General features: G+C 69.8%; 54 protein-coding genes and 1 tRNA gene (2 of these 55 only partly in view). 26 read left to right on the top strand and 29 right to left on the bottom strand.

The annotated features are described in order from the left end of the window. The 4 genes from Nocox_RS33915 to Nocox_RS33900 form a co-directional block, all read left to right on the top strand. Window positions 1-861, top strand: the 3' portion of a protein-coding gene (locus Nocox_RS33915; protein ID WP_020541268.1) for a methionine--tRNA ligase. 555 nt of this gene lie to the left of the window's left edge; the window shows 861 of its 1,416 coding nt (coding positions 556-1,416); its start codon lies off the left edge, out of view; its stop codon occupies window positions 859-861. Window positions 862-919: 58 nt separating this feature from the next. After that, window positions 920-1,897, top strand: coding sequence for a phosphotriesterase family protein (locus Nocox_RS33910; RefSeq protein WP_020541267.1), 978 nt, complete (start codon window positions 920-922; stop codon window positions 1,895-1,897). Between the two features lie 104 nt (window positions 1,898-2,001). Beyond that, window positions 2,002-2,325, top strand: coding sequence for an STAS domain-containing protein (locus tag Nocox_RS33905; protein ID WP_020541266.1), 324 nt, complete (start codon window positions 2,002-2,004; stop codon window positions 2,323-2,325). Between the two features lie 160 nt (window positions 2,326-2,485). After that, window positions 2,486-2,881, top strand: coding sequence for a hypothetical protein (locus Nocox_RS33900; RefSeq protein WP_020541265.1), 396 nt, complete (start codon window positions 2,486-2,488; stop codon window positions 2,879-2,881). A gap of 218 nt (window positions 2,882-3,099) precedes the next feature. Here Nocox_RS33900 and ilvD read toward each other — a convergent pair whose 3' ends face one another. Next, window positions 3,100-4,749 carry a dihydroxy-acid dehydratase gene (gene ilvD / locus Nocox_RS33895; RefSeq protein ID WP_020541264.1) on the bottom strand — a complete coding sequence of 550 codons (1,650 nt, stop codon included), beginning with the start codon at window positions 4,747-4,749 and terminating at the stop codon, window positions 3,100-3,102. Window positions 4,750-4,801: 52 nt separating this feature from the next. Beyond that, the gene (locus Nocox_RS33890) at window positions 4,802-6,025 is read right to left on the bottom strand and encodes a saccharopine dehydrogenase family protein (RefSeq protein WP_026213936.1); all 1,224 of its coding nucleotides are present in this window, start codon (window positions 6,023-6,025) and stop codon (window positions 4,802-4,804) included. A 102-nt stretch (window positions 6,026-6,127) separates the two neighbouring features. Between Nocox_RS33890 and Nocox_RS33885 the strand changes: the two genes are divergently transcribed. The 3 genes from Nocox_RS33885 (at window position 6,128) to Nocox_RS33875 (ending at window position 8,441) form a co-directional block, all read left to right on the top strand. Further along, window positions 6,128-6,826, top strand: coding sequence for a TetR/AcrR family transcriptional regulator (locus Nocox_RS33885; RefSeq protein WP_020541262.1), 699 nt, complete (start codon window positions 6,128-6,130; stop codon window positions 6,824-6,826). A 9-nt stretch (window positions 6,827-6,835) separates the two neighbouring features. Beyond that, window positions 6,836-7,588: a DNA-formamidopyrimidine glycosylase family protein gene (locus tag Nocox_RS33880; protein ID WP_020541261.1), complete on the top strand. Its 753-nt coding sequence runs from the start codon at window positions 6,836-6,838 to the stop codon at window positions 7,586-7,588. 73 nt (window positions 7,589-7,661) lie between these two features. Then, window positions 7,662-8,441: a spore photoproduct lyase family protein gene (locus tag Nocox_RS33875; protein WP_020541260.1), complete on the top strand. Its 780-nt coding sequence runs from the start codon at window positions 7,662-7,664 to the stop codon at window positions 8,439-8,441. A 5-nt stretch (window positions 8,442-8,446) separates the two neighbouring features. On the opposite strand, the gene Nocox_RS33870 is transcribed toward Nocox_RS33875, so the two are convergent. The 5 genes from Nocox_RS33870 to Nocox_RS33850 form a co-directional block, all read right to left on the bottom strand. After that, window positions 8,447-9,550, bottom strand: a complete 1,104-nt coding sequence (locus tag Nocox_RS33870) for a hypothetical protein (protein WP_020541259.1) — start codon at window positions 9,548-9,550, stop codon at window positions 8,447-8,449. A gap of 119 nt (window positions 9,551-9,669) precedes the next feature. Continuing rightward, the gene (locus Nocox_RS33865) at window positions 9,670-12,039 is read right to left on the bottom strand and encodes a Tex family protein (protein ID WP_020541258.1); all 2,370 of its coding nucleotides are present in this window, start codon (window positions 12,037-12,039) and stop codon (window positions 9,670-9,672) included. A 27-nt stretch (window positions 12,040-12,066) separates the two neighbouring features. Beyond that, window positions 12,067-13,230: an amidohydrolase gene (locus Nocox_RS33860; RefSeq protein WP_020541257.1), complete on the bottom strand. Its 1,164-nt coding sequence runs from the start codon at window positions 13,228-13,230 to the stop codon at window positions 12,067-12,069. Between the two features lie 59 nt (window positions 13,231-13,289). Then, a complete protein-coding gene (locus Nocox_RS33855; RefSeq protein ID WP_020541256.1) occupies window positions 13,290-13,535 on the bottom strand; it encodes a hypothetical protein in 246 nt (81 codons plus the stop codon). Continuing rightward, window positions 13,532-13,966 (bottom strand): RpiB/LacA/LacB family sugar-phosphate isomerase, encoded by a 435-nt coding sequence (locus Nocox_RS33850; RefSeq protein ID WP_026213934.1) that lies wholly within the window; start codon window positions 13,964-13,966, stop codon window positions 13,532-13,534. Before Nocox_RS33850 ends, Nocox_RS33855 begins: the two co-directional genes overlap by 4 nt. 115 nt (window positions 13,967-14,081) lie before the next feature. On the opposite strand from Nocox_RS33850, the gene Nocox_RS33845 reads away from it, so the two are divergent. The 8 genes from Nocox_RS33845 (at window position 14,082) to Nocox_RS33810 (ending at window position 22,582) form a co-directional block, all read left to right on the top strand. After that, window positions 14,082-15,140 carry an S-methyl thiohydantoin desulfurase family protein gene (locus tag Nocox_RS33845; RefSeq protein WP_020541254.1) on the top strand — a complete coding sequence of 353 codons (1,059 nt, stop codon included), beginning with the start codon at window positions 14,082-14,084 and terminating at the stop codon, window positions 15,138-15,140. After that, window positions 15,133-16,671, top strand: coding sequence for a hydantoinase/oxoprolinase N-terminal domain-containing protein (locus Nocox_RS33840; protein ID WP_020541253.1), 1,539 nt, complete (start codon window positions 15,133-15,135; stop codon window positions 16,669-16,671). The genes Nocox_RS33845 and Nocox_RS33840 overlap by 8 nt, the downstream gene beginning before the upstream one ends. A 22-nt stretch (window positions 16,672-16,693) precedes the next feature. After that, the gene (locus Nocox_RS33835; RefSeq protein WP_020541252.1) at window positions 16,694-18,316 is read left to right on the top strand and encodes an ABC transporter substrate-binding protein; all 1,623 of its coding nucleotides are present in this window, start codon (window positions 16,694-16,696) and stop codon (window positions 18,314-18,316) included. Window positions 18,317-18,319: 3 nt separating this feature from the next. After that, entirely contained in the window at window positions 18,320-19,336 is a 1,017-nt protein-coding gene (locus tag Nocox_RS33830; RefSeq protein ID WP_020541251.1) for an ABC transporter permease, read from the top strand. Beyond that, window positions 19,333-20,175: an ABC transporter permease gene (locus tag Nocox_RS33825; protein ID WP_020541250.1), complete on the top strand. Its 843-nt coding sequence runs from the start codon at window positions 19,333-19,335 to the stop codon at window positions 20,173-20,175. Before Nocox_RS33830 ends, Nocox_RS33825 begins: the two co-directional genes overlap by 4 nt. Next, a complete protein-coding gene (locus tag Nocox_RS33820; protein ID WP_020541249.1) occupies window positions 20,172-20,909 on the top strand; it encodes an ATP-binding cassette domain-containing protein in 738 nt (245 codons plus the stop codon). The genes Nocox_RS33825 and Nocox_RS33820 overlap by 4 nt, the downstream gene beginning before the upstream one ends. Then, entirely contained in the window at window positions 20,906-21,778 is an 873-nt protein-coding gene (locus Nocox_RS33815; RefSeq protein WP_020541248.1) for an ABC transporter ATP-binding protein, read from the top strand. The genes Nocox_RS33820 and Nocox_RS33815 overlap by 4 nt, the downstream gene beginning before the upstream one ends. 345 nt (window positions 21,779-22,123) lie before the next feature. After that, window positions 22,124-22,582, top strand: a complete 459-nt coding sequence (locus Nocox_RS33810) for a hypothetical protein (RefSeq protein ID WP_157382835.1) — start codon at window positions 22,124-22,126, stop codon at window positions 22,580-22,582. A gap of 63 nt (window positions 22,583-22,645) precedes the next feature. On the opposite strand, the gene Nocox_RS33805 is transcribed toward Nocox_RS33810, so the two are convergent. Both Nocox_RS33805 and Nocox_RS33800 read right to left on the bottom strand, forming a co-directional pair. Then, window positions 22,646-23,002, bottom strand: a complete 357-nt coding sequence (locus Nocox_RS33805; RefSeq protein ID WP_020541245.1) for a DUF742 domain-containing protein — start codon at window positions 23,000-23,002, stop codon at window positions 22,646-22,648. Continuing rightward, the gene (locus Nocox_RS33800; protein WP_157382834.1) at window positions 22,995-24,875 is read right to left on the bottom strand and encodes a sensor histidine kinase; all 1,881 of its coding nucleotides are present in this window, start codon (window positions 24,873-24,875) and stop codon (window positions 22,995-22,997) included. The genes Nocox_RS33805 and Nocox_RS33800 overlap by 8 nt, the downstream gene beginning before the upstream one ends. Window positions 24,876-25,048: 173 nt before the next feature. Between Nocox_RS33800 and Nocox_RS33795 the strand changes: the two genes are divergently transcribed. Further along, on the top strand, window positions 25,049-26,608 hold the full coding sequence (locus Nocox_RS33795; RefSeq protein WP_020541243.1) for an ABC transporter substrate-binding protein: 1,560 nt from the start codon (window positions 25,049-25,051) through the stop codon (window positions 26,606-26,608). Here Nocox_RS33795 and Nocox_RS33790 read toward each other — a convergent pair. Then, window positions 26,584-26,763, bottom strand: a complete 180-nt coding sequence (locus Nocox_RS33790; protein WP_020541242.1) for a hypothetical protein — start codon at window positions 26,761-26,763, stop codon at window positions 26,584-26,586. The two genes, Nocox_RS33795 and Nocox_RS33790, sit on opposite strands and share 25 nt — an antisense overlap. An 18-nt stretch (window positions 26,764-26,781) precedes the next feature. Here Nocox_RS33790 and Nocox_RS33785 point away from each other — a divergent pair, with 18 nt between their 5' ends. From Nocox_RS33785 to Nocox_RS33770, 4 genes are all read left to right on the top strand, one after another. Continuing rightward, on the top strand, window positions 26,782-27,402 hold the full coding sequence (locus Nocox_RS33785) for a hypothetical protein (RefSeq protein WP_020541241.1): 621 nt from the start codon (window positions 26,782-26,784) through the stop codon (window positions 27,400-27,402). Window positions 27,403-27,419: 17 nt separating this feature from the next. Beyond that, window positions 27,420-28,385, top strand: coding sequence for an inositol-3-phosphate synthase (locus Nocox_RS33780; RefSeq protein WP_157382833.1), 966 nt, complete (start codon window positions 27,420-27,422; stop codon window positions 28,383-28,385). Window positions 28,386-28,413: 28 nt separating this feature from the next. Beyond that, window positions 28,414-29,217: an exodeoxyribonuclease III gene (locus Nocox_RS33775; RefSeq protein WP_020541239.1), complete on the top strand. Its 804-nt coding sequence runs from the start codon at window positions 28,414-28,416 to the stop codon at window positions 29,215-29,217. Window positions 29,218-29,300: 83 nt separating this feature from the next. Beyond that, on the top strand, window positions 29,301-29,534 hold the full coding sequence (locus Nocox_RS33770) for a hypothetical protein (RefSeq protein WP_020541238.1): 234 nt from the start codon (window positions 29,301-29,303) through the stop codon (window positions 29,532-29,534). A gap of 214 nt (window positions 29,535-29,748) precedes the next feature. Here Nocox_RS33770 and Nocox_RS33765 read toward each other — a convergent pair whose 3' ends face one another. After that, the gene (locus Nocox_RS33765; RefSeq protein ID WP_246649643.1) at window positions 29,749-30,771 is read right to left on the bottom strand and encodes a cobalamin biosynthesis protein; all 1,023 of its coding nucleotides are present in this window, start codon (window positions 30,769-30,771) and stop codon (window positions 29,749-29,751) included. Window positions 30,772-30,829: 58 nt separating this feature from the next. Next, the gene (locus Nocox_RS33760) at window positions 30,830-31,618 is read right to left on the bottom strand and encodes a phosphotransferase (RefSeq protein ID WP_020541236.1); all 789 of its coding nucleotides are present in this window, start codon (window positions 31,616-31,618) and stop codon (window positions 30,830-30,832) included. Between the two features lie 163 nt (window positions 31,619-31,781). Here Nocox_RS33760 and Nocox_RS33755 point away from each other — a divergent pair. Then, window positions 31,782-31,855 (top strand) — tRNA-Arg (locus Nocox_RS33755). Window positions 31,856-32,098: 243 nt separating this feature from the next. On the opposite strand, the gene Nocox_RS33750 is transcribed toward Nocox_RS33755, so the two are convergent. From Nocox_RS33750 to Nocox_RS33715, 8 genes are all read right to left on the bottom strand, one after another. Next, window positions 32,099-33,460, bottom strand: coding sequence for a tyrosine-type recombinase/integrase (locus Nocox_RS33750; RefSeq protein WP_020541235.1), 1,362 nt, complete (start codon window positions 33,458-33,460; stop codon window positions 32,099-32,101). After that, complete coding sequence (locus tag Nocox_RS33745) at window positions 33,457-33,648, bottom strand: helix-turn-helix transcriptional regulator (protein ID WP_020541234.1); 192 nt, start codon at window positions 33,646-33,648, stop codon at window positions 33,457-33,459. Before Nocox_RS33745 ends, Nocox_RS33750 begins: the two co-directional genes overlap by 4 nt. Next, on the bottom strand, window positions 33,645-35,255 hold the full coding sequence (locus tag Nocox_RS33740; protein ID WP_020541233.1) for a replication initiator: 1,611 nt from the start codon (window positions 35,253-35,255) through the stop codon (window positions 33,645-33,647). Before Nocox_RS33740 ends, Nocox_RS33745 begins: the two co-directional genes overlap by 4 nt. Next, window positions 35,252-36,694, bottom strand: coding sequence for an FtsK/SpoIIIE domain-containing protein (locus tag Nocox_RS33735; RefSeq protein WP_020541232.1), 1,443 nt, complete (start codon window positions 36,692-36,694; stop codon window positions 35,252-35,254). Before Nocox_RS33735 ends, Nocox_RS33740 begins: the two co-directional genes overlap by 4 nt. 87 nt (window positions 36,695-36,781) lie before the next feature. Further along, entirely contained in the window at window positions 36,782-37,102 is a 321-nt protein-coding gene (locus Nocox_RS33730) for a hypothetical protein (RefSeq protein ID WP_020541231.1), read from the bottom strand. Further along, complete coding sequence (locus Nocox_RS33725) at window positions 37,099-37,527, bottom strand: hypothetical protein (RefSeq protein WP_020541230.1); 429 nt, start codon at window positions 37,525-37,527, stop codon at window positions 37,099-37,101. Before Nocox_RS33725 ends, Nocox_RS33730 begins: the two co-directional genes overlap by 4 nt. Before the next feature lie 123 nt (window positions 37,528-37,650). Continuing rightward, window positions 37,651-38,367, bottom strand: coding sequence for a GntR family transcriptional regulator (locus Nocox_RS33720; RefSeq protein WP_020541229.1), 717 nt, complete (start codon window positions 38,365-38,367; stop codon window positions 37,651-37,653). A 391-nt stretch (window positions 38,368-38,758) separates the two neighbouring features. Continuing rightward, complete coding sequence (locus Nocox_RS33715; RefSeq protein WP_033408195.1) at window positions 38,759-39,088, bottom strand: hypothetical protein; 330 nt, start codon at window positions 39,086-39,088, stop codon at window positions 38,759-38,761. Between the two features lie 199 nt (window positions 39,089-39,287). Here Nocox_RS33715 and Nocox_RS33710 point away from each other — a divergent pair, with 199 nt between their 5' ends. Further along, the gene (locus Nocox_RS33710) at window positions 39,288-40,505 is read left to right on the top strand and encodes an NsdA family TPR-like regulatory protein (RefSeq protein ID WP_020541226.1); all 1,218 of its coding nucleotides are present in this window, start codon (window positions 39,288-39,290) and stop codon (window positions 40,503-40,505) included. Here Nocox_RS33710 and Nocox_RS33705 read toward each other — a convergent pair. Then, window positions 40,486-41,046: an NUDIX hydrolase gene (locus tag Nocox_RS33705; protein ID WP_020541225.1), complete on the bottom strand. Its 561-nt coding sequence runs from the start codon at window positions 41,044-41,046 to the stop codon at window positions 40,486-40,488. The genes Nocox_RS33710 and Nocox_RS33705 overlap by 20 nt on opposite strands. A gap of 136 nt (window positions 41,047-41,182) precedes the next feature. On the opposite strand from Nocox_RS33705, the gene Nocox_RS33700 reads away from it, so the two are divergent. Next, window positions 41,183-44,227, top strand: coding sequence for an N-6 DNA methylase (locus Nocox_RS33700; protein ID WP_211212542.1), 3,045 nt, complete (start codon window positions 41,183-41,185; stop codon window positions 44,225-44,227). 398 nt (window positions 44,228-44,625) lie between these two features. Then, window positions 44,626-45,312 (top strand): DCL family protein, encoded by a 687-nt coding sequence (locus Nocox_RS33695; protein WP_084685318.1) that lies wholly within the window; start codon window positions 44,626-44,628, stop codon window positions 45,310-45,312. A 569-nt stretch (window positions 45,313-45,881) separates the two neighbouring features. Here the strand turns inward: Nocox_RS33695 and Nocox_RS33690 are convergent. The 3 genes from Nocox_RS33690 to Nocox_RS33685 are packed head-to-tail and all read right to left on the bottom strand — an operon-like array spanning window position 45,882 to window position 48,042. After that, a complete protein-coding gene (locus tag Nocox_RS33690; protein ID WP_020541221.1) occupies window positions 45,882-46,937 on the bottom strand; it encodes a tyrosine-type recombinase/integrase in 1,056 nt (351 codons plus the stop codon). 30 nt (window positions 46,938-46,967) lie between these two features. Continuing rightward, window positions 46,968-47,171, bottom strand: coding sequence for a hypothetical protein (locus Nocox_RS43430; RefSeq protein ID WP_020541220.1), 204 nt, complete (start codon window positions 47,169-47,171; stop codon window positions 46,968-46,970). Then, on the bottom strand, window positions 47,146-48,042 hold the full coding sequence (locus Nocox_RS33685; RefSeq protein ID WP_020541219.1) for a tyrosine-type recombinase/integrase: 897 nt from the start codon (window positions 48,040-48,042) through the stop codon (window positions 47,146-47,148). Before Nocox_RS33685 ends, Nocox_RS43430 begins: the two co-directional genes overlap by 26 nt. Before the next feature lie 534 nt (window positions 48,043-48,576). On the opposite strand from Nocox_RS33685, the gene Nocox_RS33680 reads away from it, so the two are divergent. Continuing rightward, on the top strand, window positions 48,577-48,780 hold the full coding sequence (locus tag Nocox_RS33680) for a hypothetical protein (protein ID WP_157382832.1): 204 nt from the start codon (window positions 48,577-48,579) through the stop codon (window positions 48,778-48,780). A gap of 352 nt (window positions 48,781-49,132) precedes the next feature. Here the strand turns inward: Nocox_RS33680 and Nocox_RS33675 are convergent, their stop codons facing one another. The 5 genes from Nocox_RS33675 to Nocox_RS33655 all read right to left on the bottom strand — a co-directional run bounded on the left by Nocox_RS33675 (window position 49,133) and on the right by Nocox_RS33655 (window position 56,028). After that, window positions 49,133-49,723, bottom strand: a complete 591-nt coding sequence (locus Nocox_RS33675) for a TetR/AcrR family transcriptional regulator (RefSeq protein ID WP_020541218.1) — start codon at window positions 49,721-49,723, stop codon at window positions 49,133-49,135. Window positions 49,724-49,778: 55 nt separating this feature from the next. Further along, window positions 49,779-51,113, bottom strand: a complete 1,335-nt coding sequence (locus tag Nocox_RS33670; RefSeq protein ID WP_020541217.1) for a hypothetical protein — start codon at window positions 51,111-51,113, stop codon at window positions 49,779-49,781. Next, a complete protein-coding gene (locus tag Nocox_RS33665; RefSeq protein WP_033408163.1) occupies window positions 51,110-51,946 on the bottom strand; it encodes a hypothetical protein in 837 nt (278 codons plus the stop codon). Before Nocox_RS33665 ends, Nocox_RS33670 begins: the two co-directional genes overlap by 4 nt. Continuing rightward, window positions 51,943-54,033 carry a right-handed parallel beta-helix repeat-containing protein gene (locus Nocox_RS33660; protein ID WP_020541215.1) on the bottom strand — a complete coding sequence of 697 codons (2,091 nt, stop codon included), beginning with the start codon at window positions 54,031-54,033 and terminating at the stop codon, window positions 51,943-51,945. Before Nocox_RS33660 ends, Nocox_RS33665 begins: the two co-directional genes overlap by 4 nt. A gap of 501 nt (window positions 54,034-54,534) precedes the next feature. After that, complete coding sequence (locus Nocox_RS33655) at window positions 54,535-56,028, bottom strand: PucR family transcriptional regulator (RefSeq protein WP_084685315.1); 1,494 nt, start codon at window positions 56,026-56,028, stop codon at window positions 54,535-54,537. 169 nt (window positions 56,029-56,197) lie between these two features. On the opposite strand from Nocox_RS33655, the gene torT reads away from it, so the two are divergent. Then, a protein-coding gene (gene torT / locus Nocox_RS33650; protein ID WP_020541213.1) for a TMAO reductase system periplasmic protein TorT crosses the window boundary here: on the top strand, window positions 56,198-56,250 show its beginning. Its footprint extends 1,081 nt past the window's final position; only the first 53 of its 1,134 coding nucleotides appear in the window; the start codon lies at window positions 56,198-56,200; its stop codon lies beyond the right edge, outside the window.

The raw sequence follows: 56,250 nt of genomic DNA, 5'->3' as shown, positions 1-56,250 counted from the left end.
GAGGCGGGCCTCGCCGACATCAGCGTCTCCCGCTCGGCCGCCCGCGCCCGCGGCTGGGGCATCCCGGTGCCCGGCGACCCCGGCCAGGTCGTGTACGTGTGGTGGGACGCCCTGGCGAACTACGTGACGGCCCTGGAGGGCGGCGACTACGAGCGCTGGTGGGTGCGCGAGCGGCGCAAGGCGCACCTCATGGGCAAGGGCGTGATCAGGTTCCACGCGGTCCACTGGCCGGCGATGCTGCTGTCGGCCGGGCTGCCGCTGCCGACGGACATCCTCGTGCACGACTACCTCACGGTGGACGGCAGGAAGATCAGTAAGTCGGCGGGCGGCGCGGTGGACCCGGTGGCGCTCGTGGCGGCGTACGGGACCGACGCGGTGCGCTGGTGGCTGCTGCGCGAGGTGCCGCGCGTGGGCGACGCCGACTTCACCGAGGCGCGCCTGGTCGCCCGGCACGACGAGGACCTGGCCAACGGCCTCGGCAACCTGGTCAACCGGGTGGTGACGATGGTGTGCAGGTTCCTGGACGGCCACGTGCCCGAGCCCGGAGGAGAGCCGCCCGTGGACGTGTCGGGCGCGGTGGCGGACGCACTGGAGGGCTTCGACTTCCGCCGCGCCGCCGCGGCCGTCTGGACGCTCGTCGAGGACGCCAACCGGTACGTCGACCGCGAGCAGCCCTGGAAACAGGCGGGCCCCGCGCGGGAGCGCACGCTCGGCTCCCTGGTGGCCGCCTGCCGCGAGCTCGCCGTGCAACTGGAGCCCTTCCTGCCCGCGGCGGCGGCGCGGGTGGCGGCGGCGGTCGGCGGCGACCGGCTCGGCCCGCCCGCGCCGCTGCACCGGAGGCTGTCCGGCGTCGCTCATTGACTCCCGGACTTCCCGACGTCTAGGTTGACGCCAACCGACCAGCCGGTATGGAGGCAGCATGCCCACCGTGCAGACCGTCCGCGGGCCCGTGGACGTCGACGACCTCGGCCAGACCCTGATGCACGAGCACGTCTTCGTCGTGGCCACCGAACATCTCGACAACTACGGCAAGGGCGCGTGGTGGGACGAGGAGCACCGGGTCGCCGACGCGGTCACCAAGCTCGGCGCGCTGGCCGCCAAGGGCGTGCGGACCATCGCGGACCCCACCGTGTGGGGGCTCGGCCGCTACATCCCGCGCATCCAGCGCATCGCCGAGCAGGTGCCCGGCCTGAACATCGTGGTCGCGACCGGCATCTACTCCTTCGAGGAGCTGCCCCACCAGTACGAGCACCGCGGCCCCGCCCTGTTCTTCGACGTCCCCGACCCGATGATCGACGACTTCGTCCGCGACCTGACGGAGGGCATCGCCGACACCGGCGTCAGGGCGGCCTTCCTCAAGTGCGTGGTCGAGCAGAAGGGGCTGACGCCCGGCGTGGAGCGCATCTGCCGGGCCGTCGCCCAGGCGCACGTCCGCACGGGCGCGCCGATCACCGTCCACACCAACTCCTTCACCCAGAGCGGCCTCATCGCGCTCGACCTGTTCGCGAAGGAGGGCGTGGACCTGACGAAGGTCGTCGTCGGCCACGCCGGCGACAGCAACGACCTCGACTACCTCATGCGGCTGGCCGACACCGGCGCGACCCTCGGCATGGACCGCTTCGGCCTCGACATCTACAACCCGACGCCGCAGCGGGTGGCCACGATCGCGGCCCTGTGCGGGCGCGGCTACGCCGACCGGATGGTCCTCAGCCACGACGCGGCCTGCTTCATGGACTACTTCGGCGGCGCCTGGGACGACGCGCTCAGCACGCTCGCGCCCAACTGGCGCTACGATCACATTCACGACGACGTCTTGGCCGCACTGCTGGACTCGGGTGTGACCGACGACCAGATCGAGCAGATGCTGGTGTTCAACCCGAAGCGCTACTTCTCGTAAAGTGAGTGGATCGGGAGAGCGACGCGGGTAGGTGGAGCTGGGTGACTTCGGAGCAGGCCTTGTCGATAAGCCTCGGACTCCAGGGACCCTGTGTCATCGCGAGGTTGACGGGAGACTTCGACTTCGGCTCGGCGGCCGAGGTGCGTGACCGTGTCACCAAGGCGCTCGATCTCACCCAGCCCCCGATGCTCGTCATCGACATGCAGGCCGTCAGCGTGTGCGACTCCTCGGGCCTGTCCGTGCTGGTCTACCTGCACAAGGCCGTCACCGCCTCCGGCGGGCGGCTGCTGCTGTCGGGGCTCAACGGGCGGTGCGAGCACCTGTTCGCGATCACGGCGCTCGACAAGTTCTTCGACATCCGCCGCACGGCGGAGCTGGCCATCGCGGAGCTCAACGAGGAGGGCAACGCGCCGCCGTACCCCGCGTGACGGCCCTCGGCGGGTCGGATAAAGCCGATATAAGCAGATAACCGTTTCGTATCGGACTTCGGGTGGCGGACACCGGCGTGTCCAAGATCAGGTAGTAGTCGGACGGCACGAGTCGCTGCCGATCAGGGGGAAGCGACGAACTCTCACCATGGGGACACCAATGTTCAAACGTCTTGCCGTCACCGTCTTGACGGCGGCCGCCGCGACCACCCTTCTGGCGGCCCCCGCCGACGCCTCGACGTCTGCCGCGCAGCTGATCCGCACCAAGGTCTCCTGGGGCCACTGCGAGGACACCTGCAAGGTCAAGGTCCGCATCAAGAACATCTCGCGCAAGAGGCTCTACAACGTCAAGCTCAACGTCTCGTTGAAGGTCAACGGCAGGAAGGTCGGCTCCTGCTACGACAGCGTCGGCACCATCCGGCCCTACGGCGTGCGTCACGCGGCCTGCACCGTGCGTACGGCCAGGCTGTCGAACGCCTGGAACGACTTCCAGGACTACGGCGGCCGATACTACAAGTACGCCAGCACGAACGTGTCGTACAGGTACTACCGCTGACTCGGTCGGGGCCGGTCGCGTGGCGAGCCGGCCCCTTGGAGGGGGCTCAGGCGGTGACGAGGAGCGCCAGCCCGATGAGCACGGCCACCGGGACGATCCACATCACGAGCTCGACGGCGAACTCCTTGTACATCGGGTAAGTCTCCTCTTCGTCGCCCTTGTCAGCCCTGAAAGCTTATAAGGAATGACCGAAACGTCTCTGCGCAGCATAGCCGCCGTCAAGCGGTGACCGCGCCGTCGGACGCGGAACCGACGGTCCGCACGTACTTCGCCAGCACGCCCCGCTCGACCGCGCGCTCGGGCCGCCGCCACGCGGCCCGGCGCGCCGCCAGCTCCTCCTCGGGCACCAGCAGGTCCAGCGTGCCGGCCGCGCTGTCGATCACCACCGTGTCGCCGTCCCGCACCAGCGCGATCGGTCCGCCGTGGTACGCCTCCGGCGTCACGTGCCCGATGACCAGCCCGTGCGAGACGCCGCTGAAGCGTCCGTCGGTGACCAGCGCCACGGAGCCGCCGAGCCCGCGCCCGACGAGCGGCCCGGTGATCGAGAGCATCTCGCGCATGCCGGGACCGCCCGCCGGGCCCTCGTAGCGGACCACGACGACGTCGCCCGCCACGATCCGGCCCTCCTGGATGGCGGCGTAGCAGTCGTTCTCGGAGTCGAAGACCCGGGCCGGGCCCTCGTGCCGGAAGTCGTCCTTGCCGCCCAGCTTCAGCACGCAGCCGTCGGGGGCGAGCGAGCCGCGCAGGATCGCGAGCGCGCCGCGCGGCTTGAACGGCCGCGCCACGTCGGCCACGACCTCCTGGCCCGGCCGCTCCTCGGCCTGCGCGGCCACGTCGGCGAGGCCGCGGCCGTCCACCAGCGTCACGTTCTCGCGCAGCAGGCCGGCCTCCAGCAGCCGCCGCGCCACCAGCGAGGTGCCGCCCGCCCGCCACAGGTCCAGCGCGGTGTACGGTCCGCCGCTCGGCTTGAGCCCGGTGATGATCGGCACCCGCCGGCAGACCTCGCCGATCTCGTCGATCACCAGCGGCAGCCCGGCCTCGCGGGCGATGGCCAGCAGGTGCAGCACGGCGTTCGTGGAGCCGCCCATGGCGGCCACCGAGACGATCGCGTTGTGCAGCGCGTCCGCGGTGAGCACCCGGGACGGCCGGGCGTCGCGGGCCAGCGCGTCCATGGCGAGCTCGCCGACCCGCCGCGCCGCGGCGTTCTTCTCCTCCGCCTCCGCCGGGATGTCGCCGATCCCGAACGGCGCGAGGCCCAGGAAGTCGGCGACCGAGCCCATGGTGTTGGCGGTGTACTGGGCGGCGCAGGTGCCGGCGCCGGGACAGGCGTGCCTGGCGAGGTCGTCGAGGTCGGCCTGGTCGAGCCGGCCGACCTCGCGCTCGCCCAGCGCCTCCCACATGTCCTGGATCGTCACGTCCCGCCCGCGCCAGCGGCCGGGCATCATGGTGCCGCTGTAGAGGACCACGGACGGCACGTCCAGCCGCGCCAGCGCCATGATCGCGGCCGGCACGGTCTTGTCGCAGCCCACGATCGCCACCAGGGCGTCGAAGCCGTGCGCGCGCCCCATGAGCTCGATCGAGTCGGCGATGACCTCCCGGCTGACCAGGGACGCGCGCATGCCCGGGGTGTGCATGGTGAGATTGTCGGAGACCGCGATGGTGTTGAACTCCATCGGCGTGCCGCCCGCCGCCCGCACGCCGTCGGCGACGTGCGCGGCCAGCTCGCGGTGGGTGAGGTTGCACGGCATCGTGCCCGTCCAGGTGGAGGCGATGCCGACCACGGGCCGGCGCATCTCCTCCTCGGACAGGCCCATGGCGTACAGGTGGGAACGGGCGGGTGCGCGGTCGGGATCGTCGGCGATGCTCAAGGGGGTCCTCCCGAGGTACGGTTGTCGCCCCTCAATGATCCAGGACGCCGTCCTACTGCTCCCGCAGGCCCCACGGTGAGCCGTACTCGACCAGCAGGTCCAGGAACGGGCGCGGCTCGAACGCCTCGGGGCCCAGCACGCCAGAGCCCTTCCACGCCCCCTCCGCCAGCAGCTCCAGGGCGATCACCGGGTTGACGGCGGTCTGCCAGACGACGGCCTGGGAGCCGTACTCGCGCATCGACCACTGGTTGTCCACCACGTGGTACAGGTACACCTCGCGTGGCCGGCCGTCCTTGACGCCCTTCACCCACGTGCCGGCGCAGGTCTTGCCGTGCATGCGCGCGCCCAGCTCGGCCGGGTTCGGCAGGACCGCGGCCACCACGTCGCGCGGGGACACCCGCACGGTGGCGCCGCCGTCGCCGCGCACCGGGACCGGCTCGGTGCGGTCCACGCCGAGCGCGTGCAGGGTCTTCAGCGTGCCGATGAACTCCTCGCCGAGGCCGTACTTGAAGGTGACCCGGCCGGCGTCCACCCAGCGGGGGACCAGCAGGACCTCCTCGTGCTCGACGTTCACGCACTCGACCGGGCCGATGCCCTCGGGGAAGTCGAAGACCTCGGGCTCGCTGAACGGCTCGGTCGTGTACCAGCCGCGGTCCTTCTCGTAGATGACCGGCGGGTTGAGGCACTCCTCGATGGTGGTCCAGATGGAGAACGACGGGGCGAAGTCGTAGCCGTCGACGGTGAGGTTGGCGCCGTCCCTGATGCCGATCTCCTCGATCTCGTCGAAGAGCTCGTCGGCGGCGTAGCGGGCGAAGACGTCGGCGAGGCCGGGCTCGACGCCCATGCCCACCAGCGCGAGGCGGCCGGAGGCGGCCCACGCGGGCGCGCGGGCGAACTGCTCGTCGCCCAGCTTGACCCCCACCTCCTCGTACGGCCGCTCGGGGTGCGGCCTCGACATTGACATCGCCATGTCGAGGTAGTCGGCCCCGGCCGCGAGCGCCGCGTCGAACAGCGGCAGCACGAATCGCGGGTCGGTGGCGTTGAGCAGCACGTCGCAGCGGTGCTCGCGCAGCAGGGCGGTGACGGCGTCGCGGTCGGCGGCGTCCAGCTTGACCGGCGTGAACCGGTGGGCGTCCGCGCCCAGCGCGGCGACGGCCGCCTTGGCGCGGGGGAGGTCGTAGTCGGCGACGAGCATGTGGTCGAAGAAGGTGCGGCGGGCGGCGATCCGTGTGACGGCGGTTCCCACCCCGCCTGCTCCCACGAGAAGGATACGCATGACGAAAAAATCCCCTTTGGATGCTTTTGGGGGGCTGTGTCGTTAATCCAACTCCACTACGCTCATCAACGTCAATGGCGTTGGCATAAGGAGGGGTTCGCGATGGCCAAGCGGGTGGTGCCGGAGACGGCACGCAGACGGCGGCGGCCGACCAAACAAGGGCAGGTCCTGACCCATCAGCTCATCGTGGAGACGGCGCTGCGCATGCTGCGCGAGCACGGCGCCGCCGGGCTCACCGCCCGCCGGCTCGGCCTCGCCCTCGGCGCCGACGCCAGCACCGTCTACCGCTACTTCCGCGGCATGGACGACCTGGTCCTCGCCATCGCCGACGAGCTGTTCGGCCACGCCGTGGACGGCTGGTCACCGACCGGCGACTGGCGGGCCGACCTGCGCGAGCTCGGGCTGCGCATCCACCACGCCTACCTGACGCACCCGCAGGCCGCCGTCCTGACCGCCAGCCGCGTCACCGGCCTCCCCCAGGAGGTCGCCACCGACGAGATCATCCTCGGCATCCTGCGCGGGGCCGGCTTCCCCGACGCCGACGCGGTCCGCATCTACCACGCCTTCATCGACCAGAGCCTCGCCTTCTCGATCCTGGACGCCGCCACCCTCGCCCTGCCGGCCGCCGCCCGCGAGGCCGACGAGGAGGTCTGGCGCGACACCTACGCCCGCCTGCCCGCCACCACCCACCCCCACATCGCCGCGACCGCCCCGCTGCTGGTCGCCCGCATGAACCACAGCGCCTACCCGACCGCGCTCGACATGCTGCTCGCGAGCGCATCGGCGCAGCTCAGGGGGTAGGGGAGCGGTGTGCCTGAGGGACATCTCGTTCACCGTCACGCCGACGAGCAGCAGAGGGCACTGGCCGGGCGCGTCGTCCGCGCGTCGGGGCCGCAGGGCCGCTTCGACGCGCGGCCCTACGACCGGCGGACCCTGACCGGCGTCGAGGCCCTGGGCAAGCACCTGCTGTACCACTTCGAGGACGCCCCCACGATCCACGTGCACCTCGGCATGCGGGGGATCTTCCTGCGCCACGACGGCCCCAGGGGCGAGCCCCCGCGCGGGACACGGCTGCGGCTGGCCACGGACGACGTGGCGTTCGACCTGATCGCGCCCATCCGGTGCGAGGCGTACGGCCCCGGCGACGTGGCCGCGCTGCGCGCCTCGCTCGGGCCCGACCCGCTGCGGGCCGACGCCTCCAGGGACGAGGCCGTACGGCGGCTGACCGCGTTCGGCGGGCCGGTCGGCGCGGCGGTGCTCGACCAGAAGGTGTGGGCGGGCATCGGCAACGCCTGGCGGGCCGAGCTGCTGTTCCTCGCCGGCCTGCACCCCGCCGCCAGGGACGTCGGCGCGGGAACCGCGGGGCGGCTCTGGGACACCGCGGTCGCCTACCTCGCCCTGGGACGCGACGCCGGGCAGATCGTCAGCGACCCCGAACGGCCCGACGAACGCTGGGTCTACCGCCGCGAGCACTGCCGCCGATGCGGCGCACCCGTTCTGACCTGGGAACTCGCGTCCAGGACCGCATACGCTTGTCCTGTGGACCAGCCAGGGAAAGGGTGAACATGCGGACGCAGCCGCTCCTCGACATCCGGCGCGTCTACGCATCGCGCCCTCCACCGCCAACGGCTGCGCGATGGCCTGCGCCTACTGCTACGTGCCGCGCCGCAAGGGCTACAGCAACCCGATCACGGTGTTCGCCAACATCGACCAGATCCTCGCGTACGTCCGCCGCCACGCCGGCCGCCAGGGCGTCAAACCGGGGCCCGACCAGGCCGACCCGCACGCCTGGGTCTACGACATCGGCGAGAACTCCGACTGCTCGGTGGACGCCACCATCTCCGACAACGTACGGGACCTGGTCCGGCTGTTCCGCGACCTGCCCCATGCCAAGGCGAGCTTCGCCACCAAATACGTCAACCGCGACCTGCTCGACTGGGACCCGCGGGGCCGCACCCGCATCCGCTTCAGCCTCATGCCCGCCGCCGACTCCCGGCTGCTCGACATCCGCACCTCACCGATCGCCGAACGCCTGGCCGCGATCGACGACTTCGTGGCCGCCGGCTACGAGGTGCACGTCAACCTCAGCCCGGTCGTCGTGCGGGACGGCTGGCTGGAGAGCTGGGCCGAGCTGCTCGACCAGCTCGCCTCCGCCCTCGGCCCGGAGGCGAAGGCCCAGCTCGCGGCCGAGGTGATCTTCCTCACCCACAACGACCGGCTGCACGAGGTCAACCTGGGCTGGCACCCGAAGGCCGAGGACGTGCTGTGGCGGCCGGAGCTGCAGCAGGCCAAACGGTCGCAGACCGGCGGCTGGAACGTCCGCTACCGCACCGGGCAGAAGGGCCGGTACGTCGCCGCCCTCACCGACCTGATCGCGGCGAAGCTGCCGTACTGCCGCGTCCGCTACGCCTTCTGACCGACTCAGCCGTCCTGCTCGGGGTCGTCCTGCTCGGCGGGTCTGTTGCGGGCGAGGCGCTTGCCGAGGCCGGCCAGCGAGTCGTCGGCCATCAGCGCGGCCAGGCGCGGGGCGTCCTCGTCGATCCGGCGCGACACCGCCGGCTGGTCGCCGTTGAACCGCGTCCACGCGCGCACCACCTCCGGCATCGCGGCGATCGCCGCGTCCGACAGGATCGCCTCCCTCGGCAGCCATGAGGTCAGGAACCGCGACACCCGGGCCGGGCTCCACCACAGCGAATGGTCCCCGACGAACTCCCGCAGCTTCCCGAACGCCTCCCGCGCCCCCGGCAGCTCCGGCAGGCCCGCCGACTCCGCGAACCGTTCCGCCGCGTCGTCGCCGGCCCCCCGCACCAGCCCCGGCACGCCGCGCGCCCGCGCCACCGCCAGCGCGCGGACGCCCGGCAGCGTGTCGGCCACCTCCGCCCCGAGCAGGCGGTCACCCAGCTCGAACGCGTCCAGCACCCGCCCCGCCACCACCCCCGGCTCCGCCGCCGCCAGCCCCAGATCGTCGAGGAACTTGACCTCCTCGACCATGGCGTCCACCGCCAGGCCGCCGTGCGGCTGGTCGATGCCGACGACCAGGACGTGCGGCTCCTTGCCGTTCTCGTAGCGGAAGCTCAGCGCCGCGAGGACCTGCTCGCCGTACGGGTCGGCCCTGCCGTACCAGGCGGCTTCGCAGACCACCCGCCCCATCCGGCGAGCCCACCCCGGCAGCGTCTCCAACGCCCCTTCGGCGGCCCGCCCGAACACCGACCCGCCCGCCGGCGACTCACCCGGCCCCAGGCCGTCGTCGTCCGTCCCGGGGCGGTTGTCGTCCGTCCCGGTGCCGTCGTCCGTCCTGGGGACGTCGTGGTCCTGTTCCTGGGGCGCCACCGCGGCCAGGGCCGCGAGCGTCAACCGCGCCTCCGCGCCGCCGTCGCCGGTCAGCTCACGGAGGAACGGCTCCACATGCTCCGGCTCCAGGTCCGCCAGCAGCCGGGCCGCCCACAGCTCGGTCCTGAGCGGGGAGCGCCATCTGAGCAGGTCGCGGGCCTGCCCGATCGCCGTCCTGAACGTCGAAGTGCTCACCCTCCGACCGTAGCCCCCACGCGACCCCCGCCGCGCCCCGGGCGGCCACCTCTTCGTCGTCGAGGTGGCCGCCCTGCGGTGTGCGTCTTCTGGTGGCGGGTCTTCGGGCAGTGGGGCTTCTAGCGCTGGTCGCCGCCGGTGAGGCCCGCCTTGCGGAGGGCTTCGGCCATGGCGCCCGTCGGCGCGGGGCTCTGGCGGCGCTGGCCTCCGCCACGCTGGCCGCCCTGCCCTCGACCGCCGTCACCGCGCCCGCCTTCACCACGCCCGCCGTCGCCGCGCCCGCTCTCACTGCGGGCGCCGCCCCCTCGGGCGCCGTTGGGGCGGCGGGGGCCGTCGGGCTGGGCGGTGGTGTCGTCCTCCAGGCGGAGGGTCAGCGAGATGCGCTTGCGCGGGATGTCGACGTCGAGCACCTTCACCCGGACGATGTCACCCGGCTTGACCACGTCACGCGGGTCCTTGACGAACGTGCGGGACATGGCCGACACGTGCACCAGGCCGTCCTGGTGGACGCCGACGTCGACGAAGGCGCCGAAGGCGGCCACGTTGGTGACCACGCCCTCCAGGATCATCCCGGACGACAGGTCCGAGATCTTCTCGACGCCCTCCTTGAACGTGGCGGTCCTGAAGGCGGGCCGCGGGTCGCGGCCCGGCTTCTCCAGCTCGCGCAGGATGTCGGTGACCGTCGGCAGGCCGAAGGTGTCGTCGGTGAAGTCCTCCGGCCGCAGGGAGCGCAGGGCGGCGGTGTTGCCGATGAGCGACTTGAGGTCGGTCTTGACCGAGCCGAGGATGCGGCGGACCACCGGGTAGGACTCGGGGTGCACGCTCGACACGTCGAGCGGGTCGTCGCCGCCTCGGATGCGCAGGAAGCCCGCGCACTGCTCGAACGCCTTGGGGCCGAGCCGCGGCACCTCCTTGAGCGCGGTGCGGGCGCGGAACGGGCCGTTGGCGTCGCGGTGCCTGACGATGCTCTCGGCGAGCGTGGCGCCGATGCCCGACACGCGGGTGAGCAGCGGCGCCGAGGCGGTGTTGACGTCGACGCCGACCGCGTTGACGCAGTCCTCGACGACGGCGTCGAGCGAACGCGACAGCTTGGTCTCGGCCAGGTCGTGCTGGTACTGGCCGACGCCGATCGACTTGGGGTCGATCTTGACCAGCTCGGCCAGCGGGTCCTGGAGGCGGCGGGCGATGGAGACCGCGCCGCGCAGCGACACGTCGAGCTCGGGCAGCTCCTGGGAGGCGTACGCGGAGGCGGAGTAGACGGACGCCCCCGCCTCCGACACGACGATCTTGGTCAGCCCCGGCATGTGCTTGCACAGCTCGCCGGCCAGCTTGTCGGTCTCGCGGGAGGCGGTGCCGTTGCCGATGGCGATGAGCTCGACCCCGTGCCGCTGCGCGAGCGCGCCGAGCACGGCGAGCGACTGGTCCCACTGCCGCTTGGGCTCGTGGGGGTAGATGGTGGCGGTGTCGACGACCTTGCCGGTGGCGTCGACCACGGCGACCTTCACGCCGGTGCGCAGGCCGGGGTCGAGGCCCATCGTCGTACGGGTGCCGGCCGGCGCGGCGAGCAGCAGGTCGCGCAGGTTGGCGGCGAACACCCGCACCGCCTCGTCCTCGGCCGCCTGCCAGAGCCGCATCCGCAGGTCGATGCCGAGGTGGACGAGGATGCGGGTGCGCCAGGCCCAGCGCACGGTCTCGGTGAGCCACTTGTCGGCGGGCCTGCCCTGGTCGGAGATGCCGAACCGGGAGGCGACGCGCAGCTCGTAGTCGGGGCTGTCGTCGGGCTCCAGCGTGACGCTGAGGATCTCTTCCTTCTCGCCGCGGAACATCGCGAGGATGCGGTGGGAGGGCAGCTTGGTGAACGGCTCGCCGAACTCGAAGTAGTCGGAGAACTTGGCCCCCGCCTCCTCCTTGCCCTCGCGCACCTTGGACACCAGCCGCCCGCGCGTCCACAGCTGCTCGCGCAGGCCGCCGATCAGGTCGGCGTCCTCGGCGAAGCGCTCGATGAGGATGGCCCGCGCGCCCTCCAGGGCGGCGCCCGCGTCGGCCACGCCCTCGGTGACGAAGCCCGCGGCCTCGGCGGCCGGGTCGAGGGTCGGGTCGCCGAGCAGCCGGTCGGCCAGCGGCTCCAGCCCCAGCTCGCGGGCGATCTGCGCCTTGGTGCGCCGCTTGGGCTTGTAGGGCAGGTAGATGTCCTCCAGCCGGGCCTTGGTCTCGGCCGCCATGATCTGCTCGCGCAGCGCGTCGTCGAGCTTGCCCTGGGACTCGATGGACTCCAGGATCGCGGTGCGGCGCTCCTCCAGCTCGCGCAGGTAGCGCAGCCGCTCCTCCAGCGTGCGCAGTTGCGCGTCGTCGAGCGCGCCGGTGACCTCCTTGCGGTATCGCGCGATGAACGGCACGGTCGCGCCGCCGTCGAGCAGCTCGACGGCCGCCTGCACCTGGCCGTCGCGTACGCCGAGCTCCGCGGCGATCCGCTGGTGAATAGAGAGCACTTGCCTGCCTTTCGATGGTCCCGCCGGTCAATTGTGCAGGACTACGCCGTCTTTCATGACCAGAGTGCGCGCAGGGTGAACGACGACGGCCTCCGCCGCGCCGCCGCACGGCAGCACCACGAGGTCGGCCCGGTCGCCCGGCGCCAGCCCGTAACCCTGCAGCCCGAGCAGGCGGGCGCCGCCCGTGGTGGCCGCCTCCAACGCCAGCTCGATGTCCTCGTCCCTACGGAAGGTGCTGCGGTAGGCGAGGTGCATGGCCCGCTCCAGCATGTCGCCGCTGCCGTACGGCCCCCACAGGTCGCGGATGCCGTCGTGGCCGCAGGCGAGCGTGACGCCGGCCGCCCGCAGCTTCTTGACCGGCGGCACGGGGAAGCTGTAGACGGCCGCGGTGACCAGCGCCACCCCCGCCTCGGCCAGCCCCTGCGCCAGCCGGTCCTGGGCGGCCTCGTCGAGCTGGCCCAGCGCGTAGGCGTGGCTGACCGCCACCCGCCCGCCCAGCCCGAGCGCCCTGGTGCGCTCGATGATCAGCTCCAGCTCCCAGCCGCCGAGCGTGCCGCCGTCGTGCAGGTGGATGTCGACGTGGGCGCCGTAGCGCTCGGCCAGGCCGAAGATCACGTCGAGGTGGCGCACCGGATCGCGGTCGATCCCCGCCGGGTCGAGCCCGCCGACCGCCTCCACGCCGCTCTTGAGCGCCTCCTCAAGAAGCTCGGCCGTGCCGGGGTTGGTCAGCACGCCGTGCTGCGGGAAGGCGACCTGGCGCACCTCGACCGGCACGCGGGCGGCTGCCTCGCGCACGGCCTCCACGCCGCGCAGCCCCACCCGCGGATCGATGTCGGTGTGCGTGCGCACGTGGGTGGTGCCGGCCGCGCTCATGCGCTCCAGCAGCGCCGTGATGCGCCCGGCGTCGGGCACGCCGACCTCGGCCCGGCGGCCGAGGTCGTTGCCGATGCGGCCGGCGAGGGTGTCGTCGGCGGAGTGGGGCACCCACGGGCCGCCGTAGAGGGTCTTGTCGAGATGGCAGTGCGCCTCGACCAGGCCGGGCAGCACGAACTGCCCGGTGATGTCGGCCACCTGGGCGCCCGGCGCGTCGAGGCCGGGGCCGACCTCGTGGATCAGGCCGTCGCGGACGAGGAGGTCGGCGGGCGACCCCAGCCCCCAGGGGAGCCCGCCGCGGAGGAGCACGTCGCTCATGCCAGCACCCTAGACGCCGCCGGTGACGTTTTCCCGGCCGCCGCGGTGACATCCGGGGGTCAGGCGGGGTGTTCGGCGAAGAGCTCCAGGTGGTGGCAGGTACGGCAGCGGTAGGCGTCGATCTGCCACTTGGGGCGGCCCAGCAGGCGGGCGCCGCCGAAGAGGCCGCGTTCGAGCGCGCCCCCGACCCAGCGGGCGAAGCCCTTGGTGCGCTCGCCCGAGTCCGTGACGAAGCCCGGCTCCAGGTCGTACCCGCCGCAGTGGGTGCAGTGCGCGCCGGGCGGCATCTCGTGGTCCGCGCTCACTTCTGCTCCAGGTGGGAGATGTTGGCCAGGTCGGCGGGGTCGTCGCTGGGCCGTCCGGCGAGCCAGGCGTCCAGGATCTCGCCGAGCACCACCTCGGAGGTCAGGCGCAGGCTCAGGGCGAGCACGTTGGCGTCGTTCCACTTGCGGGCCCCGCCGGCGGTGTAGGCGTCGACGCAGAGGGCGGCGCGCACGCCGGGGACCTTGTTCGCGGCGATCGAGGCGCCGGTGCCGGTCCAGCAGCACACGACCGCCTGTTCGGCGCGGCCCTCTGCGACGTCGCGGGCGGCCAGCTCGCAGGCCCACGCCCAGTCGTCGCGCTCGCCGTCGTGGAGCGCGCCGTGCGTGACGACCTCGTGGCCGCGCCTCCGCAGCTCGGTCACCACCCGCTCGGCCACGCCGTCCTTGCTGTCGGCCGCCACAGAAATCCGCATCCACGCCTCCGTCCGTCGCCTCCACAGAGTACGGCCGGGCGGAATCGCCGGCACCTGCCGGACTGGCGGAAACAGCGGCGAATGTGGTTGGTTGTGTCGCCAAATGAGGATTGATGTGAGTGATATCCCGGCTCTCGCCCGGGGCTGCGCCGTTCTCGGCACCGGTGGCGGGGGAGACGTCCGCACCGGGTCGCTGGCCGCGGTCCGGGCCATCCGCGAGTACGGCCCCGTCCCCCTGGTCAGCCTGGCCGATCTGCCGGACGACGCCCTGGTGGTGCCGCTGTCCGGCATCGGCGCGCCGACCGTCAGCCACGAGATGATCCACAGCGAGGACGAGCCCCGGCGCGTCGCCGAGGAGGTCGAACGGATCTTCGGCTGCCCGCCGAGCGCCGTCATGTCCTCCGAGATCGGCGGTTCGAACGGCGTCATCCCGGTCGCCTGGGCCGCCCAGCTCGGCCTGCCGCTGCTCGACGCGGACGGCATGGGCAGGGCCTTCCCCGAGGTCCAGATGGTCTCCATGTACGTCGCCGGCCTCCCGGCCGACCTGGTGATCATGTCCGACGTCCAGGGCAACGTGGTCACCATCCGCCCGGTGGACGGCCTGTGGTCCGAGCGCCTGGCGCGGGCGGTGTGCGTGGCGGCGGGCTCGTCGGCGCTGATGGCCGACTACGTGCTCACCGCCGCGGGCGCGCGGGGCGCGGTGATCGAGGGCACGGTCACGTACGCGCTGGAGGTCGGCAGGGCCACCGAGGGCGTCCCCGACCCGCTGGGCGCGCTCCAGGGCCGGCTCGGCGCGGCCCGCCTGGTCACCGGCAAGCTGACCGACGTGGAGCGGCGCACCACGGGCGGGTTCGTCCGCGGCACGGCCACGGTCGAGGGCACCGGCGAGGACCGGGGCCGCACGCTCACGCTGGAGCTGCAGAACGAGAACCTGGTCGCGATCGAGGACGGCCGGCCGCTCGCGATGGTGCCGGACCTGATCACGGTCGTGGACACCGAGACCGCCGCCGCGATCCAGACCGAGGGCCTGCGCTACGGCCAGCGCGTGACGGTGCTCGCCTGGCCGTGCGACCCCCTCTGGCGCACCCCCAAGGGGCTGGAGACGGCCGGGCCGCGCGCCTTCGGCTACGACCTGGAGTACGTCCCGGTGGAGGAGCTGACCGCCCATGTCTGACCTGCGCGTGGGGATCGACGTCGGCGGCACCAACACCGACGCGGTGGTGCTCGACGCCGCCGGCCGGGTGGTCGCCAAGGCCAAGCGCCCGACCACCCCGGACGTGACGGAGGGCCTGCGGGCGGCCCTCGACGCGGTGCTCGCCCACCTGGGGGAGGCCAGGGAGCGGATCGCCCGCGTCATGCTCGGCACCACGCACGCCACCAACGCCATCCTGGAGCGGCGCAACCTCGGCCGGGTCGCGGTGCTGCGGCTCGGCGCGCCCGCCACGACCGGCGTGCCGCCGCTGACCGGCTGGCCGGACGACCTGCGCAAGGCCGTCTCGGCGGGCGAGGCGGTGCTGCCCGGCGGCCACTACGTGGACGGGCGCGAGCTCGCCCGCCCGGACCTCGACGCCGTACGCCGCTTCCTCGACGCGGCCGGGGCGGAGGCGGTGGCGGTCACCGGCGTGTTCAGCCCGGCGAGCGGCGAGCACGAGCGGCTGGTGGGGGAGCTGGTCAGGGACGAGTACGGCCTGCCGGTCTCGCTCAGTCACGAGATCGGCTCGCTCGGCCTGCTCGAACGCGAGAACGCGACCGTGCTGAACGCCGCCCTGTACGGGGTCGCCGCCGACGTGACCGGCGCGCTGGTCGCCGCGCTGGCAGAACGCGGCCTCGGCGCCCGCCCCTACCTGGCGCAGAACGACGGCACGCTCATGACGCTGGAGCACGCCGCCCGCCTGCCGGTCTCCACGATCGGCTCAGGCCCGGCGAACTCGCTGCGCGGGGCGGCGTACCTGTCGGGCGTGGCGGACGCGATCGTCGTGGACGTCGGCGGCACCTCCACGGACCTCGGCGTGCTGGCCGGCGGCTTCCCCCGGGAGTCGGCGGCGGCGGTCGAGATCGGCGGCGTGCTCACCAACTTCCGCATGCCGGACATCCTGGCCATCGCGCTCGGCGGCGGCACGGTCGTACGGGAGCGCGGCCTCGGCCCCGACTCGGTGGGCTACCGCATCGCGGAGGAGGCCCTGGTCCTCGGCGGGGCGACCCCGACCATGACGGACGCCGCCGTGGCGGCCGGCCGCCGCCCGCCGGACGCCCCCGGTTGGCGGGTTGACACCTCGGAAGCAATCGCCGACATGCTGCAAAGGGCGGTGGTCGCGGCGGACGAGCTGGTCGCCGACGCCGTGGACCGCATGGCGCTGGGCCGGGCCGACCGGCCGCTGGTCGCGGTGGGGGGCGGCGCGTTCGTGCTGCCGGCCAGGGTGCCCGGCGCGGGCGAGGTGATCCGCCCGGAGCACGGCGAGGTGGCCAACGCCGTGGGTGCCGCGATCGCGCTGGCGAGCGGCAGAGTGGATACGATCTTGCCTGCGGGAGATAGCCGGTCAAAGGCCATCGAAAGAGCCAAGGAGGAGGCGGCGGCCCGAGCCGTGGCGGCCGGGGCGGACCCTTCCCTCGTGGAGATCGTCGATCTCCTGGAGGTGCCGCTGAGCTACCTCTCCGAGCCCGCCGTGCGGGTACACGTCAAAGCAGCCGGACCCCTCACCCGGTGACAGAACGGAAGGATCCCCCCACATGCGCTGGCACAAGCGTCTGCTCGTCGCCGGTGTGACCGGTGTCCTCGCCCTGACCGCGTCCGCGTGCGCGGGCGGTCAGGTGCGCGGCGCCGGCGGCACACCCGCGCCCCAGCAGAGCGGCACCGGCCAGAGCCAGAGTGCCTCGTCCGACGGCGCGGCGAACGACAGCACGTTCGTCTACGTCCCCAACCTCGACGTCGTCACCGACTGGGACCCGGCGACGTCCTACTCCAACGAGATCGTCGCGCTGTCGAACATCTACGAGGGCCTGACCCGCTACGACGCGCAGACCCAGAAGGCCGAGCCGCGCCTCGCGGTGAAGTGGACCTCGGGGGCCGGCGGCAAGGAGTGGACGTTCGAGCTCCGCCCCGGCGTCACCTTCCACTCGGGCGCCCCGCTGACGGCCGAGGCCGCGAAGAAGGCCATCGAGCGGACGATCGACAAGAAGGGCGGCGCGGCCTACATCTGGGACGCCGTGGACAAGATCGACGCCCTCGACGACAAGACGCTCAAGTTCACCCTCAAGTACCCGGCCCCGCTCGACCTCATCGCCTCCTCCGGCTACGCCGCCCACATCTACGACGTCGACGCCGTGGACCCCGACGGCAAGAAGGACGGCGGCACCGGCCCGTACACGATCGACACCTGGCAGAAGGGCAAGGAGACCGAGCTCACGCTGAAGGCGTACGAGGGCTACTGGGGCGGCTGGAAGCCCGAGCAGTACAAGAAGGTCGCCTTCCGCGTCACCCCGGAGATCACCACCGCCTGGCAGCTCCTGCAGAAGGGCGAGGTCAACTTCGTCCAGCGGCTCAACCCGCAGCTCTTCCAGCAGGCCGGCGCGACGGACAACGTACGCACCTCGCAGTCGCCGTCGTTCCAGAACCTGCTCGTGCTGTTCAACACCACCTCGGGCCCGGCCAAGGACGAGCGGGTGCGCAAAGCGCTGCAGGCGGCCATCGACTACGACGGCCTGGTGGCCGCGCTCAAGGGCTCCGGGCAGAAGGCCAGCGGCCTGGTGCCGGAGGGCCTGCTCGGCCACGTCCCCGGCATGCAGCCCAAGCAGGACCTGGCCAAGGCCGGGCAGCTCCTGGAGGAGGCCGGCTACGGCCCCGACAACCCCGAGCTCAAGCTGAGCCTCACCTACGCCCAGGGCGACGACGACCAGAAGCTCCTGGTCACGCTGCTCAGCGCGACGCTGAAGAAGCTCAACGTCACGCTGCAGGCCCGGCCCATGACCTGGAACGCGCAGTGGGACCTCGGCAAGAAGCGCGGCCAGGACATCTTCGTCATGTACTGGTATCCGGACTACCCGGACGCCTACTCCTGGTTCCTCAACGTGTTCAGGAGCAGCGACGAGCCGCAGTTCAACCTGTCGTACCTGAAGGACGCGGAGATCGACAAGGGCATCGACGCGCTGCCCGAGCTGACGGCCACCAACCAGGTGCGCGCCGACGAGACCTACCAGGACCTGCAGCGGAGGATCATCGAGGAGCGGGCGGCGGTCGCGGTGCCGTACGTGCAGACCTACCAGCGGGCGCTCTCGGCGGAGGTCGAGGGATACGTGGACAACCCCGCCTATCCCAACGTGGTCTTCTTCCACGACCTGAAGCGCGCAGCCTGACCCATGGCACGCCATCTGGCCCGCCGGCTCGGCCAGGCCCTCCTGGTCGTGGCCGGCGTGGTCGTGCTCACCTTCACCGTCACGCGGCTCGTGCCCGGCGACCCCGCGGTCGCCTACGCGGGGCCGAAGGCGACGCCCGAGCAGCTCGCCGAGGTCCGCGAGCGGTTCGGGCTGGACGACCCCCTGCCGGCACAGCTCGTCGCGTACGTGCGCGACCTGCTCGCCGGCGACTGGGGCACCAGCCTGCGCACCCGCCAGCCGGTCCGCGACGACCTCTACCTCGCCTTCCCCGCCTCGCTGGAGCTGGTCGGCGCGGCGCTGGCGCTGGCGATCGCCGTCGGCGTCCCGGCCGGCGTGCTCGCCGCCCGGCACAACCGGCGGCTGCCCGACCTGGGCGTGCGCTTCACCAGCATGCTCGCGGTGTCCGTGCCGGTCTTCTGGCTGGCGCTCACCCTGCAACTGGTCTTCGCGAGCCACCTGGGCTGGTTCCCGATCGCCGGCGAGTACGACTCCTCGCTCGACACCACGAGCCCGCTCACCCTCTGGACCAACATCACGGCCGTCGACGCCCTCATCACCGGCAACTGGCCGATTCTCACCAGCACCCTTCAGCACCTGGCGCTGCCCGCGCTCGTCGTCGCCGCCTATCCCGCCGGCGTGATCGCCCAGATGACCCGGGCGGCGCTCATGGAGGAGGCCGGCCAGGACCACGCGCGGATGGAGCGGGCGCTCGGGTTCGGCGAGACGGCCGTGCTGACCAGGTTCGCGCTGCGGCCGTCGCTCGCACCGGTGCTGTCGATCGTGGCGCTGGTGTTCGCGTACTCGATCGTCAACGGCTTCCTGGTCGAGGCGGTCTTCAACTGGCCGGGCCTGGGCCGCTACGCCGCCGAGTCGATCAAGGCGCGCGACACCCCGGCCATCGCGGGCGTGACGCTGCTGGTCGCGCTCGTCTACACGCTGGCCAACCTGGTCGTGGACCTGCTCCAGGGCGTCGTGGACCCCCGGGTGAGGGCCCGATGACCCAGGTACTCGCACGCCGGAGGCTGCCCCGGATCCCCGACCGCTTCGCCGCGCTCGGCGCGGCCGTCGTCGTGCTCCTCGTGCTGGCCGCCGTCCTCGCGCCCTGGCTGGCGCCGTACGACGCCGACCCGCGCCCGCTGGAGTCGCAGCTGCCGCCGAGCGGCGCGCACTGGTTCGGCACCGACAACGCCGGGCGCGACGTGCTCAGCCAGATCCTGTACGGCGCCCGCACCTCGCTGTTCATCGCCGTCGCCGTGCTCGCGGTCTCGGCCACGGTCGGCGTGACGCTCGGCATGGTCGCCGGCTACGCGGGCGGCTGGGCCCGCGACGTGATCATGCGGATCACGGACGTGTTCCTGGCCTTCCCCGCGCTGCTGCTCTCGCTGGCCCTCGCGGTCGTGCTGCCGCCCAGCGTGAACACGGTCGTGCTGGCCATCGCCGTGACCTGGTGGCCCTGGTACGCCCGCCTGGCCGCCTCGACGGCCGCCTCGATCGCCACCCGCGGCTACGTGGACGCCGCCCGCTGCCTCGGCGTGCCCGCGCCGCTGATCGTGCTGCGGCACGTGCTGCCGAACGCGCTCACCCCCGTCCTGGTGCAGATGTCGCTGGACGCGGGCGGGGTGATCCTGACCTCGGCGGCGCTGTCGTACCTGGGGCTGGGCGCGCAGGAGCCGACCGCGGAATGGGGGCTCATGGTGCAGCAGGGGCAGACGTACTTCACCACGAGCTGGTGGATGGTGACCTTCCCCGGGCTGGCGATCCTGGTGACGGCGTTCGCGTTCAACGTGCTCGGCGAGGGGCTGCGCAACGCGCTCGACCCGCGGAGGGTTGTGAAGTGATCGAGGTGCGCGAGCTCAGGGTGAGCTACGGCGGGCGCGTCGTCGCCGACGTCCCCGAGCTGGACGTCGGCGCGGGCGAGTGCGTGGCGATCGTGGGGGAGAGCGGGTCGGGCAAGTCCACGACGCTGCTCGCGCTGCTCGGCCTCCTCCCCGACGCCGAGGTGAGCGGCCGGGTCACCGTCTGCGGCGTGGACGTGCTGACCGCCTCGCCGCGCCGGCTGCGCGAGATCCGCGGCGCGCGGGCGGCGCTGGTCATCCAGTCGCCGCAGGCCGCGCTCGCCCCAGCGACCAGGCTGGGCGTCCTCATGCGCCGCGCGCTGCGGCTGCACGGCCGGGAGGCGACGGACGCGGCCATGGCCGAGGCCATGCGGGCCGTGCTGCTCGATCCCGGGCTGCTGCGCCGCCACCCGCACGAGATCTCGGGCGGGCAGGCCCAGCGCTTCGCCATCGCGCTCGCCATCGCGCTCGGCGCGGAGGTCGTCCTCGCCGACGAGCCGACGAGCGCGCTCGACGTGACCGTGCAGGCCGAGGTGGTCGCCGTGCTGCGCAGGCTGCGGGCCGAACGGGGTCTCGGGCTCCTGCTCGTCTCGCACGACCTCGCCCTGGTGTCCACGATCGCCGACCGGGTGCTGGTGATGAAGGACGGCGCGGTGGTCGAGTCGGGACCGGCGGCGGCGGTGCTGGCCGCGCCGGCCCATCCGTACACGCGCGAGCTGCTGGAGGCGCTGCCATGACCATGCTGAGGGCCGAGCGCGTCACCCTCGGGTACGGCAGGCGTCCCGTGGTGCACGACGTCAGCCTCGACCTCACCGAGGGCGGCGTCGGCCTGATCGGGGAGAGCGGGTCGGGCAAGACCACGCTGGCGCGGGCGTTCCTCGGCCTGCTCAGGCCGATCTCCGGCGACATCTGGTACGACGGGCGGCGGCTGCGCGAGGCCGACCCGCGCAGGTTCAGGAAGGACGTCCAGCCCGTCTTCCAGGCCGAGGCGCTCGACCCCCGCATGCGGATCGGCGCGTCCGTCGCCGAGGGGCTGCCGCGCCGCGACCGGCACCGCGTGGGCGAGCTGCTGGAACAGGTCGGCCTCGACCCGGAGCTCGCCGGCCGCCGGCCCCACCAGCTCTCCGGCGGCCAGCGGCAGCGGGTGGTGATCGCCCGCGCCCTGGCGGTCGGCCCCCGCCTGCTCGTCCTCGACGAGCCGACCAGCGCGCTCGACGTGACGGTCCAGGCGAGGATCCTCGACCTGCTCGCCGGGCTGGACGCCGAGCGGCTGCTCATCACCCACAACCTCGCGGTCGTGGAGCGGCTCTGCCGGACCTCGTACGTGCTGTTCGCCGGCCGGGTGGTCGAGTCGGGGCCGACGGCGGAGCTGCTGGCCCGGCCGGCGCACCCGTACACGCGGGCCCTGCGCGACGCGGTGCCCCGGCTCGGCGGCCCGCCGCCGGAGGCGAGCGGCCGGACGGAGGCCGTACCGGCGGCGACCGGCTGCCCGTACCGGCTGCGCTGCCCGCTCGCCGTGGCGGAGTGCGAGCGCGCGCCGGAGCTCCGCGAGGTCGCGGACGGCCGCCGGGCCGCCTGTCACCGCGCGGCGGACGTCCTCGGGTGATCCCTGCGCGAGCTGTGCGCGTCAGGCCAAGGCCAGGTATAAGGATCTTCACTCTCTTAAGCACGTCGTCCACTCCGCGAGCGAGGGACCTACACCCGCTGCCAGCACCTTTGTCAGTCTGTCGGCCGTATCCGCTACTCTCCGTTACTTGCGGTGTCACCCTACTGATGGGGGCGATCTATCAGGGGAGCGGGCCGATACGTACACTCGCGTTGTCGACAGGTGGGACAAAGTGGTCAGGCCACGACACAAGATTAAAGAGTTCGAGTTGGTCCTCAAAGAGGCCGAACGGAAGGGGTGGCGGGTCACCCTGGGAGGGAATGGGCACTACAAGATGTACTGCCCGTGTCCGCAGAAGTGCAAGAAGACGATGCCGAGCACACCGTCCGACCCGAACTGCCTGAAAAACCTACTGGGCCAGTTGATCCGGGTGACCTGCTGGTGAAGGAGCGGTTGATGATCCATTACCTGCGCATGGACGCGAAATTCTCCAGCGACGATCCCGCCGACAGCGAAGACGCCTTCGACGTGTTCACTGACCGAGTCTTCGATGAGCTGCTCAACCTGCAGGCCCTGGACGTAGGCATCGTGGAGCCCGACCTCACGGTCAACCTCGCGGCGCGGCGGATCAGCTTCCTGATGGGCATAGAAGCGTCCACGCAAGACGACGCGATCAAACTGTTCCTGGCGAACGTGCGGTGCGCACTCCACGCGGCCGAATGCAACACGGGGGGGTTCCCTCGCTATGAGCCGACGCTGGACGCGAAGCCCTCCATCCGCCGGGTCGAGGCCGCTGACGCCTGACCGTGTGACATCCACGGGGCCCCGTCCTCCTCGCGGGAGGCGGGGCCGTCCTGTCGCGTGTCCTCAGAGGGCCTTGAGGCCGCTGATGACCTCCAGCAGGACCTTCGCGTCCGGCGCGGGGGGCGGGTGCTCTACCTGGACGAGCTCCTGCGCGTACAGGTCGCCGACGAGCACGCGGACCACGCCGATGGGCAGGCCGAGCTCGGCGGCCACGTCCACGAGGCGGGTGGGCTTGGTGCACTTCTGCAGGATGATCAGGTGCTCGGGGCCGAGGCCCACGGGCGCGGTGAGGCCGCCGGCGGTGATGATCACCGCGATGAGGTCGATGGCCTCGCTCGCGGGGACCGTACGGCCCCGGGTCAGCAGGTAGGCGGGGACGATCGGACCGGCGTCCTCGTCCAGCCAGCGCTCGTCACTCACCGCGCACCACCCGCATGGGGCGCTTGGGCTCCTCGGCGGGAGCCTCGGGCTCTGCCACGTGCTCTTCCGGGATCAACACGATCGCGGTGGTCCCTCCATATGGTGAACCGCGCAACGTCACGCGGATGTCATGCCTGGCGGCCAGGCGCGAGACGACGAACAGGCCGAGCCGGTCGCTGTCGGCCAGATCGAACTCGGGCGGGCTGGCCAGCCGCTCGTTGTACTCGGCCAGCTCCTCGGGGCTCATCCCGAACCCGCGGTCCTCGACCTCGAAGGCGAAGCCGCGGGCGGCCTTCTCCCCGCGCACGATGACCGGCGTGTTGTCGGGTGAGTAGACGGTCGCGTTCTCGATGAGCTCGGCGACCAGGTGGATCACGTCGCCGACCACCGGCCCGGCCAGCCGCTCGGCCGGCATCGGCTCGACGGTGACCCGCTGGTAGTCCTCCACCTCGGCCGCCGCGCCGCGGGCCACGTCGAGCAGCGGCACCGGCCTGCTCCAGCCGCGGCCCGGGGTGGCGCCGGACAGGATGATCAGGCCCTCCGCGTGGCGGCGCATGCGGGTGGTGAGGTGGTCGAGCTTGAACAGGTCCTCCAGGGCGTCGGGCTCGGTCGCCCGGTGCTGCATCTCCTGGAGCTGGATGCGCTGGCGGTGCAGGAGCGCCTGGCTGCGCCGGGCCAGGTTGCGGAAGACGTGCCGGACGCCCTCCCTGAGTTGCGCCTGGCCGACCGCGGCCTCGACGGCGGTCTGCTGGACGGTGGAGAACGCCTGGCCGACGTCGTCGATCTCGGTGGTGGTGCTGGGCACCGACAGCTCGGGCAGCTCGACCGTCTCGCCCTTGCTCAGCTTGGCCACCACCTGGGGCAGCCGCTCCTGGGCCACCTCCAGCGCGGCCAGCCGGAGCGCGCCCAGCTCCTTCGACAGCCGGTTGCCCATCCGCAGCGAGAACCAGATCGACACGACCACCAGCGCCAGGCAGAGGCCGGCCAGCATGAACGCCCGCCGCAGCACTTCGTCGGCGACCGGCTCGGCGCGGGCGTTCAGCGTGTCGCTGGCCCGTATGAGCGACTCCTGGAACGCCTTCGCCAGCGCCTCGGTCGTGCCGAGCCAGCTCTTGGGCACGCGGCCAGCGATGATCTGGTCCTCCATGATCCGCATCCGCTGGTAGGCGGGGGAGGAGATGAGGGAGACGTCGGCGTCGCGCAGCGGCCGGTCGAGCTCGCTCAGCGACTGGTCGACGAGGAAGCGCCGGTTGCCGACGATCTGGGTGAACAGCCTCCGCTCGGTCTCGGTGACCGGCCCGAGGGCGATGGCCTGCTCCCTGGTCAGCAGCTCCTTGGCGAAGCCGAGGTCGATGATCACGCGCGACTGCTCGTAGATGGGGATGTCGTCGATGAGGGCGACGTGCCGGTGCAGGCTGAAGATCGTGTCGATGATCGCGTTGTACGACTCCACGGTGTGCATACGGTCGGACAGGCCCGCGTCGATCTCTCCCCGGATCGCGTCGAGCCTGTCGAGCTGCGTGTCCACCGCGTTCACCTGTGTGCGGATCTCTTCCGATCGGTTCTTGGTTGTGCTGGAGAGCTGCCGGAACGTGTTCCTTGCCGCGTCGGTGCGGTTGCGCTGTGCGGCCACGGCGGCCGGGCCGGCCGTGCGACGCAGGAGCTTGGCCGAGACCAGACGCTCACGCTGAATCTCGCTGATCAGTTTGTACGCGGGAAGGCGCAGGTTCGTCCAGACCGTTTTGTATTGGCGCAGCTCCAAACTCTCGGTCGCCGTGACGGCGGTGATGACTCCCCACAACACCACCATGGAGGCCAGTGGCACCAGCAGTAGTCCGATGATCTTCATCCGGATCGTTCGGCTACGACCCATGGCACCTCACTCCGGTCCTGGTCCCCTGTCGGCAACCCTGGACGGGACAGGCCCTGAGAATAGCAACGCGATCACTCAATTGCCCAATTTTTCGGGACTTTTGGGCACGTGTCGCCGGTCATCATGATCTTGGAGTAGGTTTCCCGAGTACGTCGCTGACAGAGGGAGATGCGTTGCGCCGTCGTCTCGCCGCGGCCGCCGCGCTGGCGCTCCTCGCGGCCTGCTCCTCGCCTGCCGAGCCGGCCCGCGCCCCCGCGGGCGAGGCGGCGTTCGTCCACGTGAAGAATCTGGACGTCATCACCGAATGGGACCCGGGAAAGTCCTATTCCAACGAACTCGTCGCCTTCCAGAACGTCTACGAGACGCTCACCTTCTGGAACCCCGTGACGAAGAAGTCCACCCCGCGCCTCGCCACCTCCTGGCGCGCCTCGGCCGACGGCCGCACCTGGACGTTCAACCTGCGCACCGGCGTGACCTTCCACACCGGCCGCCCGCTCGACGCCGAGGCGGTCAAGGCGTCCATCGAGCGCACGATGGCCACCAAGACCGGCGCCTCCTACATCTGGGACGCCGTCTCCTCGATCCGGGCCGAGGGGCCGTCCACGGTGACGTTCACGCTGAAGTACCCGGTGCCGCTGGACCTGGTCGCCTCCGCCGGGTACGCCGCCTACATCTACGACACCAAGGCCGCCGCCGACCTCACCGCCTGGTTCCGCCAGGGCAGGGACGCCGGCACCGGGCCGTACACGGTGGCGCGCTGGCAGAAGGACCGCGAGGAGGAGCTCACGCTCAAGGCGTACGACCAGTACTGGGGCGGGTGGGACAAACCCCACTACAACGTCGTGAAGTACCGGGTCGTGCCCGACGCCGACCGCGCCTGGCAGCTCCTCCTGCGCGGCGAGGTCGACTTCGTCGAGCGGCTCAACCCCCGCCTGTTCTCCAAGGCGTCGGCCACGCCCGGCGTGCGCACCTCCGAACGGCCGTCGTTCCAGACCGCGATGCTGCTGTTCAACACCGCGGACGGGCCGCTGAAGGACGTACGGGTGCGCCGCGCCGTCCAGAAGGCCATCGACTACCGCGGCCTCATCGAGGACCTCAACGGCGCCGGCTCGCCCACCAGCGGCGTCATCCCCGAAGGGCTGATGGGCCACGTGCCCAACCGGGAGCCCGAGCAGGACCTCGCCGCCGCCGAACGGCTGCTGCGCCTGGCCGGCTACGGGCCCGGCGGCCGGCCGCTGCGGCTGCGGCTGACGTACGGGGAGGGCGACAGGGACTGGGCGCTGCTCGCCACCCACCTGGAAGCCACGCTGAAGCCGCTCAACGTCACCGTCCAGGCCCGCGCCATGCCCTGGAACGACCAGTGGGAGCTGGGCAAGCGGCGCGGCCAGGACATCTTCGTCATGTACTGGTGGCCCGACTACGCCGACGGCTACTCCTACTTCGGCAACGTCTTCCACAGCGGCGAGCCGCCGGTGTTCAACCTGGCCTACCTCAAGGACGCCGAACTGGACGCGCTGCTCGACACCGTGGCCGAGCTGACCGTGACCGACCGGCCCGCGGCCCAGCGGGCGTACGAGCAGGCCACCCGCCGCGTGCTGGACCAGCGGGCGGCCGTGGCGCTGCCGTGGGTGACCAACTACCAGCGGGCCTACCTCGGCAGCATCCAGGGCTACGTGGACAACCCGGCGTACTCCGACGTCGTCTTCGTCTACGACCTGAGGCCCTCGGCCTGATCCCGGCCCTCGACCCGCTCCTTGAGCCGGGCCCTGATCTCCTCGGGCGTGTAAGCGCGCCGCCGCCGCTCGGCGCGGGCGACCACCACCCCGGTCGCCGCCACGCCCATGATCCCGGCCAGCCCGAGCACCTTCCACCACCGCCGCTTGCGCATAGTGCCTAGGCTAGCCATGTGCTGACACTCGACGAGGCCGTCAAGGTGACGCGCACCGGCGACCTGTGGATCTTCCGTGGTCGCTCGGTGCCCGACCGCGCCATCCAGACGGTGACCAACAGCCCGGTCAACCACGTGGGCATGGCCATCGTGATCGATGACCTCCCACCCATGATGTGGCACGCCGAGCTCGGCCGGTCGCTGCCCGACCTGTGGGCCGGCGCGCACCATCGCGGCGTGCAGCTGCACGACCTGCGCGCCGCGGTCACCACGTGGGTGGGCAGATACGGCCAGCGTCCCTGGCTGCGCCAGCTCGAACCCGAGGTCACGCCGGAGATGGAGGACGCCGCCCTGCGCACGGTCGCCCGGCTGGACGGCACGCCGTTCCCCTCCACGGCCCGGCTGGCCGGCCGCTGGTTCCGCGGCCGCGTCCCGTGGCGGGCCCGCGAGGGGATGGCGCTGGAGAGCGCCTACTGCGCGGAGGTCGTGGCGGTCACGTACGAGGCGATGGGCCTGCTGCCCGCCGGACGCCGCCCCAACTGGTACGATCCGGGCCGTTTCTGGAGTGGCGACGACCTGGAGCTGCTGACCGGCCGCCGCCTCGGGAACGAGATCACCATCGGCGTCGAACGGACGTGAGCTGCAACGTGTCAACCGTGAACGTCGCCCTCGTGGGCGTGGGCAACTGCGCGTCCTCGTTCGTGCAGGGCGTCGAGCACTACCGCGACGGAGACGCCCCCGGCCTGCCCAACCCCGTGTGCGCCGGCTACGCCGTCTCCCAGGTGCGCTTCACCGCCGCCTTCGACGTCAACCCCGCCAAGCTCGGCCGCGACCTGTCCGAGGCCGTCTGGGCGCCGCCCAACAACGCCCGCAGGTTCGCCGACGTGCCGCACCTCGGGGTGCCGGTCGTGGACGGCGTGCTCGCCGACGGCGTCGGCCCCGGCTCGGCCGCCCTCGTCGAGCCGCGCGGCGCCGCCACCGCCGGGCAGGTCGCCGCCCACCTCGCCGCGACCGGCACCCACGTCGTGCTCAACTTCCTGCCCACGGGCGCGCAGCGCGCCACCGAACTGTACGCGCAGGCCGCGATCGAGGCCGGGTGCGCGTTCGTCAACTGCATGCCCGCCGTGCTCGCCCGCTCGCCCGAGTGGCGCGCCCGCTTCGCCGCGGCCGGGCTGCCGCTCATCGGCGACGACCTGAAGAGCTCGTTCGGCGCGACGCTCCTGCACCGGGCCCTGGTGGACGCGCTCACCAGCAACGGCGTACACCTGTCCGGCGGGCACCAGCTCCTCGGCGGCGGCAACATGGACTTCGTCAACCTCACCGACGGCGACCGCCTGGCGAGCAAGCGGGCCACCAAGTCCGCCGGCGCGGGAGCCGCGTCACTGCACGTCGGAGCCCAGTACGTGCCCTTCCTGGAGGACCGCAAGGTCGCCTACATCCGGCTCGACGGCGAAGGCTTCGGCGGCTCGCCGGTGGAGGTCGAGCTGCGCATGGTCGTCGAGGACTCGCCGAGCGCGGCGGGCAACGCGCTCGACGCCGTCCGGCACGCCAAGGCCGCGCTCGACCAGGGCGTCGGCGGTCTGCTCCGCGAGCCGTCCGCCACGTTGATGAAAGCCGTGTGAGCGCCCGTCCCGGTGGCAGGCTAGGAGGATGCGTCTCGCGACCTGGAACGTCAACTCCGTCAACGCCCGGCTGCCCCGGCTCCTCGACTGGCTGGCCGCCACCGAGCCGGACGTCCTCTGCCTCCAGGAGACCAAGTGCCCGGCCGAGGCGTTCCCCGCCGCCGAGGCGGGCGAGCTGGGCTACGCCGTCGCGGCCCACGGCGACGGCCGCTGGAACGGCGTCGCGATCCTCTCCAGGATCGGCCTGGAGGAGGTGACGCCGAGCTTCCCCGGCGAGCCCGGCTTCGGCGAGCTCGCCGGCGTCGGCGCCGCCCGCCCCGAGGCCCGCGCCATCGGCGCCACCTGCGGCGGCCTGCGCGTATGGTCCCTGTACGCGCCCAACGGCCGGGCCGTCGGCTCGCCCCACTACGCGTACAAACTGGAGTGGTTCGCCGCCCTGCGCGACGCCCTCGCCGCCGAGCTGCCGTCCGGGCCGCTCGTGGCCTGCGGCGACTACAACGTGGCCCCGACCGACGCCGACGTGTGGGACCCCGCCCTGTTCGTGGGCGCCACGCACGTCACCCCCGCCGAACGCGACGCGCTCGCCGCTTTGCGCGACCTCGGGCTGCACGACGTGGTGCCGACGCCGATGAAAGGGCCTCATCCGTACACGTACTGGGACTACCGGGCGGGGATGTTCCACCAGAACAAGGGGATGCGGATCGACCTCGTGTACGCGAGCGGGGACGTGAGCGGGCGGGTCAGGTCCGCGTACGTGGACCGCGAGGCGCGCAAAGGGAAAGGCCCTTCCGATCACGCGCCGATCGTGGTGGATCTCGACCAGAAATCGTGATTACAAATCGCGATTGTCCGAGTATTCTGTGTTCTCACCTGGTTCGGGGGCCGCACGTTCACCGAGGTCACAGGGGGATCTCCATGGGAACATCCGACGGTCGCGTCATTCTGTTCATCCTCCTCGGGGTGGCCCTTTTCGCCCTGGGCCGTCGCTACCAGAACATGATCACCATGCGTCAGGTCTGGAAGCAGAGCGCCAAACAGGTCACCGCCAGAAAGGTCACCGCCCACCAGGCCGCGAAGGCGATGATCGGGATCACGGTGGTCTCGGCCTTCATCGTGTGGCTGGTGTTCAACCTCAACCGCGTGATGTGAGCGGGCGGGGGGTGCGCGGCCGGCCGGCGAATCCCCTCCGCCCGACCGCCGACCGCCCACCTCCCGGCACGGGGACGCTCACCTCTCGGCCGGCCGCTCACCGCTCCGCCAACCGCTCACTTTTCGGCCGGCCGCCGACCGATCACCGCTCCACCGACCGCTGACTTTTCCGCCGACCGCTCACCTCTCGGCCGGCCGCTCACCTCGCTCAGAGTCACCGAAGCGAGCGGCGCCGCAGCCGCCGACCCCAGCCCGAGAGAACCGCCGCCCTGACCGCCGTCCCGAGCGTGGCCCCGACGGTAGCCCCGACCCTCGCCCTGACCGTCGCTCCGACCGTCGCTCCGAGCGTCGCTCCGAGGGTGGCCCCGACCGCGGCCCCCGTACTCACCACCCGCGTCAACCGCACCGCCCGCCGGATGTCCGCGACACCAGGCCGCGGCCCGTCCCCCATGGTCGGCCGGTGCTCGACCCTGCTCCCGTACACGTTCGTACCCCCCAGCGTCACCCCGAGCGCCCCCGCGAACGCCGCCTCGCACCGCCCGGCGTTCGGACTGGGATGCCGATGCCCGTCACGCCGCACCGCCGCCCACGCCCCCCGCCGGTCCGGCCCGGCCAGCACCGTCAGCAGCGCGGTCAGCCGCGCGGGAACATAGTTGGCCACGTCGTCCAGCCGCGCCGCCGCCCACCCGAACCGCAGGTACCGCGCCGACTTGTGCCCGACCATCGCGTCCAGCGTGTTGACCGCCCGGTACCCCAGCAGCCCCGGAACCCCCGCCACCGCCCCCCAGAACAGCGGCGCCACGACGGCGTCGGAGGTGTTCTCCGCCAGCGACTCGACCGTCGCCCGCGCCAGCTCCTCCGCCCCCAGCCCCGACGGGTCCCGCCCGCACAGGTGAGGCAGCCGCTTCCTGGCCCGCTCCAGATCCCCGTCCTCCAGCGCCTCGGCCATGTAAAGGCCCTCCCGCGCCAGCGTCGTCCCCCCGAGGACCGCCCACACGGCCGCCGCCACACCCCCGACCCGCACCAAGGACGAGCCCCACCCCCGGCCCGCGCCCCGGCCGGCCCGCTCCACCGCCACGCCGAGCGCCACCGCACCCCCGACACAAAAGGCCACATGAACGACCCCAGCCGCCCTGGAGTCCCGATAGAGCACCCGCTCCACCCGCCCGGCCACCCGCCCGAACACCGCCACCGGATGCCCCGCACTCCGCGGATCCCCCAGAACCCGGTCCAGCATCACCCCAGCCGCAAGCCCCACCCCCAGCTCACGCGCTTTGCGTTCACCATCACCACGATCACACCAAATGGGCATAAAGCTCATCTTCGTGCACATCCAGCCATGCCACCGCACGCCGAATGCGTTCCCCCGCACCCCCGGCCCACATCCGGGCCCAGCCCCCGCCCACGGACGCCCGGCTCCGCATCACCGCGTAGGACCGCTGGAACCGTAACCGCGCCACCTCGACCAACCGCCGCCGCTCCCGCGCCGACACCCCGTACGCGTCGCAGAAAATCCTGACCCGCGCCCCCACATCGACATTGCGCAACAACGGATGCCGATCGACCGGATCCGCCAGCGGCGCCCAATGCCGCAGCGTCGTCACCACATCGAACAACCGCGTCGTCGGCCGCGCCAGATCAAAATCGATCATCCCGTACGGCACGTCCGCCCGGAACACCACGTTCGCCGGCGAAAGATCGCAATGCCCCACGACCTCCGGCGCCCGATCATCGTTCGACCCGCCTTCCCACCCCTCCATCCGGAGCGGAAACCCGAGCGTCGCGTCGTGGTAGTCCCTCAGCAGCCCGCCTAACCGCCCGAGCGCGTCGTCCCGAACACTCGCCGGCCGCACCCCGGTGAGGCCGGGCAAATAGCTGAGCACCTGCCGCCCGAACCCGTCGATCCCGCCCCCGACCACCCGGGGCGCCCCCGCGAACCCCGCCGCCTCCAGATGCCGGAGCAGCGCGTGCACGGCGGGAGTCGACGTACTGACCGGTCTCCGCACGGTGTCACCGACCCGCACCACGCCGTCAGTCACGTCCCCGCCCTGCAGGGGAATCTCATGCAGGACCGACGCGAACATGCCACGACAGCTTAGACCCTCCCACCCCGCCCCCGCCTGGACTTTCCACCCCGTGATCGGACTTCCCGCTCACCCCCTCCCACCGGCCCCGACCCGCCCACCTCCCTGACACAACCAAAACATGTGCGTGACAAGTCGCCGGATCATGCACAATAAGGCGGGAGCGCCCTTAGCTCAGCTGGATAGAGCACCGGACTTCTAATCCGACGGTCGCAGGTTCGAATCCTGCAGGGCGCGCAACCGAGACCAGCTCAAACACCGTCTGAGCTGGTCTTTTGCTTGGGTGCGGCTCTCGTCGGGTGTGCAGTAGTAGGTCGCCGAGAGCCCCTGTTTGTCGGTGGTCACGGGATATACGCGGGATGAAACGGCCGCGTTTCCGCAGGTCGGGGCCGGGTTTCGGAACATCTGCGGAATGAGCCCCCAGCGTACGACGAAGGGCCCCGGAGCGATCCGAGGCCCTTCGTTGTTGATCATGTGGGTTCATGCGGCGAGGGCATCCATGATCCGCTGGTTGGCCACCTCGCGTTGCCCGTCGATGCACTTGGCATAGACCCTGAGCATGACGTCCACCCCGTGACCGGCCCTTTCTGCCGCTTCAGGCGCGTGGACGCCGGCGTTCAACCAGAGCGAGACGGCCGCGTGCCGCAGATCGTACGGTCGGCCCGCCAGGGGAGAGGCGACCTGATCGAGGGTGAGAGCGTAGGTTCGGGCCTCTTTCCAGATCTTGGCGTAGGCCGAGCCGGAGATCACGCCGCCCGTCCTGGTCCGGAAGAGCCGTCCATCCTTGGCCGTGCCGTGCGTGTCGAGGTGAGCCCGGAGGATGGCCACCAGTTCGGGCGGGATCGGCACCGGCCGCGTGGTCTTCGCATCCCGGTGCTTCAGGCCGCGTTCGTCGTGAGCCTTGCCGGAGTCGGTGAATCGCTTGTTGCTCTGGGGTGCGGTCTTCTCCAGCGTGAGCAGACCCCACCCGGATGCGGGAAGGTGACAGTCCTTCTCCCGGAGCCCGGCCGCCTCAGCCGGTCGCAGGCCGCCGAAGTACATGCAGGCGAACATGGCCATCAGCATCGCTCCGCGCGTCCGGCCGCAGTAGGTGACGGCGACGAGGAGTTCGCGCGCCTGTGCCGGATTGACGACGACGCGCCGGTCTATCTCGCCGTTCGACTTCGGGCGGCGCAGCTTCACCCGGTCGAGCGGATTTGCCGAAAGCTCTTCCAGCTCAACGGCGTACTCAAGCGCGTGATGGAAGACCGCCTTCTTGCGCCGGAAGGTGGACGCCGCAGCCGCCGAGCCGTCGAGGAGGAGCGCGAGAGCCTCCAGCGCGGCCCGCGTGTGCTTGGCGTCTTCCAGTGCGGTGATGGGCAGTGACGCGGCTTCCAGCCAGCGGAGTGCGCCCGCGATCTCGGGAGTCCGCGGGGGCCGGCGATCGGCGGGGACGAACGCGAAGTCTCGAAGCGCCCGCCGCAGGGTTTCGTCATCCGGCCGGCCAGGTCGGTCGGTGGTGAGTACGGGGGTGACGTTGGAAAGTGCGTCCGTCATGCCCTCTCGCGACTTGGCCGCCGAGTGAGGCCACCGGGTTTCCACGTAGGCAACGGCGAAGGCGTACCAGGTGCGCGCGTTCTTCGCCTTGAGCATGGATTCCGGGAGCCCGGTCTCCACGTCGAACGCCTCACCGCGCTTGGCCGCCTGCCGAAGGTCGGACAGCCAGTTGTCCGCGAGCGCCTTGGTGCCGAAGCTCTTGGACTTCTCCCGGCCGCCGACCTTCCAACGCACCTCGTACGACGGCTTCTTGCTCGACTTGTTCCGGCGGATCTCCCAGAACGTGGCGCTGTACGACGTGGTCACGCCGCCTCCCGGAGGGTGTCGAGCCATGCGGTGAACTCGCTGCGGTAGACCCGGATCTCGCCGTTGGGAAGCTTGAAGCCTGCCGGAGCCTTGCCGACCTCCCGCCAGCGGTAGAAGGTCCGGCGGGAGATTCCTCCGAGTTCGTCGAGGATCTCGGGAACCGTCATCAGTTCGTCACGCTTCCTCACGCCGCCCTCCCTTCTGTTGCCGAAAGATCTTGTCCGTCTCCTTGGGCTTGGAGCTGGTTCATGTGGTTGCGCCATCGCTGGCGCTCGTGAATCGACCGCAGCAGCCTCACGGCGAGCGGGGGAACGTTGGCATCTCCGGCCGGGACGGGTCTCCAGACGTAGCGGTGCGGGTCAACCGGCTGGTCGGCCTGACCGAGTGCTTCCAGAACCCAGGTCCGGCGATCCTGCTTGTGTTCGGCCAGGGTCTTGTTCGACCACTTCCGGGACACGAGGACACGGCGTCCGGCGTAGCCGAGGTGTTCCGGCTTATGGGCCTTGGAACGGCACCGGCCAGGAGCCATTCCGGCTTTGGCGCCCTTGGGCTGCACGCCGTAGCGCAGCCAGTTCGGGCAGGCAGGCGAGCACGGCTCGTACCGCAGGGCATCGACGAAGCGGGCCGCGTGCTCCCGTTGGGCCTCGCCGTCGAGGGATTGCCCCAGGCTTTTGGTCAGGTACTTGGACAGGTAGCGGATGCACTGGTCTGCGTCGGAGGTGCCGGCGAGCACGCCTTTGACGTCCACCTGGTCACCGAAGCGGATCACATGCAGGGGTTCGGCGTCCTCGTCGGCGTCGAGCTCGTCGAGGGCCTCACCCCAGGTAGGCAGGACCTCGCCCGTGTCGGGGTCGAGATAACCCGCGCCCTCTTCCCAGACAGGCAGGTGATCGCCCTCGTACTTCACGGTGTCGACGGATGGCCACCACACCTGGTGGTACGTCGCCGCCGCGATCTGCTTGATCTCCGCCCGGGGCAGGGTGCCGCGGATCGCCATGTGCAGATGCGGCGCGAGGCGCTTTTGCGGCTCGACTGTGGCGAAGTACTGCACGTCATAACCGGCCACCCGGCGCAGGTTCTGCACGAACCGATCCACCAGTTTGGAGAAGTGCAGCGCATCGCGGGCCGCCCGCGCGTAGTCGTAGGTCGCCGGATCCACGGGCACGCCGGCACGGATCCTGCCGTAGGAGGGCAGTGTGAGCGTGACGAACAGCGAGGGCCGGTAGACCCGGCCGTCCGAGGCCGCGAAGGTCCGCCCGAGCGTCGTGTCGGCCATCTTCCGCTTGGGCAGGTCCGGGGCATCCTGCCGCCGCTTGGTCGAGCGAGACCGCTTGGGAACGACTCGCCCGAGGACGTTGCCACGCATTCCCGCCTCGTTGATCTCCTCGTCCAGGCTGACGATGACGGCGTCGAGGTCGCCGGTGTCCTGGCCGAGCTGCTCGGCCTCGTCGCGTCGGGCTTGGATGTCGGCGCGGAACTCCACCAGCCAGCGCTGTTCGTCGTTGGCCTCGTCAGGGGTGTTGATCGGCTCGTGGTCGAGGTGCCAGCCCTCGCGGCACTGCGCCATCCGGAGTTGCCGGTTCCGCTTGGCGCACGGAGGGCACTTGCTCTCCAACGTGGCCCCGCACGGCACGTCGATGATCTCGACTTTGCCCGTGAGGACATCCATTCGCCGCAGCGCGACGGGGCGGATGCACACGCCGTACTGCTTCGCGATCTCTTCGACGACATCCCGGGCGAGCGGTCGAGCCAGCCGCACCGCCCGGGGCGTCGCCCTGTCGTTCGCGTTCGTCACCGGTCACCGTCCGCGGGCTCGAAGACGACGGGCGCGAACTGCGCGACCATGGCGCGGATGTCGTCGTCGGAGACATAGGCCGCCCGCGCCCTGACCGGGTCGGGTGAGGTTTCGAGCCGCATGTATCCGACGCCCGCCCCGAGTTCGGGAACCGGTGAGATGTGGTCGGCCAGTGCGCCGCGATCACGAGCGCCGTCGCCGAGGACCATGTCCACCTGCTCCGACTCGTCCAGACGAAGCGCGATCTTGTCGGGGAACAGGTTGCGGATGTTCATGACCTCCTTGCGCGGGTCCTGCAAGGCCGCCATGACGCCGAATCCGACCGCCCGCCCCTGCGTGGTGAGCACGGCGAGCGCGGCCGTGATCCTGAGACGAAGCCCCTTGTCCGGCTGGTAAGCGGTCAGGAAGGCGACCTCGTCGACGACCACCAGGACGAAGGGATCCTCCGTGGTAGGGGTGTGGGAGCGTTGGGAGCCGCCGAACCGGTCGGCCCGTTCCTGCATCACCGACACGGCCGCCTCCAGCAGGTCGGCGCAGTCCGCCGGGGCTGCGGCGTACCGGTTGCCGAACAGCGCCCGGCCGAGTGACAGTTCCATCCGCTTGGGATCGAGCGCCCACACTTCGACGAGGCCCGCTCGCATGGCAGGAAGAAGGCCGCGGATCGTGCCCCATAGGTAGGAGCCTTTGCCGGAGCCGGTCGCGCCGGCGATCAGGACATGGGTGCCGTGGACCTTGAGATGCAGCGGACGGCCATCTTCCTGCGTGCCGATCTCGACCGGCCCGACCGAGACCACGTCAGGGATGGGGACCGCTGGGAGTGGAGCCGCCAACGGGTCATGCCGGGGGAGAGTCAGCGTGAGGCGGCCGGCCCTTGCGACCGCTACCCGGCAGGTCCGGGAACCGAAGCCATGGGCGACGTGATCAACCCGGTCTGTCCAGTCCTTGACCGATTGACCGTTGAGCATCTTCACCGTGACGAGGTCGGCCCATGAGGTGCACGAGACCTTGAGCAGGCGTGGCAGGTAGTCACGGCCCCGGATGTGCCGGCCGAGACCAGAGACGACCATCACCGGCTGCCAGTGACGGCGGTAGACCCAGATGAGCCGCCACCAGGCGAGCAGCCGCCAGCCGATCAGGCGCAGGAACGAGGCCCTACCGAGCAGCGCCCAGGACAGCCCGGTCATGGTGACGACGCCGACGAGGGCTAGGCCCCAGCGCCAGCCGTAGGCCAGCGCGACCCCGACCGGGGCCAGGGCGACAGCGCAGGCGATGGGGTGCCGCCAGAGGATCCGGATCAGGCTCGCGATCAGGCGCGACAGCCAGATCACGATGCTGACGACCGCCGGGGTTCGCACGACGGCCGGGCGGAACACCACGGCCGTGTCAGGGGTGGTGGAGACGAGGTTACGCGCCTCGTCTCCGGGGAGCTTTCTGAACATTAGGCTGGAGTCCTCTCAAGCATTCGCGTGTGTGGGAGATCCGAGGGGCCGCCGGAAGTTGCCGCTTCCAGCGGCCCCGCTTACGTGTCAGGCCGCCGAGGAGTCGGAGGCCGGTGTGCCGGAGTCGCCTGACTGCTGCTCGTGCAGCCGCTTGCAGTCGGCCAGGTACCGCCCGGCGGCCTCGAAGATCCGCTGTGCGATGTCGAGGTCCTTGGGGGTGACCGGCCCGGCCGCCGTGGTGGACACGGAGACCTGAACGGCGTTGCTGCTGATGTCGAAGTAGGGCCGCCCGGAGTCCAGCACCGAGGCCCGAGCACTGATCTCGGGCGAGTAGAACGAGACGCCCAGGTGCGTGACGCCGCCCGGACTGAGCGACATCGTGACGTAGGTGTACGGGTCGTCGATCACGCCGCCGCCTCCTTGCCGGCGCCGGTCTGCTTGCTGGGGGCGGCCACGTTGCGGGGAACGCGCATCCCCCTGGCACGGATGGAGTAGGCCAACCGCCCGGTGTTCTGGGCGACGTACGGCGTGACGGTCATCCCCTCGAACTCCACCGGAGTGATCGGCAGGCCCGCGGGCGTGGGCGGGGGAACCGGCTGCACCGGCGAGAGGATCTTGACCGCCACCGTCTTCTGGGCGAGCTTGACCGCCGGGTCGGCGTCCATGACGGCGACCTGCCACACCAACTCGCCGGTGGTCTTGTCCTTGGCGTAGACGGTGCGGCCGTTCGTCGAGGCGGTGAAGTCCTTGACCTGCTCGACCTCCCCCACCAGGTAGCAGCCGTGCGGGAAGACGTGATCGAAGCTGATTGGGATGGGGCCCTGAATGGCCATGACATGACTCCTGTTCTCTCTTAGGACAACCCCTTAGACGGTCGTCCACTTGTCCGATTGAGTCGATCGTAAGCCTTCCCCACTCGTCCGCACAAGTAACCGAGCGAAACGAGTGGGGGAGACTCAACTCACCTGGTAGACATCCTCGACTTCATGAAGGTCACCTGGCAGCGCGACAGTCACCACCATGAGCACAGCCCCAGCCGGATCGTGGACACTGGCCAGCACGCCGAGCACCGGAGCCGACGAGCCGAGGAGTTCGGCCTCCTCCTTGGTCGGCTCACGCGCGGCCAGTCGTTCCGTCACATGGTCGAAGCGCAGATGCTTGACGGCCTGCAAGTGCTGCCGGACGCCATGCCGCAGGGGATCGGGCTTGTCCAGATCGGTGCCTACGGCGATCTCCAAGGGGAACCACAGAGTTTCCGTCGCAGTCACCCGCTCTGCCCGCTTGGCGACACGCTGACGAGCGATCACGGGAGTCCGCTCATCCACGCCCATCAGCCGGGCGATATGCCGAGGAGCCGGCACACGGCCCACGCTCACGATGTTCTCGGCGCTCTCGGTCTGCTCGGCCGTCTCAAGGCCAGGCCGTACGCGGTCCGCCGGGCTCTCCGGACGGCCCTTTACGAACGACCCGCGCCCGTGCTCTCGTTCGATCCACCCCTGCATGGCGAGCGTCTGAAGCGCCCGCACTACGGTTGTCCGCCCCACGCCGAACTCCCGGACGAGCTGCGTTTCGGAGGGCAGCATGTCGCCGGGCGCGTACTCGCCGTCTCGAATACGCTGCTGAATCGCCGTCATCACCTGGGCATACTTCGGAGGGGCGAAGTCCATGCTCATGCTAACCGCCCAATCGCTTTTCCACTTGTCTGCATAAGTACAGTAGCGGCCGAGCGAGAGCCTGTCAGGATCTCAGCCACCAGCGGGAACGGCTATCTCACCTTGCCGGACAGCAGGGCCAGCCACACGTTCCAAGCTTTCGCTGTCCGCCAGGCGTACGTCTGTCCCGCGTGCGGCCTCATGGCGGGGCCCGTCAAGCGCCGGATGAACGACAGCCCGCCGCTCTCGCACAGCTCATACCAGGTTTCGCGATGCTCATGGCAGGTCCAGGCGATCACCCGGAACCTCTCGAACCGGCGCGCGGGATACCAGAGCAGCGACTGAGCCCCTTTCTGCGCCGGCGGGAGGTGGAGGAGCGAGCAATACGTGTCCCGGACTGGAGGCCGGCCACTCACCGGTCGGTCCTCTCAAAGCGCACCGACCCGGCCAGGTCGAGCGTCGCTCGGAAGATCACCCGCCGGGACCAGTCGTCCGGGACCGTACCGAAGTCGTAGACCCGGTGCGTGATGCGTCCCCACGGCTCACGCGCCGGGTCCATCTGGCGCAGTGCCTTGCGCAGCTCGTCCATCGAGCTGGCCTGTCCGGAGGTGGCACCGCAGGGCCCGAGCTCGTCCGTGCCGGCGTTCGTGAGGAACGTCTCCCACTCGAACATCTCGACGAGGAGTTGGCCCCCGTCGCAATAGAGGCAGTCTTCCTGTGACGAGGTGGCCTCGCCGATCATCGCGGCCGTCACTCGCCCCCGCCGAGTGACCATCTTCCACCCGCGCCCGTCGCACGCGGTGCACTTAACCGGTGTTGTCATGCCGGAAAGAATGGATGGAAAGAGATTCCAGCCCTATCCCAACGGGATATACCACCGGGAGATATAGAGTTCCCAGTGCCAGCCATGCGCCGTCAGTCTGGAAACAGTGGAGGCCAGAATGCACGGAAACGCTTTCGAGTCAATCGAAATCCCCGCATGGGTATGGGACCGCGACGAGACCCGGGAAATTCTTAAGAAACGTGATATAGCGGGACTGTTCGGCCTTGCCGTCAAATACGCGGGCGCCAGCCAGGTGCGCATCAGCGCCGCTACCGGCATCGCCCAGGGACGCATCAGCCAGCACCTACGTGGCCAGCGCCAGGTCACCGACCTGGAGGTCTACGAACGTATCGCCCTCGGTCTCGGCCTGCCCGACCACGCCCGCATGCTGCTCGGCCTGGCCCCGCTCGACATCGCCTCACCCACCGGCGACCGCGACCACGAGCACGAGGAGCAGGCCGAGGAACTGGCCGCCAGGATCGAGGCCGCCGCCGTCATTGATCCCGCAATGGTGATGATCCTCAGCACGGACACCAACAACCTCCGCCTACTTGATCGCAGACTCGGCAGCGCGGCCATCGCCGACAAAATGCGCGCCCAAATATCTCAGATAGAGCGCGCCCACCATCACGCCGTACGGCCCGGTATACGCGCGCAGTTGGCCCACGTGCTCTCCGAGACCGCTGCTCTTGCCGGCTGGCAGGCTATCGACACATGCGCGTTGAAAGACGCATGGGATCATCACGAACGCGCCATCTCGGCCGCCCGCGATGCCGACGACCCCGCCCTACTCGCTTATGCGCGCGGGCAGCAGGCATACGTTCTGACCGACCTGGGACGGCCGGCGGAAGCTACGGAGCTGCTTCGCCACGTCCGCACCACCTACGACCGCCGGGTCCCCGGCCATCTGCGCACATGGCTTGCCGCTGCTGAAGCCGAAGCCGCCGCGATCCTCGGCGACGAGAAGACCTGTCGCACAGCGTTGGACCATGCCGCCGCGTTGCTCCCCGAAGGTGACGCCGACCCCCTCTTGCCGTACGTCTCCCTCAACCGTCACCATCTCGCCCGGTGGCGCGGCAACTGCCTCGTCCGCTTCGGCGACCCCGAGACCATCGAAGACCTACGGTCGGCTCTCGCAGGCATGGACGGCACGTATAACCGAGCCGAGGCCGGGTTGCGCTGTGACCTCGCACACGCGTTGTTGGCCGTGGGGGAGTCGGATGCGGCGCAACCGCACATCTACCGAGCCGAACAACTCGCCACGATGACCGGCTCTCGCCGTCACGCGCGACGAATCGCCGAGCTGACTCGCGCCGCTACCCGCGCATCTCGTTGAGCCGTTCCCGGGCATAGAGGAGCCCCACCAGGACACCGGAGTTCCAGACATCGCCGCGGGCGATCATGCCCGGGATCTCCTTCATCGGAATCCACTCCAGCCGATCGGCCTCGACCTCCCCGGCCGGCTCACCGACGAGTTCGGCACCCCGGCCGAGGAACACGATGTGCTCGGAGTCGACCATGCCGACCATCGGCTGAAACGTGATCAGGTGCTCGATCTCCTTGGGCCGGTAACCGGTCTCCTCCTCCACCTCGCGGGCGGCGGTGTCCTTCGGATCCTCACCGACTTCGACCAGGCCGCCGGGAAGCTCCCAGCCCCAACGGTCGAAGAGGAACCGGTGCCGCCACAGCATCAGGATTCGACTCTGATCATCGACAAGCACCGTCATGGCCGCCCGGTCCAGATGAACCGCGTGATGCTCGAAGCGCTCCCCGCCCGGGATCTCGACGTCAACGAGCCCGAGGCGGATCCACCGGTTGTCATAGATCAGTCGCTCGCCGTGGACGATCCAGCGCGTCTGTTCCTCATTGGTAGCCACACCGCGACGCTACCGCCCAACATCGTCGACGTACACGCGAACATCAAGGCATCAAGGCTACATATGGTGCTCAATCGAGATCTCGGCTCAGCGTCGTAAGTCCGCTTACCTGCGCTCAGCGTGATAAATGTCTGTGGTGGCGTCTGATTCCCTGCTTGAGAACGAGCTCCAGGCTCTCCTTGACCGTCTCAGCAAGCGCGATCGCCTGCGCAGCGAGGCAACCCTACAATCCGACATCCGGCACCTGCTTCTCACCGGAGGGTTGAACCTCGCCGAACACGATCTAGACGTTGCACTGGAAACGCCGGTTGGCGACGGCCGCCGCATAGACATAGAAGTCGGCTTCACGGTCATCGAGGTCAAGAAGGACCTAAGCGGCGCCGCCGTACTTAGAGCGGCCGAGAAGCAGCTTGCCGGCTATGTCAGGACCCGAAGCGAGCAGACCGGACAGCGCTACGTGGGCATTCTCACCGACGGCACCACGTGGCGTGCCTACCACTTGCGCGACGACGAACTGACCGAGGCCACGCGCTTCGAGCTGAAGCAACCGCGCCCGGATCTCACGTCCCTGTTGACCTGGCTCGAAGGCGTACTCGCCACCCGAAAGGGGATCCCTCCCACCCCGGGCGAGATCGTTACGCGGCTGGGCGCTGCCAGCGCCTCATATGCTCTAGATCGCGCAGTACTGGGCGCGCTGTACGCCGAGCACCGCAACCTACCCACGGTCCAGCTCAAGCGCGAACTGTGGTCCAAGCTGCTGCGCAGCGCGCTGGGCACCCAGTTCACCGACGACGACGAGTTGTTTCTTGAACACACCCTGCTCGTCAACAGCGCCGAGGTGATCGCGCACCTCGTTCTCGGCCTAGACGTAACCGACATGCAGCCGGCTACCCTCCTTGCTGGCCAGCGTTTCGATCTTGCCCAGATCTACGGCGTGGTCGAAGCCGATTTCTTCGACTGGGTGCTTGAGGTCCCCGGAGGGGATTCCTTCGTTCGGACCATGGCCCGGCGCCTGGCTCGGTTCGACTGGGCCACTGTTGAACACGACGTGCTAAAGGTCCTCTATGAGTCCGTCATCGGCGCCGAGACCCGCAAGCGTCTGGGTGAGTACTACACCCCCGACTGGCTCGCGGATCAGGTCGTCGCTGAGGCCGTGACCGATCCACTTAATCAGCGGGTCCTTGACCCGTCCTGCGGTTCCGGAACGTTCCTGTTCCACGCGGTCCGCCGCCATCTCGCCGCCGCTGACCAGGCCGGTATCCCGCTGGCTGCTGCCTTGTCAGGCCTTACCAACCGCGTCTTGGGCATCGACTTGCACCCTGTGGCCGTCGCCTTGGCAAGGGTCACCTACCTACTTGCCATCGGTCGAGACCGCCTTATCGACTCCCAACGTGGCCCAATCACGGTTCCGGTCTACCTCGGCGACAGCGTCCAATGGGCTCAGCGAGTGGATCTTTTCACCGAGGGTCATTTACTCATTTCCACCGGGACCGGCAGCCAACTGTTCGAGGACGAACTACGTTTCCCTGACCGTCTCCTTGCTGACGCTGGGCACTTCGACCGGCTCATCTCTGAGCTGGCGTCCTTGGCAAGCAAAAACCGCACCACCGGCACAGTCCCGCCTCTCACCGCCATCTTTAAGCGACTCGCCATCGCTGAGGCCGACCAGCCAGCAATCAAAGATAGTTTCGGAGTACTGTGCCGCCTGCAAGACGAAGGCCGGGATCACATCTGGAGCTACTACATCCGTAACCTGGTAAGGCCCGTGTGGCTAGGCCGCCCAGAGAACCGCGTGGATGTCCTGGTAGGAAACCCACCGTGGCTGTCTTACCGTCACATGCCCACCGACATGCAAGAAGTCTTTCGAAAGATGTCTGAGGCGCGCGGCCTCTGGCACGGGAAAAGCGTTGCGACTCAGCAGGACCTATCGGGCCTGTTCGTTGCTAGGGCCATTCAGCAATACCTCAAGATCGGCGGATCGTTCGCATTTGTACTTCCCAACGCGGCACTGGATCGCGGCTACTTCGCTGGCTTCCGCTCAGGCAAGTACTCCGACGGATCCGAGCAGGTCGATGCGGCGTTTACTGGGTCCTGGGACTTGCGCCGAATTCGGCCACACTTTTTCCCGCGCGGGGGAGCCGTAGTGTTCGGTCGACGAACCGATAACGCTCCTTACATGCTACCTGCTGAAACAACTCGTTGGACTGGAACACTCCCGCGGGGAATTCATTCGTGGGAGGCTGCGGCACCGCATCTCACTCGCATGCCCGCTGCTTTGACGATCAGTAGTACCGAGGCGGAGGGGCCATCACCCTATGCTGGGCGTTTCTCCAACGGTGCGACTATCTTTCCGCGTGTTCTTTTCTTTGTGCGCCCGCAGCCGGCAAGTCCGCTGGGATTTGGTGCCGGTCGACGCGCAGTTCAATCGATGCGTAGCAGCACCGAGAAGGCTCCTTGGAAAGATCTAGCGGACATAATCGGTGTCGTAGAAAGTGAATTCATACGACCCACAATGCTGGGTGAAACTGTCCTTCCTTATCGGGTTCTTCCGGCGAGAGAGTCTGTTCTCCCTATCGACGGAAACGATCTGCTCGACAGCGAAAACCCGAAACTTGATCTATATCCTGGTCTGGCTGACTGGTGGCGATCTATCGAGAGTCTATGGGAGCAGCATCGTTCCAGCACTCGCCTTACTCTCCGAGAACAGTTGGACTTCCGTCACAAGCTTTCCAGTCAACTCCCAGCTCAGCCACTACGGCTTCTGTACGGCAAGGCTGGAATGCATGTAGCAGCTGCCTTGGTGGATAATCCTAATGCAATCATCGATCACACCCTTTATTGGGGTACGGTAACGAATCGCGACGAGGGACTTTACCTATGCGCCATACTAAATAATCCGGCGCTTACGCAGCTCGTTAGGCCGCTAATGTCTTATGGTAAGGATGAGCGCCATATAGACAAACATCTCTGGAAGCTTCCTATTCCGCTTTATGATGGCTCCAATCCGGCTCACCGGCGCTTGGTGGAACTAGGGCAAGCAGAGGCAAGCCTAGTTGCCGAGCTAGATCTCGATGAAACAGAGAACTTCGTAACTCTGCGCCGGAAAGTACGGCAAGCTCTGTCGTCTGGAAGTCACGCCGAGGAAATCGCGAACATCGTCACAGAGTTGCTAGGCGGCTAATTCCTGTCTGGTCTCACGACAGAACATCACGACAGAACTTTTCTTGCCGAATTACGCTCATAGGTGTCAAGGCGGCGGCGCTAAGCGCCGCCGCACGGCCCGTCCGCCCGCCGCCGTCCGGGCGTGCGGCGTGGGCGCCGGTCCCGGACGGCGGCGGCTCCGGTCCGCCCTCCGTACGCAGCGCGCGCCGCACCACCCTCACCCGCCGACCCAACTCGCGCCGCCGCCGGCCCTGCATGTCTATGCCTCCGAACTCCATCACCTTGCCTCTTCGGGCGCCGACCGGAAGCCCCTGGTGACCGAGGGGCCTGCTCGTAGCGCTCGAAGCCCGTAGCGCTCGTAACGAGTCCGAGATGAAAGAGCCTGTAAAAGTCGTCCGTGCCCGTCATGCTAGATGCATGGCTGCTAAACCCATCCTCATCGGAGAGCGGTTCTTCTCCACCAAGAGCGACGCGCTACAAGAATGTCGTGGCATCCTCTACCACTACCCTGTGGGGGCGTGCGTCCAGGACCCTACGCACGAGCAATTTCTGGTTGATCTCCTTCAACTCCACCCAGATGCGGAGCGCAAGGTCGGGTCAGGTATAGATCATTTCGAAGTGCGAGCAAATCCCCTCTATCCGAACAAAGTCTCTTTTTTCATCGTCAGGACGGACGGGTCCGAGACCGAGTTCAGCTTCACGAAGTGCCTCACGCCTCCCACGCAACGCGAGCTGGTGCTCAGGGCGATGCGTCAGGTGGTCGGGCCTCAGGTCATTGCGTTCCTAAACGCTGCTTTCCGTAATAGTGATCAAGTCCGGTGCGCCGTTACCGATGTGATCCTTGAGAGTCCGAATGAGGTACATGTCGATCATTTCGACCCGGAATTCATCGATCTGGCTACTGATTATGTACTAGCCCATGGCGGCTGGGACGCTTTTGATCTGATCTCGACGGATGGAGTAGTAGGTCCGACTTTTGCCGATGACGGGCAAGCTCAAGCGTGGGCAGATCATCACCGTGACGTTGCGTCGTTGAGGATTGTTTCTATACAAGCGAACCTGTCCAACTTGCGACGTGGTGTCAGTCGGCCTCGTGCGAGGTAAGAGATCCTACTGGCTCTCGAAGCGGGACACTTCTCTCAACGGCTACGTATAGGCACAGCTAATGGAAGGAAGCACGTAAACCTCGGCGGTACATCGCATCCCTCTCACGATCGCCCTGCGGTGGTTGAGCGTAGTGCAGGGTTGGGGGCGATCGAAGGTCCGGGCTTCGTACCTCAGCCCGGCCCGCCGGGTGAAAGGGCTGGCACCGTTGCGGGATATGTGCGGGATGGACTCGCAGACCAGCAGATTGCCGAAAGGTTGCGGTGCAGGTCGGAGGCGTAATTGGTTTCGTGGCCGCTGCTCCACTTCTAATCCGACGGTCGCAGGTTCGAATCCTGCAGGGCGCGCAACCAAGACCAGGCAATCCACGGGTTGACCTGGTCTTTTGCATGATCGCCCCGGTTGCTTCGTAGGCAGCGGGAGGCCCCCGAAAGCAGCCCTGTGCCACTGCTCGCGGAACATACGCGGAATGCTCGCAGCCACGTTTCCCCAGGTCGGCGTGGGAGTTTCGAGGCCCGGAACGGCGAAAGGACCCCGAGGTGTCCCGGGGCCCTGCCGTAGCTCCTGTGTCACGCCGCGAGCGCTTCCAAGATGCGCTGGTTGGCGATCTCCTGTTGGCCGTCGATGCACTTGGCGTAGACGCGCAGCATCACGTCCACGCCGTGTCCCGCTCTCTCGGCCGCTTCCGGCGCATGCACGCCCGCGTTGAGCCAGAGCGAAACTGCCGCGTGCCGGAGATCGTACGGCCGGCCCGCCAGGGGAGAGGCGACCTGGTCGGGGGTGAAGGCGTACGTCCGGGCTTCCTGCCAGACCTTCGCGTACGCCGAGCCCGAGATCACGCCGCCCGTGCGCGTACGGAAGAGCCGGCCGTCCTCGGCGACTCCGAACGCCGTGATGTGATCCCGCAGGATGGCCACCAGCTCAGGCGGGACGGGCACGGTGCGTGTGTGCTTCACGTCCCGATGCTTCAGCCCGCGCTCGTCGTGGGCCTGCCCGGAGTCGGTGAACCGCCTGTTGCTCTGCGGCCGGGTCTTCTCCAGTGTCAGCAGCCCCCAGCCTTTCTCTGGGAGCCGACAGTCCTTCTGCCGCAGTCCCGCTGCTTCTGCCGGGCGAAGGCCGCCGAAGTACATGCAGGCGAACATGGCAGCCAGCATCGGCCCTCGCGACCGCCCCACGTAGGTCACCGCGGTGAGCAGTTCACGCGCCTGCCTTGGGCTGACCACCGAGCGCCGATCGATCTCGCCGCTCACCTTGGCTTTGCGGAACTTGACCTTGTGCAGCGGATTCGCCGACAGCTCCTCCAGCTCCACGGCGTACTCAAGCGCGTGATGAAAGACGGCCCGCTTGCGGCGGTACGTCGAGGTCGCCGCAGGCTTGCCGTCCAGGCACAGCGCCAGGGCTTCCAGCGCCGCACGGGCGTGCTTGGTCTCCTCCAGAGCGCTCAGCGGGAGCGAAGCACCTTCCAACCAGCGGACAGCGCGGGCGACCTCCGGTGTCGGCTCCCGCCGGCGGTCCTCGGGCAGGAAGGAGTACTCGCGCAGCGCCCGCCGGATGATCTCGTCGGACGGACGGCCAGGTACGTCGCCGACCAAGACGCGGGTGACGGTGGCGAGAGTGTCGGTCATGCCTTCACGAGACTTCGCCGCCGCGTGAGGTCACCAGGTGCGAACGTACGCGACGGCGAAGGCGTACCAGGTCCGGGCATCCTTGGCCTTGACCATCGAAGCGGGAAGACCGCTGTCCACGTCGAAGGCTTCGCCCTTCTTGGCCGCCTGCCGCAGATCGGACAGGAAGCTCTCGGCCGGGCCCTTGGTCTTGAAGGTCTGCGACTTCTCACGGTTGCCGACCGTCCACCGCACGGTGTGCGAGACGCCGTCCGCCCCGGCGCTGCTTCTCCGCCTTTCGGTAGGTGTGGAAGTCCTGCTGCCAGGCATGGACCCGGTCCTCGGTCCACACCAGCGGCTTGGGCCGGACGTGGGCGGGCATCTCCAGCACGGCGGCGGGGTTGAAGTCGATCAGCCGGTCCTGTCGCATGGCCATGTTGAGCGCGTGGCGGAGCGTGGCGCGGATGCGGTGCATGGTGGCGATGCTGATCGGCCGCCGGTACTTGACGCTCTCACGCACCTGCGGGTCGGGGTCGGTGCGGCGTTCGGCGATGGTGTCGTTGAACTCCTCGATCTGCTCGAACATCAACGCGATGTCGCTGACCTTGAGCTGATCCAACCGCAGCCGCCCCAGATACGGGATCAGGTAGAGGCGGATGTGGCCCTCGTAGGAGCGGCGGGTGGTCTCCTCGATCTTCCGCTTGCGGTGGAGGAACTCGTTCAGCCACTGCTCGACGGTGATCTCCTGAGTCAGATGCTGTCCAGTCTTGATCTTGCGGCGGACCGTCTCCGCGTCCGGCAGGGCGTCGGTCTCGGTCAGGGTGCGTTTGATCAGGTCGGCGATCTGGGTGCGGGTGGCGGGCTCGCGTGGGTCGGCCAGCGCGAGCAGGTCTCGCACGCGGCCGAGTTCGTCTTTGGCGGCGTCCTGGGTGCCGAAGCCGCCGCGGCGCAGCGGCCCGCGCCGTTTGCCGTCGGATGAGGGTGGGAGTTCGATCTGGTAGTTCCAGATGCCGTGCCGGTAGCTCCATCCGCCGTCGGCGCGGCGCAGCTTGGGGCATTTCTGCCCGAGTTCCTTGCCGTCGCTGTCGCGGCAGGAACAGCGTTTGAACGTGCGTCCCTCGGCCATCGTGTGTCCTGTCCTGTTCTCTTGGGTGCGGTCGGCGGGGTGAGGCTGTGCGGGTGAGCAGGGGACGGGGTAGCGCCCCGGACAGGGGTTGCTGCGCCCGGTCTGGAAGCGGTCGATGGGACCGACCGCCCTGGCCAAGAGGCGTCCTGCAGAGTTCCGTTCCGGACACCCATCCCGCGATTCCCGTTCGGCCAAGGCCCCGGTGATCGCTGGATACGGACGCGCGGGAGCCCCTGTCGCCCGTGCCGCCGTCTGTGCGATGTGGAGAGCCGGGCCCGTCGTGTGCCCGTCCGGCGCGGGCGGACGCGGTGGCGTGCTCGGGGGAGCCCGCCCGTGGTCGTCACCCCGCCGCATCGATGGCCGTGCCGGACAGGGGGTATCGACGCCCACCTGGATGGCGTTGGTCAAGGCCGAAGCCGACGGTCACCGCCTGACCGGGTGTCGGCGGTTTCGCACGGCGTCACCGCTGTCTCATCGCACATCGCTGGGAGGCGCCACCGAGCAAGGACAGTTCCCGTGGGCGGGAACGCACCCATGCCTGCGAGCGAGACGAGAAGCCGTTCCCGTACGCCGGCCGGGATGGTCGGCGGATTTTTCTCTATGGCGGATGGTGTCGCGTTGTCCTGCGGTGAAGTCATGGCGGTACCGCTCGATTGCCTGGGCTACCTGATCCCTGTCGCCTTGATGAATACCTGCGATCAAGCCCGGCTTTGGGCAGCAGGCGAAGCAAAGGTTTGACAACGATTACCGGACAAAGCATTCGTGGCCGGCGATGTTTGTTGCCCTCGGGTGGTGGTCGGTCGCCGCAGGTCGTAGAGGTTTCAGGCACGGCGGCGTGCTGCCGAAGATTGCATCCGTGCAGGTCAAGCGGCGGAGTACCTGGGTGCAGGCCTCTCGAATGGCCGCCCGCTCATCGAGGTCCCGGTTCCTGCGTCAGCAGCGCACGCCCTGGGTACGCCTGCCCACCCCGTCCTGATTCCGCGTGCCACCACCTGATCGCCGGCAGCCGAGCCGCGCCCCGGCAGGACCGTTCGGCTGCCGGCCGGTCGGAGCATGCTTCCGTGATGAAGGTTTGCGATACGTCCGGTGCTCACTCGAGCGAGAACCTGGCCAGATAGGCTTGCGTCAGTTCTTTGGCCTCGGCGATGACCCGGGCATCGCCTGCGGGATCGTCGCGGAAGGCGTAACGCAGGATGGCGTCGCACGCCTCGACGGCGATGCGCAGGGCCAGGCGGAAGTCCTCGCCCACGGGCGCCCCGAGGTGCTCGGCGAGCAGCGCGGCCAGGCGGCCGCTGAGCGCCTCGCTGCTGCCGAAGTCCACCGTGGCGAACCCGGCGACGCCGCGCCGCATCGCCACGTACTCGTTCACGACCAGGTCGACGATGGCCACCCAGTCGCGCCGCGCACCGGCCAGCCGCCCGGCAAGGCGGGCGCTGTACTCCTCCATGTTGCGTTCGCCGAGGGCTGCGACCAGGTCGCGTTTGTCGTGGAAGAAACGGTAGACCGAGCCGATCGGCACACCGGCCCGTCGCGCCACCGCGCGCGTGGTCAGCCCTTCGTAGCCGACCTCGTCCAGCAGCGCGGCGCAGGCGTCGACAATGCGGTCGAGCCGTTCCACGCTGCGCTGCTGCACCGGCGCGCGGCGCAGCAGCGCGCCGGACTCGCGAGCCTGCGCACTCATGCGTCCCCCTGCCACCTCGGCTGACCCGTCTCTACGGGCCGCCTGCCCGACGAGCCTATGCCGCCAGCAGCAAGGTCAGCCCGCCGAGGGTGTAGCAGACCATGAGGACGAATAGCGGGATCTGTCCCGCGACGGCCCGTGCCGGGGCGAACAGCCGCACCGAGCGGTCGTGCGCGGCGACCACGCCGAGCACGTGCCCGGCCACGATGGACACCACCTGCACGCTGGCGATCGCGCCGGGACCGACCAAGCCCTCGTCCACCGTGCGTGCGGCGGTGCCCAGCAGGTCCAGGCCGGTGTCCAGCGGGTCGGAGGCCAGGATGAACGCCCGCTGTCCTTCGATGACCAGCAGCGAGAAGTAGTGGGCGATCAAGTAGCCGACCGCGATCGGCACCAGCGAGTGGGCGAAGGCGCCCAGGTTCCCGCCGCGCGGCCGGTGGCCGGCCATGCGGGGCGCGACGCCGATGAGGCTCGCGACGGCGATGCACGCGCCGTACAGCAGGGCGACCCCGGCGACGGCCGCGAGCAGGCCGAGCGTGCCGGTGACGGTCGGCCCGGCGGCGGCGCTCTGCAGCGTGTTCACCCAGGCGGGAGCGTCGGAGAAGCCGTCGTAGGCGGTGGAGGCGAGCATCACGCACACGGTGGCGACCAGCCCGGGTGCGGGGGTGATCGCGTCCAGGCCGTGGAACGGGTTGCGCAGGACGAGCCGTCCGTCGGCGCGGCGGCCGAGCGGGGCCAGCCGTCCGATCAGCGCCGAGTACACCTCGAACGCGTCACAGTGGTCGAACCAGCGTGGCCCGTACGCCAGCGCCCCCGCCAGGTGGACGGTGGCGTAACAACCGAAGAACACCAGCAGGGACGCGTTGGCGGCGGGCTCTGGCGCGACCAGCTCCAGCCAGGTGAACGCCAGCAGTCCAGCCGCCGCCGGCCAGTGGCCGAGCCGGTGCGGCGGCTCGCGGTCACGGCCGAGCCCCGCCAGCCTGGACAAGGCCAGGTGGATCGCGCGCAGCGGATTGACCAGCCGCCACACGGGCCCGAGCAGGAGCGACGCGGGCACCAGGCCCACCCAGAAGATGACGTAGACGAGGGTGGGCGCCGGATTGCGTTCCGGGTCGTCCGGCCCGAACAGCGCGGTGACCAGTGTGAAAGCGGCGACCAGCAGGCCGAGCGCGCGCAGCGTGACGCGCGTGGCGCGGGCGTCGGCCAGGCGTCGCACCGCCCGCGGCAGCGCCCGGCCGGCCTCCTGCCCGCGGAACCTGGAGTCCGCCCACAACACGGCGAGTCCGAGGAACGACACGAGCAGCGCGGCCAGTGCCCCCGCGAACGCGTAGAACGCGGGGATGGGCAGGTCGTGCCGCGATCCGATGCCGTGCGCCAGGATGCCGCTCATCGCACCACGAGCTGGGTCAGGACGAGGCCGGACTCGTGCGTCTCCACCTCGAACAGCCCGCTGCGGTCCGCGGTGAACTCGATGACCGCCGGGATGCCCGGGGTGAGAGGGCGTTCCAGATCGAAGCCGTGCACGTGGACGGTGTCGGTCCGGTCGGCGGTGACCTCCAGGCGTACCTTGGCGCCCTCCTCGATCTCGACGCGGCCGGGTGGCGGGGTCACGGTGCGGCCACTGATCCGCACGTCGATGCGCGTCGGTCGGCTGGCGGCTGTCCCCTGCGTGGTCGGCGTGTCCGGGATGGCCGGGGTGGCGGCGGTCGCGGTCCCCTTGGCGGCCTGTTGGGGGCCTTCGATCGTGGCCGAGCTCTCCACCGGCTTGCCCGCGGACGACCAGAGCGTGTGGTCGTCCGCGCTGAGCCGCACGGTCAGCGTGTGCGTGCCCGCGGGGACGGCTTCGGCCGCCAGGTGGTGCCACGGCGCGTACAGACGGGCGATTTTCTTGCCGTCCAGGTACAGGTGGGCGTGTCCGGTTCCGGGCAGCGCGGCGCCGCCGACGCTGTCGGGGGTGAAGGTGAACCGGTCGGTGACCAGGTGCAGGTTCCAGCCCGATTCGCTGTCGGGGCGCATCTCCAGCCGTACCGAGGGGGCTTCGGTGGCGGGCACGTCTCTGGTCTGATGGTCGCCGTGGACGTGCGGCGTGCCGGCCGCCGCGGTCGCGGGCGCGTGGTCGGTGCCGGGCCGGTGGTGGGTGGTCACCGGCTGGCCGCACGCGCCGAGCAGCAGCACCGCGGCGGCCGTGCCGATCATCAGCCTGTACGGGTGGGGACGTCTCATGCGGGGGCCTCGGCGGGGGACGTGGACTCGGGGACGGGCGTCGTACGGGGGCGCGGCGCCAGGCGTACGACGGCCCAGAGCACCCAGACGATCGCGAACAGCCCGCGCAGCCAGGCCGGGCTGAGCGGCAGCCACGGGATCAGCAGCAGCGACTTGTCCACGGCGTCCAGCAGCGTCAGCGCGCCGAGCACGATGGTCGCGCCGCCGAAGAAGCGGTACTCGCGGCGCAGCGCCAGCCCCATGCCGGTCAGGCCCCCGCCCAGCAACAGCAGGGCCGCGGCGGGCAGCAGCGTGTGGTCGTAAGCCGCGCCTACTACGTCGAGCGCCAGGCCCGCCAGCGCGAGCACCGCCGACACCGCCCCGAGCCTGCCCGCGCGCGGTGCGCCCGCAGCGTCGGCACCGGCCCCGGAGGCGGCCGCGGCGGGTGCGGTACGCAGGCGGCGCCACCACAGCAGGGCCACGATCAGCCCGATGAACACCGACGTGCCCAGCGTGAGCTGCACCTCTACCCGCGCGAGCCCGGACGAGCCGAACCAGTCGCAGCCGGCGGGCAACCGCCGCTCGACGACGTTGTACTCCGCGCAGACCAGCCCGTGCGCCAGCTTGGCGGGCTCACCGACGAGCCGGTGCGACCCGGCTCCGGCGAGCTCGCCCGGCTTGCCGCCGCAGCCCGGCACCACGTAGGGGCTGGTCGGCCCTTGGGTGTCCCAGCAGTTGCCACTGCCCTGGCCGTCCCAGATGACGTCGGTGGCGTTGGGCCGGACCGAGCCGTCGGGAGCGACGCCGAGCCGGTTGCCGCCGTAGAAGTTGTCGTGCGAGGTATCGGCCTGTTTGTCCAGGGCCTCCTCGCCGCGCAGGAACGCCGGAGCCCACAGCAGCATGAACGCCGTCCTGTCGTGCCCGTAGATCCAGTTGTCGCGGTACACGTTGAAGTTGCCGCCCGCGGTCAGGATGCCGGTGCCCGGGGCGACTCCGATCTGCGGACAGACCACGCCGCTCTCGTAGCCGCGCTGACCGGCGGGCTTGGCGCAGGTGCCGTCGCGTACGTGGTTGTAGTAGTTCTTGTTGTTGTTGTAAATCTTGTTCTTCTCGAACTTGGCGTGGTTCTGCGGCAGTCCGGGGTGGTCGGGGAAGAGGCTGTCCATGGAGGCGCCGGCCATGTTGTCGAAGAACTCGTTGTCGTGCGCCCAGACCGAGTTGCCCGCGGTGCCCGAGTAGCCGACCATGTTCTGGTAGCTCTTGCAGCCGCGGATCTCGATCGAATATCGGGGCACGTCATGGCTGCGGCCGGCGTTGATGTCCGAGGCGCTGCCGGGGTAGATGCCGCTGTCGCCGTTGCCGTGCGACTCGCAGTCGGTGTAGAGGCCGTGGTCGGAGGCGAAGGTCAGGAAGCCGTACTCGTCGTTCCAGCGGGTGAGCATGCGGTCGATGACGAAGCCGTCGGTGGCCAGGATGTACAACGAGTTGAACGTTGTGCGCTGTGCGGTGAAGTTACGGAAGTAGATGCCGTTGGCCATGTCGGCGCGGATCGCGTTCAGCTTCTTGTACTGGGCGTCCACGATCACGTCGCGCGGGGTGGCGCCGGTGCCTTCGATCTGCAGGTCCTTGATGCCGAGGATGGCGACCAGGTTCTGGTTGTGCGGGCACTTCTGCTGCTGTTCGAAGGAGAGGATCTGGTAGCCGAACGACGAGAGGCGGGCGGGGAGGTTCGCGCACGCCCCGGTGGGCTCGGGCAGGCTGGGCTCCTCCTGGTACAGCCCGGGCAGGATCTTGATGTTGTAGCCGGGACCCTTGACCTGGTCCACCGCTTCCTGCAGGTGGCGGAAGCCGTCCTTCTGGCAGCGTTCGAACAGCCGCAGGTTCTGTTCCTTGAGCGCGGCGGGGAAGGTGGCCACGCGCTTGTCGAAGTCCGCCCGGTCGGTCTTGCACACCAGCAGCTCGGGACCTGTGGTCCGGTAGACCGGCACGCTTCCCGTGCCGTCGGGGAACGAGACGGGCCGCTCCTCATGTGCGAGGGCAGGGGCGGCGGGTAACAGGCACGCCAGGGCGAGCAGGACGGTGACCGACAATTTTCGCAGCAGCGACATACGCGGAAAGTAGAGCATTGTTCATGTTTTAGTCCATGCGAGGAGGTGAACGTTTTGATCACGGATACCCCCGGAGCCGTCGTTCCGGTACTGTCGCAGCCTGCCGGGACTCAGCCGGGGGAAGAGAACATAGACCAGCGCAGGGCTGCAGGCCGGCCCGCTGCGGGCGCTACCCGATCCGGTCGACGCCGACATCAAGGACTCCCGACGAGACCGGCTCAACGGCCTCCTCGGGATTGTTCGCCCAGCCGCGTCCGTAGCCCGGCAACGAGCCCGTGACCAGCCCTCCTCATGCAGTGCAAGCGATCAAAGGGACATCAACTCGCGAACCGCCCTCTGAAGTGACAACCTCTGGTCTTTTGCACGATCGTCCCGGTTGGCCCGTAGGCAGCGGGCGGCCGCCGAAAGCAGCCCTGTGCCACTGCTCGCGGAACATACGCGGAATGCCCGCAGCCGCGTTTCCCCAGGTCGGAGCGGCAGTTCGGAAGCCGGGAACGGCCGTCAGTGGCCGGCCGCGTCGTACAGCCGGAAAGCCAGGTTGCAGATCACCAGGGTGTCCAGGCTGTCCAGGTCCGCTTCGAGGAGCTTGCCGATCTGGGCCAGCCGGTACCGCAGCGTGTTGCGGTGCACGTGCAGGGCTTCGGCCGTCGCGTGCTGCCTGGCGTCCAGCCGCAGGTAGGTACTCAGGGTGTGCATCAGCTGGCCGTCGGACTTGGAGTCGTGGTCGATCAGTGGTCGGAGCACCTCCCGCGCGGCATGCTGGCCGCCCCGCCCGGCGGCCGCGGCCACGATCGAGGTCAGGTCGAACGGGCGGGAACGCTGAGGTCGGGCCAGCTCGTCTGTGATCATCGCTCGGGCCGAGGCGAGCACCATGCGGATCTCCTCGGCGTCCCTGGCCGGCCCGGCCACCACGATCGCCCGGCCAGGCATCTCCCGGCGCAGCACCTCGAGGACCTCGCCGGCGGTGTCGCCGGTGCCGCCCTGGGCCAGCAGTACCAGCAGTTCGCCGCTGCGCACGGAGCGCACCACGGGCAGCACCTGCTCCACGGCCAGGCGCAGGCGCAACGAGTATCCGGCGGAGAACGCGGGCTTCGGCGCGGCCAGCAGGACGACGGTCGGCACGTCGCTCCTGAGGCCGGCCACGCGCAGCGCCCGGACCAGGGTCGAAGTGGGCGTGGTCCAGTCGGTCAGGCTGGCGAGCACGGCGGCCATCCGCGTCGCGTTCGACGGCTCCTCCTGCAACCTGCGGGTCAGGTCGATGGCGACCAGCGTGGCGGCCGCGCTCATCGCCATCCGGACGCTCTCCACGGCCATCTCGGTGTGGCCGACCAGCATGTGGTCGTGCGCGCCCGCCTGGTCGAGCGGCACCGCGTGGTATCCGGTCGTCCCGCTGGTGGCCAGTCCCTGCAGCACGAGGTCCATCTGCCACTCCTGGTGCAGAGGCCACGTCGACACCACTTTGCCGTCGATGTCGAGGATGGCCGCCTCGCCGCCGATCTCCTTGGCGATCCGCCTGAGCAGGGTCGTCAGCGGCGCGCTGTTGGACATGAGCTGTGCCAGCTCGGCGGCGAGGTTGGACGCCCGGCCCATGTCCTTGAACCGGTCTGCGACCGTCATTTCGGCCACGAACTCGCTGATCCGCACGAATGGCACGTTATACGGCACGCTGAGCACCGGCAGATCCACCGCGGTGGCGCTCTCCACCAGGGCACGGGGTACGTCGGCGTGGGTCAGCCCGCATCCGAAGCCGATGGCCGCGACTCTTTTGCGCTTGAGCCGATGGACGAAATTCTGCCAGCTTTCTTGATCATCGGCCTGGATGCAGGCGCCGGTGGTGAGCAGCAGCTCGCCACCCCGCAGGAACGGCGAGGGGTCCACGAGTTCGGTGGACGCCACCCAGCGGATCGCCCGCTTCAGCAGGTCATGGCTGGTGGGGGTGGCCAGGCTGAGCTCCAGGACGGTCTCGGCCATGAGCTGATCCAAACTCAATGCCATGGGGCCACTCCTCCCGATGGTCGCCCCGCGTTATGCAATTGCACAGTACCTGGCGTTCGAGCTTGGCCACGCCGCACGTAGACGCTGCGAAGAGCCTGGATGTTGACTGCAACCCAGCCCACCGACCTGCGTAGTTCCGGTATCCGGAACCCCACGAGGGGAGAAATTCGTGCAGTTCAAACGCCATTCCGCCGTTCTCGCGACCGCGGCGGCCGCCACCCT

Origin of the sequence: Nonomuraea coxensis DSM 45129 (assembly GCF_019397265.1) — a bacterium.
GTDB classification, from domain to species: Bacteria; Actinomycetota; Actinomycetes; order Streptosporangiales; family Streptosporangiaceae; genus Nonomuraea; species Nonomuraea coxensis.
This window is presented reverse-complemented; position numbering and strand designations above follow the sequence as displayed.

What these genes read in the sequence shown, in the direction of transcription:
- Nocox_RS33910 (WP_020541267.1), top strand. Translation starts at nt 920, where the DNA reads ATGCCCACCGTGCAGACCGTCCGCGGGCCCGTGGACGTCGACGACCTC.
- Nocox_RS33900 (WP_020541265.1), top strand. Translation starts at nt 2,486, where the DNA reads ATGTTCAAACGTCTTGCCGTCACCGTCTTGACGGCGGCCGCCGCGACC.
- Nocox_RS33890 (WP_026213936.1), bottom strand. Translation starts at nt 6,025, where the DNA reads ATGCGTATCCTTCTCGTGGGAGCAGGCGGGGTGGGAACCGCCGTCACA.
- Nocox_RS33885 (WP_020541262.1), top strand. Translation starts at nt 6,128, where the DNA reads ATGGCCAAGCGGGTGGTGCCGGAGACGGCACGCAGACGGCGGCGGCCG.
- Nocox_RS33875 (WP_020541260.1), top strand. Translation starts at nt 7,662, where the DNA reads ATGGCCTGCGCCTACTGCTACGTGCCGCGCCGCAAGGGCTACAGCAAC.
- Nocox_RS33860 (WP_020541257.1), bottom strand. Translation starts at nt 13,230, where the DNA reads ATGAGCGACGTGCTCCTCCGCGGCGGGCTCCCCTGGGGGCTGGGGTCG.
- Nocox_RS33850 (WP_026213934.1), bottom strand. Translation starts at nt 13,966, where the DNA reads ATGCGGATTTCTGTGGCGGCCGACAGCAAGGACGGCGTGGCCGAGCGG.
- Nocox_RS33840 (WP_020541253.1), top strand. Translation starts at nt 15,133, where the DNA reads ATGTCTGACCTGCGCGTGGGGATCGACGTCGGCGGCACCAACACCGAC.
- Nocox_RS33835 (WP_020541252.1), top strand. Translation starts at nt 16,694, where the DNA reads ATGCGCTGGCACAAGCGTCTGCTCGTCGCCGGTGTGACCGGTGTCCTC.
- Nocox_RS33830 (WP_020541251.1), top strand. Translation starts at nt 18,320, where the DNA reads ATGGCACGCCATCTGGCCCGCCGGCTCGGCCAGGCCCTCCTGGTCGTG.
- Nocox_RS33825 (WP_020541250.1), top strand. Translation starts at nt 19,333, where the DNA reads ATGACCCAGGTACTCGCACGCCGGAGGCTGCCCCGGATCCCCGACCGC.
- Nocox_RS33815 (WP_020541248.1), top strand. Translation starts at nt 20,906, where the DNA reads ATGACCATGCTGAGGGCCGAGCGCGTCACCCTCGGGTACGGCAGGCGT.
- Nocox_RS33800 (WP_157382834.1), bottom strand. Translation starts at nt 24,875, where the DNA reads ATGGGTCGTAGCCGAACGATCCGGATGAAGATCATCGGACTACTGCTG.
- Nocox_RS33790 (WP_020541242.1), bottom strand. Translation starts at nt 26,763, where the DNA reads ATGCGCAAGCGGCGGTGGTGGAAGGTGCTCGGGCTGGCCGGGATCATG.
- Nocox_RS33775 (WP_020541239.1), top strand. Translation starts at nt 28,414, where the DNA reads ATGCGTCTCGCGACCTGGAACGTCAACTCCGTCAACGCCCGGCTGCCC.
- Nocox_RS33770 (WP_020541238.1), top strand. Translation starts at nt 29,301, where the DNA reads ATGGGAACATCCGACGGTCGCGTCATTCTGTTCATCCTCCTCGGGGTG.
- Nocox_RS33765 (WP_246649643.1), bottom strand. Translation starts at nt 30,771, where the DNA reads ATGCTGGACCGGGTTCTGGGGGATCCGCGGAGTGCGGGGCATCCGGTG.
- Nocox_RS33760 (WP_020541236.1), bottom strand. Translation starts at nt 31,618, where the DNA reads ATGTTCGCGTCGGTCCTGCATGAGATTCCCCTGCAGGGCGGGGACGTG.
- Nocox_RS33735 (WP_020541232.1), bottom strand. Translation starts at nt 36,694, where the DNA reads ATGTTCAGAAAGCTCCCCGGAGACGAGGCGCGTAACCTCGTCTCCACC.
- Nocox_RS33725 (WP_020541230.1), bottom strand. Translation starts at nt 37,527, where the DNA reads ATGGCCATTCAGGGCCCCATCCCAATCAGCTTCGATCACGTCTTCCCG.
- Nocox_RS33720 (WP_020541229.1), bottom strand. Translation starts at nt 38,367, where the DNA reads ATGAGCATGGACTTCGCCCCTCCGAAGTATGCCCAGGTGATGACGGCG.
- Nocox_RS33715 (WP_033408195.1), bottom strand. Translation starts at nt 39,088, where the DNA reads ATGATCGGCGAGGCCACCTCGTCACAGGAAGACTGCCTCTATTGCGAC.
- Nocox_RS33710 (WP_020541226.1), top strand. Translation starts at nt 39,288, where the DNA reads ATGCACGGAAACGCTTTCGAGTCAATCGAAATCCCCGCATGGGTATGG.
- Nocox_RS33695 (WP_084685318.1), top strand. Translation starts at nt 44,626, where the DNA reads ATGGCTGCTAAACCCATCCTCATCGGAGAGCGGTTCTTCTCCACCAAG.
- Nocox_RS33690 (WP_020541221.1), bottom strand. Translation starts at nt 46,937, where the DNA reads ATGACCGACACTCTCGCCACCGTCACCCGCGTCTTGGTCGGCGACGTA.
- Nocox_RS33685 (WP_020541219.1), bottom strand. Translation starts at nt 48,042, where the DNA reads ATGGCCGAGGGACGCACGTTCAAACGCTGTTCCTGCCGCGACAGCGAC.
- Nocox_RS33680 (WP_157382832.1), top strand. Translation starts at nt 48,577, where the DNA reads ATGCCTGCGAGCGAGACGAGAAGCCGTTCCCGTACGCCGGCCGGGATG.
- Nocox_RS33675 (WP_020541218.1), bottom strand. Translation starts at nt 49,723, where the DNA reads ATGAGTGCGCAGGCTCGCGAGTCCGGCGCGCTGCTGCGCCGCGCGCCG.
- Nocox_RS33670 (WP_020541217.1), bottom strand. Translation starts at nt 51,113, where the DNA reads ATGAGCGGCATCCTGGCGCACGGCATCGGATCGCGGCACGACCTGCCC.
- Nocox_RS33665 (WP_033408163.1), bottom strand. Translation starts at nt 51,946, where the DNA reads ATGAGACGTCCCCACCCGTACAGGCTGATGATCGGCACGGCCGCCGCG.
- Nocox_RS33660 (WP_020541215.1), bottom strand. Translation starts at nt 54,033, where the DNA reads ATGTCGCTGCTGCGAAAATTGTCGGTCACCGTCCTGCTCGCCCTGGCG.
- Nocox_RS33655 (WP_084685315.1), bottom strand. Translation starts at nt 56,028, where the DNA reads ATGGCATTGAGTTTGGATCAGCTCATGGCCGAGACCGTCCTGGAGCTC.